The 40,855-nt window shown below is 72.0% G+C and carries 32 protein-coding genes and 1 pseudogene; 15 read left to right on the top strand and 18 right to left on the bottom strand.

Annotation, left to right across the window (positions count from 1 at the left end; translation table 11 throughout):
• Positions 1–166: 166 nt before the first annotated feature.
• Positions 167–2,074, bottom strand: coding sequence for an FHA domain-containing protein (locus AB0M11_RS30795; protein ID WP_365711247.1), 1,908 nt, complete (start codon positions 2,072–2,074; stop codon positions 167–169).
• Positions 2,075–2,454: 380 nt separating this feature from the next.
• On the bottom strand, positions 2,455–4,083 hold the full coding sequence (locus tag AB0M11_RS30790; RefSeq protein WP_365711245.1) for a metallophosphoesterase family protein: 1,629 nt from the start codon (positions 4,081–4,083) through the stop codon (positions 2,455–2,457).
• Between the two features lie 254 nt (positions 4,084–4,337).
• Here AB0M11_RS30790 and AB0M11_RS30785 point away from each other — a divergent pair, with 254 nt between their 5' ends.
• Complete coding sequence (locus tag AB0M11_RS30785) at positions 4,338–5,234, top strand: RNA polymerase sigma-70 factor (RefSeq protein ID WP_365711243.1); 897 nt, start codon at positions 4,338–4,340, stop codon at positions 5,232–5,234.
• A gap of 102 nt (positions 5,235–5,336) precedes the next feature.
• Positions 5,337–6,083, top strand: coding sequence for an SDR family oxidoreductase (locus AB0M11_RS30780; protein WP_365711241.1), 747 nt, complete (start codon positions 5,337–5,339; stop codon positions 6,081–6,083).
• Positions 6,084–6,126: 43 nt separating this feature from the next.
• On the opposite strand, the gene AB0M11_RS30775 is transcribed toward AB0M11_RS30780, so the two are convergent.
• A complete protein-coding gene (locus AB0M11_RS30775; RefSeq protein ID WP_365711239.1) occupies positions 6,127–6,468 on the bottom strand; it encodes a hypothetical protein in 342 nt (113 codons plus the stop codon).
• A 408-nt stretch (positions 6,469–6,876) separates the two neighbouring features.
• Here AB0M11_RS30775 and AB0M11_RS30770 point away from each other — a divergent pair, with 408 nt between their 5' ends.
• Entirely contained in the window at positions 6,877–7,701 is an 825-nt protein-coding gene (locus AB0M11_RS30770; RefSeq protein ID WP_365711237.1) for a DUF1684 domain-containing protein, read from the top strand.
• 94 nt (positions 7,702–7,795) lie between these two features.
• Here the strand turns inward: AB0M11_RS30770 and paaE are convergent, their stop codons facing one another.
• The 5 genes from paaE to paaA are packed head-to-tail and all read right to left on the bottom strand — an operon-like array spanning position 7,796 to position 11,515.
• Positions 7,796–8,908: a 1,2-phenylacetyl-CoA epoxidase subunit PaaE gene (gene paaE, locus AB0M11_RS30765; protein WP_365711235.1), complete on the bottom strand. Its 1,113-nt coding sequence runs from the start codon at positions 8,906–8,908 to the stop codon at positions 7,796–7,798.
• Entirely contained in the window at positions 8,908–9,423 is a 516-nt protein-coding gene (gene paaD / locus AB0M11_RS30760) for a 1,2-phenylacetyl-CoA epoxidase subunit PaaD (RefSeq protein ID WP_365711233.1), read from the bottom strand. The genes paaE and paaD overlap by 1 nt, the downstream gene beginning before the upstream one ends.
• Positions 9,417–10,247: a 1,2-phenylacetyl-CoA epoxidase subunit PaaC gene (gene paaC, locus AB0M11_RS30755; protein ID WP_365711231.1), complete on the bottom strand. Its 831-nt coding sequence runs from the start codon at positions 10,245–10,247 to the stop codon at positions 9,417–9,419. The genes paaD and paaC overlap by 7 nt, the downstream gene beginning before the upstream one ends.
• A gap of 9 nt (positions 10,248–10,256) precedes the next feature.
• On the bottom strand, positions 10,257–10,547 hold the full coding sequence (paaB, locus tag AB0M11_RS30750; RefSeq protein ID WP_365711229.1) for a 1,2-phenylacetyl-CoA epoxidase subunit PaaB: 291 nt from the start codon (positions 10,545–10,547) through the stop codon (positions 10,257–10,259).
• Positions 10,544–11,515 (bottom strand): 1,2-phenylacetyl-CoA epoxidase subunit PaaA, encoded by a 972-nt coding sequence (paaA, locus tag AB0M11_RS30745; protein WP_365711227.1) that lies wholly within the window; start codon positions 11,513–11,515, stop codon positions 10,544–10,546. The genes paaB and paaA overlap by 4 nt, the downstream gene beginning before the upstream one ends.
• A gap of 218 nt (positions 11,516–11,733) precedes the next feature.
• Here paaA and paaI point away from each other — a divergent pair, with 218 nt between their 5' ends.
• The 3 genes from paaI to AB0M11_RS30730 are packed head-to-tail and all read left to right on the top strand — an operon-like array spanning position 11,734 to position 14,057.
• A complete protein-coding gene (gene paaI, locus AB0M11_RS30740; protein ID WP_365711225.1) occupies positions 11,734–12,165 on the top strand; it encodes a hydroxyphenylacetyl-CoA thioesterase PaaI in 432 nt (143 codons plus the stop codon).
• Positions 12,162–13,508, top strand: a complete 1,347-nt coding sequence (gene paaK / locus AB0M11_RS30735) for a phenylacetate--CoA ligase PaaK (RefSeq protein WP_365711223.1) — start codon at positions 12,162–12,164, stop codon at positions 13,506–13,508. The genes paaI and paaK overlap by 4 nt, the downstream gene beginning before the upstream one ends.
• Before the next feature lie 42 nt (positions 13,509–13,550).
• Positions 13,551–14,057 (top strand): GNAT family N-acetyltransferase, encoded by a 507-nt coding sequence (locus tag AB0M11_RS30730; protein WP_365711221.1) that lies wholly within the window; start codon positions 13,551–13,553, stop codon positions 14,055–14,057.
• 87 nt (positions 14,058–14,144) lie between these two features.
• Here the strand turns inward: AB0M11_RS30730 and AB0M11_RS30725 are convergent, their stop codons facing one another.
• Positions 14,145–15,215, bottom strand: coding sequence for a cellulase family glycosylhydrolase (locus tag AB0M11_RS30725; RefSeq protein ID WP_365711219.1), 1,071 nt, complete (start codon positions 15,213–15,215; stop codon positions 14,145–14,147).
• A 359-nt stretch (positions 15,216–15,574) separates the two neighbouring features.
• Here AB0M11_RS30725 and AB0M11_RS30720 point away from each other — a divergent pair, with 359 nt between their 5' ends.
• The 5 genes from AB0M11_RS30720 (at position 15,575) to AB0M11_RS30700 (ending at position 20,085) form a co-directional block, all read left to right on the top strand.
• Positions 15,575–16,567 carry a LacI family DNA-binding transcriptional regulator gene (locus AB0M11_RS30720; RefSeq protein WP_365711249.1) on the top strand — a complete coding sequence of 331 codons (993 nt, stop codon included), beginning with the start codon at positions 15,575–15,577 and terminating at the stop codon, positions 16,565–16,567.
• Between the two features lie 95 nt (positions 16,568–16,662).
• Complete coding sequence (locus tag AB0M11_RS30715) at positions 16,663–17,028, top strand: low affinity iron permease family protein (RefSeq protein ID WP_365711218.1); 366 nt, start codon at positions 16,663–16,665, stop codon at positions 17,026–17,028.
• A 63-nt stretch (positions 17,029–17,091) separates the two neighbouring features.
• Positions 17,092–18,048, top strand: coding sequence for a helix-turn-helix domain-containing protein (locus tag AB0M11_RS30710; protein ID WP_365711217.1), 957 nt, complete (start codon positions 17,092–17,094; stop codon positions 18,046–18,048).
• A gap of 225 nt (positions 18,049–18,273) precedes the next feature.
• Positions 18,274–19,269, top strand: a complete 996-nt coding sequence (gene gap, locus AB0M11_RS30705; RefSeq protein ID WP_365711215.1) for a type I glyceraldehyde-3-phosphate dehydrogenase — start codon at positions 18,274–18,276, stop codon at positions 19,267–19,269.
• 285 nt (positions 19,270–19,554) lie between these two features.
• Positions 19,555–20,085, top strand: a complete 531-nt coding sequence (locus AB0M11_RS30700) for a hypothetical protein (protein ID WP_365711212.1) — start codon at positions 19,555–19,557, stop codon at positions 20,083–20,085.
• Positions 20,086–20,095: 10 nt separating this feature from the next.
• Here the strand turns inward: AB0M11_RS30700 and AB0M11_RS30695 are convergent, their stop codons facing one another.
• The 4 genes from AB0M11_RS30695 to AB0M11_RS30680 form a co-directional block, all read right to left on the bottom strand.
• On the bottom strand, positions 20,096–21,115 hold the full coding sequence (locus AB0M11_RS30695; RefSeq protein WP_365711210.1) for a cytochrome P450: 1,020 nt from the start codon (positions 21,113–21,115) through the stop codon (positions 20,096–20,098).
• A 553-nt stretch (positions 21,116–21,668) separates the two neighbouring features.
• A complete protein-coding gene (locus AB0M11_RS30690; protein WP_365711208.1) occupies positions 21,669–23,348 on the bottom strand; it encodes a serine/threonine-protein kinase in 1,680 nt (559 codons plus the stop codon).
• Positions 23,349–23,391: 43 nt separating this feature from the next.
• Positions 23,392–24,909, bottom strand: a complete 1,518-nt coding sequence (locus AB0M11_RS30685; protein ID WP_365711206.1) for a hypothetical protein — start codon at positions 24,907–24,909, stop codon at positions 23,392–23,394.
• A gap of 382 nt (positions 24,910–25,291) precedes the next feature.
• Complete coding sequence (locus AB0M11_RS30680; protein ID WP_365711204.1) at positions 25,292–27,760, bottom strand: SpoIIE family protein phosphatase; 2,469 nt, start codon at positions 27,758–27,760, stop codon at positions 25,292–25,294.
• Between the two features lie 166 nt (positions 27,761–27,926).
• On the opposite strand from AB0M11_RS30680, the gene AB0M11_RS30675 reads away from it, so the two are divergent.
• Complete coding sequence (locus AB0M11_RS30675; RefSeq protein ID WP_365711202.1) at positions 27,927–30,005, top strand: SpoIIE family protein phosphatase; 2,079 nt, start codon at positions 27,927–27,929, stop codon at positions 30,003–30,005.
• An 85-nt stretch (positions 30,006–30,090) separates the two neighbouring features.
• Here the strand turns inward: AB0M11_RS30675 and AB0M11_RS30670 are convergent, their stop codons facing one another.
• From AB0M11_RS30670 to AB0M11_RS30660, 3 genes and pseudogenes are all read right to left on the bottom strand, one after another.
• Positions 30,091–31,752 carry a hypothetical protein gene (locus AB0M11_RS30670; protein ID WP_365711200.1) on the bottom strand — a complete coding sequence of 554 codons (1,662 nt, stop codon included), beginning with the start codon at positions 31,750–31,752 and terminating at the stop codon, positions 30,091–30,093.
• 110 nt (positions 31,753–31,862) lie between these two features.
• Positions 31,863–32,549 (bottom strand): annotated as a pseudogene (locus AB0M11_RS30665) (polysaccharide deacetylase family protein); the annotation flags it as partial.
• On the bottom strand, positions 32,549–33,217 hold the full coding sequence (locus tag AB0M11_RS30660) for a glycoside hydrolase family 11 protein (protein ID WP_365711198.1): 669 nt from the start codon (positions 33,215–33,217) through the stop codon (positions 32,549–32,551). The pseudogene AB0M11_RS30665 and the gene AB0M11_RS30660, both read right to left, overlap by 1 nt.
• 347 nt (positions 33,218–33,564) lie before the next feature.
• Here AB0M11_RS30660 and AB0M11_RS30655 point away from each other — a divergent pair, with 347 nt between their 5' ends.
• Positions 33,565–34,725 carry a PP2C family protein-serine/threonine phosphatase gene (locus AB0M11_RS30655; protein WP_365711196.1) on the top strand — a complete coding sequence of 387 codons (1,161 nt, stop codon included), beginning with the start codon at positions 33,565–33,567 and terminating at the stop codon, positions 34,723–34,725.
• Positions 34,726–34,744: 19 nt separating this feature from the next.
• Here the strand turns inward: AB0M11_RS30655 and AB0M11_RS30650 are convergent, their stop codons facing one another.
• Positions 34,745–36,274, bottom strand: a complete 1,530-nt coding sequence (locus AB0M11_RS30650; RefSeq protein WP_365711194.1) for an aldehyde dehydrogenase family protein — start codon at positions 36,272–36,274, stop codon at positions 34,745–34,747.
• A gap of 25 nt (positions 36,275–36,299) precedes the next feature.
• Positions 36,300–37,697, bottom strand: coding sequence for a VOC family protein (locus tag AB0M11_RS30645; protein ID WP_365711192.1), 1,398 nt, complete (start codon positions 37,695–37,697; stop codon positions 36,300–36,302).
• Positions 37,698–37,990: 293 nt separating this feature from the next.
• Between AB0M11_RS30645 and AB0M11_RS30640 the strand changes: the two genes are divergently transcribed.
• Positions 37,991–40,162, top strand: coding sequence for an MMPL family transporter (locus tag AB0M11_RS30640; RefSeq protein ID WP_365711190.1), 2,172 nt, complete (start codon positions 37,991–37,993; stop codon positions 40,160–40,162).
• 249 nt (positions 40,163–40,411) lie between these two features.
• The coding region (locus tag AB0M11_RS30635; RefSeq protein ID WP_365711188.1) for an ANTAR domain-containing protein at positions 40,412–40,855 on the top strand (444 nt) is incomplete at its 3' end.

Below are 40,855 nucleotides of genomic sequence, written 5' to 3'. Positions count from 1 at the left end.
GCCCTGGCAGCGGCGGGCGAGGGCGACCGCGCGGGTGCGGGACATCCGACAGGGCGGGGCCCCGCCGCGGACAGCGCGGACATCGGCGCCGCAGCCCCGACAACCGCCCCGCCCGCCTCGGCACGCTCCCGCTGACGGTGCGGGCGGGGGGGGGACACGCCAGGCCCTAAACCTGAGCGGCCGGTTCCAGGGCCTCCACCGCCGCGGCGGCGGCGGACGAGTCCTGGCCGTAGAAGATGTCGATGTCGACCTCCTCGCCCCCCATCGTCAGCGTGTCCCAGGCGCCGCTGAGGACGAGCATGCGCAGGGTGGCGGGCTGCAGGGTGCGCAGGCGGTCCAGGATCGCCTCGTCGTCCGGCATGCCCGGCAGGCGGGGCTCCAGGCGGTCGCGGATGGCCCGCATACGCTCCAGCAGTGTCCTGGTGTCCGCCTCGCGGTCGGGCTCTTCGGGGATCCCGTCGATGCCGTGGCCGATGATGTCCTTGATCGCCCAGGTGACCCCCTGGTCGTCGGTGGTGACCATCGCCTTCCAGGCCCGGCTCTTGTGCCGGTACTGCAGCATCGACATCGCCGCCTCGTGCCGGAGGAAGTCCGCGTCCCGGAACGGCCGCCCGTTCCACGCCCCGTTCAGGGATCGGGCCAGCGAGATGGCGGAGGCGAGGCCGCTGTTGAGACCACGGCCCGGCCAGAAGTGGATCGCGTTGGCGGCGTCACCGAGCAGGAAGCCGTACGTGCCCGGCGAGCTGGTGGTGGGCGGCAGCAACTCGGCGGAGAAGCGGGGGCGTTGCACCATGTCCAGGCGGAAGCTCGTGACCGCCGTCAGGTCGTCGGACTCCACGCCGAACAGCAGCAGCCCCTCGCGTACGCGCCGCCACAGAGCCGACCCCTTGACCAGCGCGGGCAGGAAGAGCGTGCCGTGCGTCGAGCACTGGAAGTCGCCGTACTCGTCGCGGTCCATCAGGCACGGCCGGGAGGCGATGCACTCCTCGAAGACGCGGCGCACCGGGTCCAGGCCGATCACCTCGGCCGCCTCGGCGTCGGTCAGCCGCATGTTGAGGAAGCCCTCGCCGCGCAGCGAGTTGAGCAGGAAACGGTTCTGGGCGACCGTCAGCAGGACCGCCATGGGGTCGGGCAGGCCGGACTTCACGCGCAGGCCCAGGACGACGTCCTGGAGGTGGCGGCCGTCGAGGGAGTAGATCGACTCGTCGGCCTTGCCGAACCGGGCGGCGAAGTGGTCCCGGGTGCGGGACCGGCCCCCGTCGCAGATGGCCAGGACGTGCTGGGTGGCGAGCGCCTCCTGCTGCTCCGCGGCGTCGAACCGGGCGGGTATCAGGCGTATCCGGTCCCGCTTCTCGTTCGCCAGCTCCAGCAGGCGGTCCTCGATGTAGGCGATGCGCATGTTGCGCGGACTGTGGTCGCCGACCGAGTCCGGGCCGGAGGGCCACATCTCCGTGTAGTGCTCCGGGTCGAAGAGGCGCGCCTGTACCTCCGCGGGCCACGCGAGGTACTGGCGGCTCTGCACGGTGACCACCTGCTGGCGCCGGACGTTGCCCTCGTCCTGGCCCTTCCAGACGACGGTGCGGCCCTGCTTGCGCCACCTGCCGTCGTAGACGGTGATCTGCACCTGGGGGCCGAGGAAGTGTTCGAGGAGCAGGGCGAGGGAGAGTCCGACGGGGCCGCCGCCGGCGACGGTGACCCGCAGGACGGGCCCGCTCTCGCCCTCCCGCGCACCGTGTGTGACGGACCGGGGCAGGGAGAGCGCCATCAGCGTCTCCATGGCGTCGGCCACCTCGAACCGGAACTCCTGGTCGCCCAGGGTGATCTCGTCGCCGGGCTGCAGCAGCCGGGACTCCACCTCTTCCCCGTTGACCAGCGTGCCGTTGCTGCTCTCCAGGTCGCGCAGCACGTACCCCTTGTCCTCGTCGAAGACGATCTCCGCGTGGAAGCGGGAGACGCTCAGACTGGAGATGACGACGGTGTTCTCCGAGTTGCGCCCGAAGGTGACGCGGGTGTCCAGGACCGGGATGCGCTCCCCCGCCAGCAGACCTTCGAGTCCGACCAGCACCGGTGCCACGGCACTTCCTTCCAGGAGTGGTTGACCTCAACACACCGCGGCACCACAGGATCTGCCACGCACGTCCACGCCGGGCGGCAGTCAACCGGCGGAACCACGACACGCTTGACATGTTGCCGAACCGTGAGGTCGGTCAGGTGCGACGGCGCCACGGTTCTCCTGGCGGCGCCCGGCTTTCCTCACCAATCGCCCCCATCCGGGAGCTTATACGCGCGCAGCCAAGGGTTTCCAGTGGGCACCACGCCCCGATTCCGGCTGGCGCAGGGGGAGTTGAGGGTTCTCTGCCGGGCCGGCGGCGAAGGCTGTTGTCCGGCCGGGAGCGGGACGCGGCGCGGGCCGGGCGGTCACCGCCCGGCCCGCGTTCTGCGCTGGTCGCGCGCTCAGCGGGTGCGGCCGTCGGAGCGCTTGCGGTGCAGGGTGAAGTTCTCGAAGACCGACAGGTCGCCGCCCGGCTTGTTCACGTTGTAGTACGTGACGTGCATCCGGGTGGTGTCACCGGGGTGCCGTCCGGGGTCGACGGTGAAGGCTGCGAAGCCGTAGGGGTGTTCCACGTCCCGGACGCCCACCCAGACCGCCTGCTCCTTCACGTAGGTGGAGGTGCGCTTGCCGTTCGGCCCGGCGGTCGAGGACACGGCGGTGATCACCTTGCCCGTGCCGTCGTTGAAGAACTTCTGGTTCGTGGTGCCCGAGACACCGCCGCCGCCGAGGATCATGTGCACGGTGCCCAGGTCGGCGTCGATGTCGTCGGTGGCCTGGGAGACCGGGCTGGGCGTCAGCGTCTCGCTGCCGCTCACCACACCGCGCACGGCCAGCGAGCGCTCGTAGTTGTGCTCGTGACCGCAGAGGACCAGGTCGACGCCGTACCGGTCGAACAGCGGGCCGTACTTCTCGCGCAGGCCCAGGTCCGCGCCGTTGGCGTCGGAGGAGCTGACCATGACCTGGTGCATGGCCACGACCACCCAGTCGATGTCCTGCGAGGAGCGCGCCGCCTTCAGTTCCTTCTCCAGGAAGGCGAGCTGGCGGCCGCCCGAGTAGCCGCTGATGTAGACGTCGCCGCCGTCCTGGAGGCAGTTGTCGTCGTTCTGCAGCACGATGACCCGCACCGAACCGGCCGTGAAGGCGTACCACAGGCCGGCGAGTTCGGTGTCGGTCTCGGTGGAGGGCAGCGAGAAGTACGTCTGGTAGGCGCCGAGGCCGAGCGGGCCGTTGGCCTTTTCGATCTCGTGGTTGCCGGCCGCCGGCATCCAGGGACGGAAGCGCGCCGAACGGGTGTTGTTGGTGAAGAAGTTGTTCCAGGTGCGCACCCGGTCGACGTCCAGGTTGGCGTAGCAGAGGTCGCCGTTGAGCAGGTGGAACAGCGGGGCGACCTGCTCGATGCCGGTGACGATGTCCTTCGTCGCGGGTGTGGAGTTCGCGTCCAGGCCGACGCTGCCGTCGGCCGCCCAGGTGACCTGGGGGGCGGACTGGTCGCCGAAGCTGGTGAAGGTGACCGGCCGGCGTCCCTGCGGAGCGGTGCGGAAGGTGCCGCTGTCGGGGGTCGCCCCCTTGTGGGTGGCGAGGTAGAGGTAGTCCGTGTCGGGGGTGAGCCCCTTGAGCAGGGCATGGTGGACGTAGACGGTGCGGTTCGAGGTGCCGTCGACGTAGGTGACGGTCTGCGCCTTCTTGCTGGAGCCGAAGCCCTGCTCCAGGGTGCCGTAGCGCACGACGGGCTTGGTCACCGGACGGTCCGTGATCCACGACACCGTCATCTGGGTGCGCGGGTCGGCCCCGAAGGTCAGGTGCAGACCCTGGACGGGGGGCGCGCCGGAGGAGTCGGCGGTGAGGTGGAAGGCCGGCGCGGCGAGCGGGGCGGCCTCGGCCGTACCCGCCCCCAGCAGGCCGGTGGCCGCGGCGCCCGCTCCCGCGGTGCCCAGCAGTCCCAGCGCGTGGCGGCGGCTGAGCCCCTCCGTGCCCCCCGCCGATCCGTCCTGCGCCGATCTGTCCTCTGCCGACTCTGTGTGTATGGTCATGACGCCCTCCCGACGTGCAGCTGAGCAGACAACGACGGCACCCTTGCCCAGTCCAACTGCCGCCACATGAACACCACATGACCACCAGGCCAGCACGTGTCAGGCATCAGGCCGACCATGCCGACACCTGTCCGTGCCTTTGCCTGCCGCCGCCCCGCCCTTGACCTCCGCGGGGCTGCCGACACCCGGGCGGGCGTGCGCCGGCCGACGCCGGGCCGGCTTGTAGCATGCTGGCCCGACCCAGGAGGCCATGGATGCGCGCCGGTGACCACGCCGACTCCCTCGACCGGGCGACGAAGGAGTTCCTCGCGGCGCGCCCGCAGCTCTTCGGTATCGCCTACCGCGTGATCGGCAGCGCCGTGGAGGCCGAGGACGTCGTCCAGGAGGCGTGGCTGCGGTGGCAGAGCACCGACCGTGCCGGTGTCCGGGAGCCGGCCGCCTTCCTGGCCACGGTGACCACCCGGCTGGCGATCAACTTCACCCGGTCGGCCCGGGTGCGCCGCGAGTCCTACGTGGGCCCCTGGCTTCCCGAGCCCGTGAGCACGAGCGCCGACCCCCAGCTGGGCGCCGAGCGCGCGGAGGCGCTCGACCTGGCGGTGCTCTTCCTGCTGGAGAAGCTGAACCCGGTGGAGCGGGCCGCGTACGTGCTGCGGGAGGCGTTCGACTACAGCTACCGGCGGATCGCGGAGATCGTGGAGACCAGCGAGGCCAATGCCCGCCAGCTGGTCAGCCGCGCCCGCAAGCGGCTGGCGGCGGAGCGCAGGGAGCCGGTCGCTCCGGCCGAGCACCGGCGGTTTCTGGAGGTGTTCCTCGCCGCGGCGCAGCGCGGCGATCTGCCGGTGCTGGAGGAGGTCCTCACCGCGGACGTGGTCAGCTACACCGACGGCGGCGGAATCCGCGGGGCGTCGAGGATCCCGGTGTCCGGGCTGCCGCACGTCTCCCGGTACCTCGCCGCCTTCGCCCCGCGCTTCTGGCCCCGGTCCCAGGTGCGCTGGGTCGAGGCCAACGGCAGGCCGGCCGTGCTGGTGGCGGCCTCGGGGAGGCCGGTGGCCCTGCTCTGCGCCGACGTGTCGGCACGCGGCATCGAACGCCTCCTGTGGGTGATGAACCCCGCCAAGCTGGCGCGGTACGTGGCCTCGTTGGACGAGTGACGCGCCCCTTCTCCCGGTCGCCGGGATGGCGTGTCACACGCGAGGCGGCTGTCCGGTCTCTTCTCCTGGAAACACCAAAGAGATCGCGAGAGGAATTCCGTCATGAAGGTCGTAGTGATCGGTGGCACCGGGCTCATCGGCTCGAAGGTGGTCCACGGGCTGGGCGCACACGGACACGAGGTGGTCGCGGCCGCGCCGAGCACCGGTGTCGACACCCTCACCGGGGAAGGTCTGGCCGAGGCCCTTCGGGGCGCGTCGGTCGTGGTGGACGTGTCCAACTCCCCCTCGTTCGAGGACCAGGCGGTCATGGACTTCTTCTGTGCCTCCACGGCCAACCTGCTGAGGGCGGAGGCCGAGGCCGGGGTGGGCCACCACGTGGCGCTGTCCGTGGTGGGCACCGACCGGCTCCAGGGCAGCGGGTACTTCCGGGCCAAGCAGGCCCAGGAGGAGCAGATCAGGGCGTCCGGCATCCCCTACTCCATCGTCCACGCGACCCAGTTCTTCGAGTTCGCGAAGGGGCTCGCCGACGGGGTCACCGAGGGCGACACGGTGCGCCTGCCCGCGGGCCGGATCCAGCCCATGGTCTCCGACGACGTGGCCGCGGCCGTGGGCCGCACGGCGGTCGGCGCCCCGGTGCACGGCGTGGTGGAGGTCGGCGGCCCGGAGGTGTTCGAGCTGGCGGAGTTCATCCGCATGGGCCTCACCGCCCTGGACGACCCCCGTAAGATCGTCACGGACCCGCAGGCCACGTACTGGGGTGCCGAACTGCAGCCGGACACGCTGCTGCCCGGCCCGGACGCGCAGCTGGGCGAGGTCAGGTTCGCCGACTGGCTCGCCCGCCAGAAGTGACGCCTGAGAGGGCCCGCCGGCGGGAGCCGCGGCTGCCGGCGGCCTACGACGCGCCGACCAGCACCACGGTGACGCACAGCGCCATCGCCGCGGTGATCAGCAGCATCGCGGTCAGCGTTCCGCGCAGCCAGTGTCCGAACCGGGCACGGTGGCGCTGTTCCACCGCGCTGACGCTGGCGGCGATGTGCTCGGTCACCAGGTGGGCCACGTAGGTCTGCTCCTGGAGATACCAGCGCTCGATGTCCGACTTCTGCTCCGGGGTCAGTCCCGGCTCCCGCGCGACGAACTCCGACACGCGCCGGCGTGCCGCCCGCAGGTGGGCCTGCTGGTAGAGGAAGTCCTGGATGTCGGTCAGGCCGCGGGCGGCCTCCTCGCTCGTGTCCATGGTGTGCTCCACAGGTGAGGCGGCGGCTGTCCGGCCAGTCGCTGGGGTGCTCGGGCGCGGTGTACGCGCATCAGCGCCGGAAGGGAGAGCAGCGCGCACGAACGTATCGAGCCGGGACTGGTCGGGGCCGGCGGTCTCGCGAACGCCGTGGTGAGAGCGGGAGCAAGCGGTGCGAAAGACCAGCGTGGCAACTTCCGGACGCGGCCGCAAGGGGGTGGGGGCCGCGTCGTCGGGGAAGCCGCTGGGCGGCACCCGCGCGGGCGGAAACCGGCCCCGGCCCCGGTCCCCCGGGCTCCCGTACACATGACTGACAAGAAGCTGTCACTCGCGGACCGGAATGCGGGTTCGGCCGGCACCGTTCTGACGGGCACGGCTGTTCGCCGATCCTCGCCCGACGAAAGAGGACGCATGACGACTGAGGCCACCACGACGGATCTCGAGGTCTTCACCGAGAGCTGGCAGGACTGGCACCGCGCCCAGGAGGCCGGGATCTCCGCCCCGCACGGATTCCTGGCCGTCACCGGTCTGCACTGGCTGGACGACCGGCCCCAGCGCTTCCCCGACGCTCCCGGCGCCTGGCGCACCGGCCCCGACGGGGTGGTCGTCACCCTGGACGACGGAGAGGAGCTGGTCGTCGACGGGACGCCGGTGCGCGGGGAACACCGCTTCGGCGTGCTTCCCGAGCGCGGCGGCGTCGAAGCGGTCTGGGGCGACGCCGTCATCGAGGTCGCCAGGCGCGGCGGGAACGACATCGTGCGCCCCCGGCACCCGGACGCTCCGCTGCGCACCGCCTTCACCGGCACCCCCGCCTACGCACCCGACCCGCGCTGGGCCGTGACGGGTCGGTACGTCCCCTTTGACGCGCCGCGGCCGACCACCGTGGGCGCCGCGGTGGAGGGCCTGGAGCACGTCTACGACGCGCCGGGGCGGATCGAGTTCGAGCTGGCCGGGCGGCAGCTGTCCCTGACCGCGTTCCCCGGCCGCGGCCCCGGCGGGCTGATGGTGCTGTTCACCGACGCGACGTCCGGGGTCACCACCTACGCCGCCAACCGGGCGCTGACCGTGGCGGCGCCCGCGGCCGACGGCACGGTGGTGCTGGACTTCAACCGTGCCGCGAACCTGCCGTGCGCCTACACGGACCTGGCCACCTGCCCGCTGCCGCCGGCCGAGAACCGGCTGCCGGTGGCGGTGGAGGCCGGGCAGAAGATCCCGCGCGAGCGCGGCGGGGCCTGACCCGGACGGCGGCGGCCCGGCAGGTACGACCCGCAGGGCTCCCGGCAGCCTGCCTTCGGTCTGCCGGGTCGGCGGGGCGGTACGCGGTGGCCGGTCAGCTGTCGTAGTCGACCGTCAGCGACTCGGAGACCGGGTAGGACTGGCAGGTCAGGACGTAGCCGGCGGACACCTCTGCGGGTTCCAGCGCGTAGTTGCGGCGCATGTCGGCCTCGCCTGCGGTGATGCGGGCACGGCAGGTGCCGCAGACGCCTCCCTTGCAGGCGAAGGGGAGATCCGGGCGGATGCGGGCCGCGGAGTCGAGGAGGGTGCGCTCGCGCGGGAGGCGCGCGGTGGTGGAGCGGCCGTCCAGGGTGACGGTGACCTCGCTGGCCGGGCCGGTCGCAGCCGCCTCCTCGTGCCGGAGAGGTTCGACCGGTTCGTCGGCGAAGAACAGCTCCTGGTGAATGCGCGGGGCAGGGACGCCGAGTCCGGCGAGCACCTTCCGCGCGTCGAGGACCATGCCGTACGGGCCGCACAGCCACCAGTGGTCGGCGCCCGCGATGTCGACCAGGCCCGTGACGAGCGCGCCGAGGCGGTCGCCGTCGAGGCGCCCGGAGAGGAGTTCGGCTTCCCGGGGCTCGCGGGAGAGGACGTGGGCGAGGTGGAAGCGGGTGCGGTACTCGTCCTTCAGGTCGGCCAGTTCGTCGGCGAACATCACGGTGTCGGTGCGGCGGTTGCCGTAGAACAGCGTGACCTTCGAGCGGTCGTCGGCGGCCAGGAGGGACGCGGCGATGGACATCATGGGGGTGATGCCCGAGCCCGCCGCGACGAGCACATGGTGGCCGGGGACGGTGAGGTCGGGGGTGAAGGCTCCGGTGGGGGCCATCACCTCGACGGTGTCGCCCGGCCGTACCTCGTGCACCAGCCAGGAGGAGAAGAGTCCGGCGGGCACCTCGCGGACGCCGATGCGGGGCGAGGCGCCGGCCGGCGAGCAGATCGAGTAGGAGCGCCGCTCGTCGCGGCCGTCGATCTCCCGGCGGAGGGTGAGCGACTGCCCGGGGCGGAAGGCGAACTCCTCGGCCAGGTGTGCGGGGATGTCGAAGGTGACCGCGGCGGCGTCCTCGCACAGGGGCTGGACCGCGGCGACACGCAGGGGATGGAAGGCTGGGCGGCGCCGGTGGGCTGTCGTCGCGGGGGCACCGGCGGCCGGTGCCGTCAGCTCTGCCATCAGATCTCCTTGACGTACTCGAACGGCTCCCGGCAGCTGAGGCAGCGCCACAGTGCCTTGCAGGAGGTGGCCGCGAACCGGGAGGTCTCCTCGGTGGCCGCCGATCCGCAGCGGGGACAGGCGACCGTGCGCCGGGTGGGCGACAGGTCCAGCGGGACGGGGCCGGCGGCGCGGCGCGGCGCGGGGTGGGGCGGGGCGATGCCGTGGGCGGCGAGTTTGCGGCGCCCCTCGGGGGTGATCCAGTCGCTGGTCCACGGCGGATCGAGGACGGTGCGGATCTCCACGCGGCCGAAGCCGGCGGCCCGCAGCCGGGCGGCGACCCCGGCCCGCATCTCGGCCATGGCGGGGCAGCCCGAGTAGGTCGGGGTGAGGTCGGCGAGCACGGTTCCGTCCGGTTCGACGGTGACGTCCCGCAGCACGCCGAGGTCGGCGAGGGTGAGCATGGGAAGCTCCGGGTCGGGCACCTGTTCGGCGATGTGCCGGGCCCGCCGGGCGTCGGCGAGGACGGTCACCATGTCGCCTCCGGGTGGGCGCGGGCCACGCTCTGCAGCTCGGTCAGCAGCGGGGCGAGGTGCTCGGTGTGCTCGCCGTCGCGGCCCCGCCCCGGCAGCGGCGGGACGGTCGGCATGGGGAGCGCGGCCGCGGCGAGGACCTGGTGAAGGTCCGCCAGCACCGCCTCACGGGCGTCGTGGGCGGCGAACAGCTCCGACCAGTAGGGGGCCTGCGCCGCCAGGGCCGCCCGCATCCGCGCGTGCGACTCCGGCGTGCCGTCGCCGAGGCGGACCACCCACTCGGCGGCGTACTGCCGGTGGTAGGTGAGCTCCTTCACGCCCTTGGCGGCGATCGCGGCGAGCACCGGGTCGGAGGCTGAGGCCAGTTCGGTGAAGTGGGCGAGCCGCCAGGAGGCGAACACCAGGAGCCGCAGGACGGAGAAGGCGAAGTCGCCGTTGGGGAGTTCGACGAGGCGTACGTTGCGGAAGGCGCCGGCGTCGCGGAAGTAGGCGTAGGCGTCCTCCGTGCGGCCGGTGCCGTCGCTCTGGCCGCAGCGGGAGTAGAGCAGGCGGGCCTGGCCGAGCAGGTCGAGCCCGATGTTGGCCAGTGCCACCTCCTCCTCCAGCTCGGGGGCGCGGGTCACCCATTCGGCCAGCCGCTGCGCCAGCACCAGCGCGTCGTCGCCGAGCGCGAGGCAGCGGGCGGCCAGCTCGGCGGCGTCGACGTGCTCGGGTACCGCCGTGTCCACGCCGTGCAGCGGGTCCTCGAAGCCGGTGCCGAACGCCCAGCGGGCGTCGCCGTCGTCATGCCCCTCCGCCAGGCTCAGATAGACGTGGTCGTCGCTCAACTCCGGCTCCTAGATGTGCGGGACATCGTCGGGGATGTCGTAGAAGGTCGGGTGGCGGTAGACCTTGTCGGCGCTGGGGGCGAAGAAGGGGTCCTTCTCGTCGCGCGTGGAGGCGGCGATGTGCTCGGAGCGCACGGCCCAGATGCTGACGCCTTCGTTGCGCCGGGTGTACAGGTCACGGGCGTGGGTGAGGGCCATCTGGTCGTCGGCCGCGTGCAGCGAGCCGACGTGGACGTGGTTCAGGCCGCGCTTGCCCCGGACGAAGATCTCGTACAGGGGCCAGTTCTCGGCGTCGCTCATGCCACTGCCTCCTCGCGCGCTCGGGCGGCCTGCTTGGCGGCGTGGGCACTCGCGGCCGCACGCACCCAGGCGCCTTCCTCGTGGGCGGCCCGCCGGCGCTCGATCCGCTGTGCGTTGCACGGGCCGTTGCCGCTGATGACGTCCTTCAGCTCGCCGAAGTCGGGGGTGCCGAAGTCGTGGTGGCCGCGCTCCTCGTTCCAGCGCAGCTCGGGGTCGGGCAGGGTCACGCCGAGCCGGGCCGCCTGCGGCACGGTCATGTCGACGAAGCGCCGGCGCAGTTCGTCGTTGCTGTGGCGCTTGATCTTCCAGGCCATCGACTGGGCGGAGTTGGGCGAGTCGTCGTCGGGCGGGCCGAACATCATCAGGGAGGGCCACCACCAGCGGTTCACCGCGTCCTGGACCATCTCCCGCTGGGCGTCGGTGCCGCGCATCATGGTCATCAGCAGTTCGTAGCCCTGCCGCTGGTGGAAGGACTCCTCCTTGCAGATCCGCACCATGGCGCGCGCGTAGGGGCCGTACGAGCTGCGGCACAGGGGGACCTGGTTGCAGATGGCCGCGCCGTCGACGAACCAGCCGATGACGCCGACGTCCGCGTAGCTGAGCGTCGGGTAGTTGAAGATCGACGAGTACTTCTGGCGGCCTTCGAGGAGGCGCTCGGTGAGGTCCGCGCGGTCGGCACCCAGGGTCTCGGCGGCCGAGTACAGGTAGAGGCCGTGGCCTGCCTCGTCCTGCACCTTGGCGAACAGGATCGCCTTGCGGCGCAGGGACGGCGCCCTGGTGATCCACTCGCCCTCCGGCTGCATGCCGATGATCTCCGAGTGCGCGTGCTGGGCGATCTGCCGGATCAGCGTCCTGCGGTAGCCCTCCGGCATCCAGTCGCGGGGCTCGATCCGCTGGTCGTGCGAGATCGTCGCCTCGAAATGGGACTCCAGATCGGGTCCGGAATCCGTGCCGGCCGCTTCAGTCATCTCCACCAACTCCCAACCGACCATTCGTTCGGTCCATCATACGGTGCGCCCTCCCCGGTCTGGCAAGGCCCACGCCGATCAGCACGGCGACCGGTCCGGCGACCGACACGGGCGTCGGCCCGACCCTTGCCGGCCTCTTGACATGCGGATGCATGGCTGGATTACTAGACCTCGCCGCTCACTAACCGAATGTTCGGTCGGTCCACAAGGTGGTGGGAATGACGACCCAGGTACCCGGCACCACGTCCGGCCCCGCGGAGTCGATGTTCGCCGCGGAAGAGGCGTCCCGGCGGCTGGGCATCGAACTGCTGGAGCACGGGGAGGGGACGGCCGTGCTGCGGATGACCGTGACCGCCGCACAGGTCACCGGGCACCGGATCGCCCACGGCGGGTACGTGTTCCTGCTCGCCGACACGCCGTTCGCCTGCGCCTGCAACAGCCACGGGCCGGTGACGGTCGCCGCCGGCGACGACATCGACTTCGTCGCGCCCGCCCACGAGGGCGATGTGCTGGTCGCCACCGCGCGGGAGCGGGTCCGGTTCGGCCGCAGCGGTGTCCACGACGTGAGCGTCCTGCGCGGCGACGAGGTGATCGCGGAGTTCCGCGGCCGCGGTCGCGCCCTCCGCACGCAGCACGAGGAGCCGCAATGAGCAGCGAAGTGATCGCGCCCGACCCCGGGCGCACCCGCCGGGGAGAGCCGCTTCCCGAGGCCCTGCTGGACGAGGCCGAGCGGATGTCCCGGGACGAGCTCCGGGCGCTCCAGCTCACCAGGCTGCGCAGGACGCTGCGCCACGCGTACGACCACGTGGAGCTGTACCGCAGGAAGTTCGACGCGGCCGGTGTACGCCCGGACGACTGCCGCACCCTCGCGGACCTCGCCCGCTTCCCCTTCACCACCAAGGCGGACCTGCGGGACACCTACCCCTTCGGCATGTTCGCCGTGCCGATGTCCGAGGTGCGGCGCGTGCACGCCTCCAGCGGCACCACCGGCCGCCCCACGGTGGTCGGCTACACCGAGAACGACCTGTCGATGTGGGCGGACGTCGTCGCCCGTTCCATCCGGGCCGCCGGCGGCCGCCCGGGGCACAAGGTCCATGTCTCCTACGGCTACGGCCTGTTCACCGGGGGCCTGGGCGCCCACTACGGCGCGGAACGCGCCGGCTGCACCGTGATCCCCGCCTCCGGCGGCATGACCGCCCGCCAGGTGCAGATCATCCGCGACTTCCGGCCCGAGATCATCATGGTCACGCCCTCCTACATGCTCACCCTGCTCGACGAGTTCGAGCGCCAGGGCGTCGACCCGCGCTCGACCTCCCTGCGGGTCGGCATCTTCGGCGCGGAGCCGTGGACGGAGGAGATGCGCCGCGAGATCGAGGAGCGCCTGGACATCCACGCGGTCGACATCTATGGGCTGTCCGAGGTCATCGGCCCCGGGGTGGCGCAGGAGTGCGTGGAGACCAAGGACGGGCTGCACGTCTGGGAGGACCACTTCTACCCGGAGGTCGTGGATCCGCTGACCGACGAGGTACCGGCCGAGGGCGAGAGCGGCGAGCTGGTCCTCACCTCGCTCACCAAGGAGGCGCTGCCGGTCATCCGCTACCGCACCCGCGACCTGACCCGGCTGCTGCCCGGCACGGCGCGTCCCGGGTTCCGCCGGATCGAGAAGATCACCGGCCGGTGCGACGACATGATCGTTCTGCGCGGGGTCAATGTCTTCCCCAGCCAGGTGGAGGAGATCGTGCTGCGGACGCCGGGAGTGGCCCCGCACTTCCAGATCCAGCTCAGCCGGCGCGGACGGATGGACCACATGACGGTCCGGGTGGAGGCACGTCCGGACGCCACCCCGGCCGACCGTGAGGCCGCCACCAGGGTCATCGCCCAGGGCGTCAAGGACGGCGTCGGGGTCACCGTGGAGGTCGCCGTCGTCGACCCGGAGACCCTGGAGCGCTCGGTCGGCAAACTCCGCCGGGTCAAGGACCTGCGGCGGGCGTAACTCCGTGGCGTACGCCGGGCCGGGATCCCTACTGTCGCCAGCATGCCAGAACCTGTCGGCCCCAAGGCCGAACTCCAGACGCTCCGTCCCGACCACGCCCCGGCGCTGCTCGTCTTCGAGCGGGAGAACCGCGCCTACTTCGCGGCGACCATCCCCGATCGCGGCGACGACTACTTCGCCCGGTTCGACGAACGGCTCCGGGCGCTGCTGGCCGAGCAGGAGGCCGGGATCTGCCACTTCCACGTACTGGTCGACACCGCGGGCGCGGTGCTGGGCCGGGTCAATCTGGTGGACGTCGCGGACGGCGCCGCCGACCTGGGATACCGGATCGCGGAGCGGGCCGCCGGGCGGGGCCTCGCCACCTGGGGCGTACGGGAGGTGTGCCGGCGCGCCGTCGGCGCCTACTCACTGACCAGCCTGCGGGCCGCCACCACCCTCGACAACCTGGCCTCGCGTGCCGTCCTGGCCCGCACCGGCTTCATCGTGACGGGCGAGACCCGGCTCTCGGGCCGACCGGGGCTGACGTACGTCCGCCGGCTCCGGCCGTAGCCCGGGCGGAGCGCCGCCGAGCCGACTGCCGCACGGTGGCCGCGGTGTCCGAGGGCACCGCGGCCGCCGTGGCCACCGTGGCGTCGGTCAGCCGGCCACCGGCCTGCCGCGGCCCCAGGCCCAGGCGAGGCGGTCGGCGCCGGACTGGTTGGTGGTGGTCAGCCAGGGGCGGGACGCGTCACCGGTCAGCTTCTGGATGGAGTAGATGTCGTCGGTGCGCAGGCCCGGCCAGTACACCGAGCCCATGCCGAGCTTGCGGAACGTGTCGGTGTCGGCCTGGATGAAGTTGACCGGGTTGCTCGACGGCGTCGGCACGTTGTAGTCCAGGCCCGTGGTCATCTCGGCGCCGAACTCGTCGGCGACCGTGCGGTCGGCGCAGTCGCCGAGCCGCTCCTTCAGGTCGGCCACCCACTGGTCGTAGGTGGCGTAGCTCTTCCAGAAGCCGTAGTGGTGCAGGGAGAGGTAGGTGCCCTTCAGCCGCGGGTCCGCGCAGACGCTGGTGACGTGGTCGTTGTAGCCGGCGCCGCTGACGAAGACGCGGTCGCGCGGGACGGACGGGTAGGTGGCGAGCCACTTCGCGGCGATGTCGGCCCACTGGGCGTCGGTGTAGCCGTGCGGCTCGTTCATCGGCTCGAAGTACACGCGCGGGTCGTGCCGGTAGGCCTTCACCACGGTGTCCCACATGGGCCAGAAGGTGGCCTCGTCGTCGATGAGGCCGTCCCGCTTGTCGCCCGTGCCCTCCCAGTAGGACACGATCACCTTGAATCCGCGGTCGGAAGCCGCGTCGATGACCGCGCGGTACGACTTCCAGTAGGCGCCGTTGACCGTGTAGGGGTTGATGGGCAACCGCACGGTGTTGGCGCCGAGGTTGGCGCGGAAGGCCGAGATGATCCGGCTCGACCTGGCGTACGTCTGCGCGTAGTCGTCCGAGGTCGACAGGCCGGAGAGCTGCAGGTAGTCGTCGGCGAAGTTGTCGCGCGGGTCGGCCCAGTTGACGCCTCTGAACTGGCTGGTGCCGTGGCCCGGCGCGGCGGCGGAGGCGGAGGCGGCGGCGGGGCTGCCGGTGAGGGTGGTGGCGCCGATCGCGGCGATCGCGACCGCCGCGAGGGCGGCGCGGGTGCGGGGGGTGACACGGGTTCTGGCGGGGGTCTTGCGCATCAACGTTCCCTTTCGGAAGACGGCGGCTCGGCGCGAGGGGGGATCGGGACCCGGCAACGTGTTCACGTAAACATCAGGCGGACGTGTTTACGTGAACATCCACTGCGCGGCCTTCCGACGGGATCTCCGTCGGGGCTGGTCACACGGCGATGTTTACGTAAACTCGAAAGCGTCGGAATCGTGGCACCCGCTTCTGCGGCCGTCAAGATTCCCGGTCCCGACTTCCCGCGCATGAAGGAGATTTGAGGGGTGGGGCGATGGTCCTGAACGAGCCCGAGCGGCCGGCCCCACCGGCCGCGGGCGGTGCGGGTCGAGGTGGTTCCGGGGTGCCCGGCGGGCGCCGCAAGCAGCGGGTCTCCATGGCGGACGTCGCCGAACTCGCCGGTGTCTCCTCGCAGACGGTCTCGCGGGTCTCCAACGGGCATCCCGGGGTGGTCCGATCCACCCGGGAACAGGTGCTGGCCGCGATGCGCGAACTCGGCTACCGGCCCAACAGCGCCGCCCGCGCGCTGCGTTACGGCAGGTTCAACACGATCGGGGTGATCCTGTTCAGTCTGTCCTCCACGGGCAGCAGCCGCACCGTGGAGGCGATCGCCACACACGCCGCCGCCGAGGGCTACGCGATCACGCTCATCCCCATCGACGTGGCCACCCAGGACAACGTACTGGGCGCCTTCACGCGGATGGGCGAACTGGCGGTGGACGCCGTCATCGTCATCATGGAGATCCATCTGCTGGACACCGCCACCGTGCAACTGCCGCCCGGCGTCCATGTGGTGGTCGTGGACTCCGACGCCGGGGACCGCTACGGCGTGGTCGACACCGACCAGGCCGACGGCGCCCGCGGGGCCGTACGGCACCTGCTGGAACTGGGCCACCGGACGGTGTGGCACGTGGCCGGTCCCGAGTCCTCGTACGCGGCCCAGCGCCGCGCCCAGGCCTGGCGGACGGTCCTGGCGGAGGCGGGGCGCCCGGTTCCCGCTCCCTTCCGCGGCGACTGGTCGGCCGAGTCCGGTTACGCGGCCGGGCTCGCGCTCGCCGAGGAGCCGGACTGCACCGCCGTGTTCGCGGCCAACGACCAGATGGCCCTGGGGCTGCTGCGCGCCTTCCACGAACGGGGCCGGTCCGTCCCGGCCGACGTCAGCGTGGTCGGCTTCGACGACACCCCGGACGCGGCCTTCTTCATCCCGCCCCTCACCACGGTCCACCAGGACTTCGCCGAGGTCGGCCGCCGCTGCGTGGAGGACGTGCTGCGCCAGCTGCGCACCGGCGACGACGCCCGCCCCGGCACCGACCTCGTCCCGGCCCGCCTGGTGATCAGGGACAGCACCGCCCCGCCGCGCACGCCATGACGGCGCTCCCCCGGCGGATGAGGGGGCCGGTGCGGGGTACCCGGGGCGGGACGCGGTGAAGGGCACCGCGCGGACGTGGGAGTCGCCCTGTGTCCATGACGCACCCTGCCGAGCGCTCCCGTGACGGGCGGGGCTGGTTCGAGCGGCTGGCCGAGGCGGCCTCGAACGTCACCAGCTCCCTGCTGTTCATGTGCTTCTGCGTGGCCCTGGTCGCCGCGTTCGTCGCCGTGCACCTCTCGGGCCTCGGCCTGACCTGGCAGCTGCTCGTCGGCGATCTCATGACCTCGGTGAACCTGCTGCTCATCGCCCTGCTGAAGAACTCCGAGCGGCGGGCGGAGCACGCCATCCAGCGCAAGCTCGACAGCATCGCCGCGGCGCTGCTCGACCAGCGGGAGGGCGAGCGCCCACGGGAGTCGGCCGGGGAGCTGCGCAAGGCGATCCGCATGGAGGAGGAGCTCTGATCCCCGCGCGGCCGGGCGGGCGGACCCGCCGGGCGCGGGCCGGTTCCTCGTACCCTGTTCGGTGTGCCTGCCGCCCGTCTGCATCGCGTCGCCGTCCTCGTGCTGGAGGGGGCGAAACCCCTCGACGTCGGCATCCCGGCGCAGGTCTTCACGACCCGGGCGAGCATGCCGTACGAGGTGCGGGTGTGCGGCGCGGCGCCCGGTCTGGTCACCGGCGGCGACGGGCTGTCGTACCACGTCGCCGACGGCCTGGACGCGCTGGAGTGGGCGGAGATCGTGTTCGTCCCGGGGTACCGGTTCCCGGACCGGGACGACCCCCCGCGGGCGGTCGTCGACGCGCTGCTCGGCGCGCACCGGCGGGGAGCGCGGCTCGCCGCCATCTCCACCGGGGCCTTCGCCCTGGCCGCGACCGGTCTGCTCGACGGCAGGCGCGCCACCACGCACTGGCACTACACGCGGGCCCTCGCCGAGAGGCATCCCCTCGTCAAGGTCGACGAGAACGTGCTCTTCGTCGACGAGGGCAGCGTGCTGACGTCGGCCGGCGCGGCCTCGGGGATCGACCTGTGCCTGCACATCCTGCGCGGTGACCTCGGGGTGGCCGCGTCCAACCACGCGGCCCGGCGGCTGGTGGCGGCCCCCTACCGCAGCGGCGGCCAGGCGCAGTACGTGCCGCGCAGCGTGCCCGAGCCGCTCGGCGAGCGGTTCGCCGCGACCCGCGAGTGGGCGCTGCACCGGCTCGGCGAACCGCTCACCCTGGACTCGCTGGCCCGGCATGCGGGGGTGTCGGCGCGCACGTTCTCGCGACGGTTCGCGGAGGACACCGGGTACACCCCGATGCAATGGGTGATGCGGGCCCGCATCGACGTGGCCAGGGAGCTGCTCGAACGCTCCGAGCGCAGCGTCGAGCAGATCGCCGACGACGTCGGCCTCGGCACCGGGGCGAACCTGCGGCTGCACTTCCAGCGCATTCTCGGCACGACACCGAGCGACTATCGGCGGACCTTCACCAAGGGGGAATAGGGCTGCGGGGGGCGACGGGGGCGGCCACCCGGAGGGCAGGACGGCGGGACGGGGACGGGGACGGGCGGGGCGGGGGCGGGGGCGGGGGCGGGCCGGATCGCGGCGAGGACTGGCGCTGTGGCCGCACGGCGGGATGGCGGGATCCTTTTGAACCATGGCGATCTCGCCTCTGTCCCGGCCGGGCGCGGACCGGGAACCTGGTGGCGTAGCGAAGGGACACCACTTATGACTCGTATCGCCGTCAACGGATTCGGCCGCATCGGGCGGAACGTGCTCCGCGCCCTGCTGGAGCGGGACAGCAGCCTGGAGATCGTCGCCGTGAACGACCTCACGGAGCCGACCGCCCTCGCGCGGCTGCTCGCCTTCGACTCCACGGCCGGCCGCCTCGGCCGCCCGGTGAGCGTCGACGGGGACGTCCTCGTCGTCGACGGCCGCCGTATCAAGGTCCTCGCGGAGCGCGAGCCGGCGCGACTGCCGTGGGCCGACCTCGGCGTGGACATCGTGCTGGAATCCACGGGCCGCTTCACCTCGGCGAAGGCCGCCCGCGCCCACCTCGACGCGGGCGCGCGGAAGGTGCTGGTCAGCGCGCCGTCGGACGGTGCCGACGTGACGCTGGCGTACGGCGTGAACACCGACGCCTACGACGCGGAGCTGCACACGATCGTCTCCAACGCCTCGTGCACGACCAACGCGCTCGCCCCATTGGCCGCGGTGCTGGACGAACTCGCGGGTATCGAGCACGGGTTCATGACGACCGTGCACGCGTACACCCAGGAGCAGAACCTCCAGGACGGTCCGCACCGCGACCCCCGGCGCGCCCGAGCCGCCGGTGTCAACATCGTGCCGACCACGACCGGCGCCGCCAAGGCGATCGGTCTGGTGCTGCCGAACCTCGACGGCAAGCTGTCGGGCGACTCGATCCGGGTTCCGGTGCCGGTGGGCTCGATCGTCGAGCTGAACACCACCGTGTCGCGTGACGTGACGCGTGACGAGGTGCTGGCCGCGTACCGCGCGGCGGCCGAGGGGCCGCTCGCAGGCGTCCTCGAATACTCGGACGACCCGCTGGTGTCGTCGGACATCACGGGCAACCCGGCTTCGTCGATCTTCGACTCGGCCCTCACCCGCGTCGACGGCCGCCACATCAAGGTGGTCGCCTGGTACGACAACGAGTGGGGCTTCTCGAACCGCGTGATCGACACGCTGGAACTGCTGGCGCGCTGACGGGCGTTGCCAGGGGTTGCGGGCTGAGCGGTCGGCCGCCGTACGGTGGCCGACCGCTTCGTGCCGTGGCTCAGCCGACGGCCCTGGCCTGCGGGACTCGGCCCGGTGGCCGGGCAAGGTGGCCGGGTACGGTGGGTGCGGACGACGCCGAGGAACGGACCGCGTCGGCATCCCACCGAGATGCTCGTGCGACGTCCAGCAACGCTTGCGCAGCAGTTCCGACAAGAGCCCGTGGGCGTCCGACGACCAACCGTGGCCGTACGCGCGCCGGGCAGGGGGCTGATCATGTGGTGGAGCACTTCACGACCGCCGCTCCGGCGCCTCGCCGGTGCCGTCGTGGTCGGCGCGGCCCTCGCCGCGGCCTCGGGGTGCACGGTCCCCGTCAGTGCCGTGGCCGGTATATCCGTGACCGCCGACGGCCATGTGCTCGGTGTCATGTTGGTGTGTGCGCATCAGATCGAGGGCGCGACGCTCTCCGTGGACGACGCCGACGTCGACAAGACGGTGACGGTCGGTTCCTGGACCGCCGACCGTCCCCTCACGACGGGACTCGCCACCTGGACCCTCGACTCTCCCGCTGCCGACTGGACCACGACCAGGTCTCCCGCACCGCTCACCGCCAGGACCACCTACGTGTTCTACGGCTGGACCAAGGACAACTCGTGGTCATCGAGCAGCGTCTCCTTCACCCAGGCCGACCGGAACCGGCTCGCCCCCGGACAGGTCCGCTACGACAGCGTCTCGGACAACGGCGACGAGTCCGCACTCACCGTCTCCATGGCGGAGTTCAAGGCCAGGGCCTGCCGGAACGTGTGATGCCACGGCGTCAGCGGGTGACGAGCCGCACCGGCAACGACTCGAACTTGCTCATCGTCTGGCTGGCCGCGCGCACTGCAGGCGCGGTCCGCTCGATGCGCCGGACCCTGCGGGCCAGAGCAGTCAGAAGCTCGATCGCTTCCATCCTGGCCAGGGGAGCACCGACACACAGATGGATCGACGTGCCGAGGGCCAGATGGGCTCTGGCGTCGACGCGCCTGATGTCCAGGCGGTCCGGATCCGTGAACCTGCGCGGGTCCCGGTTGGCGGGGGGTATGAGCACGCACACGTCCGCGTCGGCGGGGACGACCACCCCATCGATGTCCACGTCGGCGGTCGTACGGCGGTAGACCGAGCGCAACGGCGAGTCCCAGCGCAGCACTTCTTCCACTGCGTTCGGGATCAGGCCGGGGTCGGCGACCACAGCGTCCCACTCCTCGGGAAACTCGGCGAAGGCATTCACGGCGTTGCCGATGAGGCCGCTCGACGAATCGACGCCGGCCAACCAGAGCGAGAAGAGCGTCGTCAGCCGCTCGGATTCCGCCAGGGCTCCGTTCGTCCCGCCGTCCTCCATGACACGTCGCCCCATGCAGTGCTTCGGCAGTGCCGGGACGCCCTCGTCCAACAGCCAGTCGAACGCCTGAGAAACCAGGTTCCTCTCAAGGGGGTCGAGGTCGGGGCCGTGGAGTTGGCCCACCGCGTTGGCCCAGACTCGCATGCGGAGGGAATCGGGCGGCTCGATACCGGTGAGCAGTCGGGTGGACAGATCGGGCAGCGGCGAGGCGAAGAAGGAGACGGCGTCGAACTGCCCGGCCGCAACAGCGGCCTCCACCAGTCCGACGGCGGTCGCACGGACCACGGGACGAAGCCGTTCCATCGCTTCACGCCCGAACTCCGACTGCACAGAACGCCGCACGCGGGTGTGACGGGGCGGATCACTGTCGACCAGAGGGTAGTTGTTCCCGTGCTCCGGCACCCGGGTGTAGCCCGCACCGAGCCCGGAGCGGAACTGCCGGTGATCGCGCAGCACACGGCATGCCGAGTCATAGCGGCCTACGAGCCAGACCTCTCGTTCACGAGAGTAGACCACGGGCCCTGCCTCTCGTATGTGCCCGTAGGTGCTCGCAGGCTCCCGCAGCACTTGGATCCCGTAAGGATCGATCCCCTCAAGGAGAGGGACGGTAGAAATCATGAACGTTCCACCCTTTCACAAGCTACCCGGCCTTTGGCCACGCCCGGAGCCGACAGATCGGCGCCCCATGAGGCCGTCACACTAAGCCGGTCCCACAGCGGGGTGGGTACCGCCTGGATTCCCCGGAGCGGCCTGTGGCGCTCCCGTGGGGGAACCGGAGGCACATCCGAACGGAACGAGGCGAGGCCGAGGCCAGCTGTCCGGCTCCGCGAGCAGGGACACCACGAAGTCGCCCGCCGACACCTGCTGGAACTGACCGATCAATGTCCATCCGCGTCCTTCGCCAGGCCGTGGCGGAGTTCCCAGGACCTCAACGCGACCGGCTGAAGTCTGCCGGCGTACCGGGGTGTGGTTCGGCGTCCGGCGCAAGCAGGGAGCTGGCGACCGGGTCTCAGCCGTCGAACGGCATCACCTTGACGATCTTGCCCTTCTTGTCCGTCTGGAGGTATCCGCTCTGGCTGTACTTGTTGCTGAGGTAGACGGACATGCCGGTGGGGTCGCCGAAGGGGTTGCCCGGGAGGTCCAGGACCAGGTAGCGGCTGGTCGGGTCTGTGACCTTGAGCTGCTTCTGGGCCTGGGTCAGCAGCGAGGGGACCTTGTCCCAGTCGAAGCCGTCGAGGCGGACGGGGGTCCCGAAATCAGGCAGGGTGCCCGAGATGATGTCCTTTCGCACTCCCTGCCCGGCGCGGTAGGTGTACGTGTCGTAGGCGGTGTCGCTGCCCGGCACCATCAGCCAGGCGAGGACGTAGTCCGGGTACACCGCCAGCTTGCCGAAGCGGTCCCGGCCGGTCTGCTTCTCGAAGGCCGCGACGGCGGTGCGGATGCCCTGAGGGGTCAGCAGGTCCTTGGTGGCGGTCTGCCGGGCGGCGGTGGGTGAGGAGGTGCTCCCGGGCGAGCGCGATGCCGCGGTGTGCGTGGTGCCGGAGTGCGTGGAGCCGGAGCCGGAGGTGTGGTCGTCCGTGCCGGGCAGCAGGTTCCACGCGAGCACGCCGGCGACGGCCACCGCGGCCGCGGGCAGGAGGAGCAGCGTACGGCGGCGGCGCGGAACGGACCCGAGGGACGTGGGCGCCGTGTCCGGCGGTGCCGTGTCCCGGACGTCGGCGGGCGCGGCGTCCCGTGCGTCGGCGGGCGCGGCGTCCCGTGCGTCGGTGGGCGCGGGGTCCGGTGCGTCGCGTGGTGGCGTGGGCGGGGGTTGCAGCGGGTAGGACGTGGGGGTTTCGGTCTGCCGGGCGGCGAGGGCCAGCATCCGGTCCAGTGCGGCGGCGTCCGGGCGGGCCGCCGGGTCGCGGACGAGGACGCGGGTGAGGACCTCCGTCAGCGGCCCGGCCTGGACCGGCGGGGGAACGTCCTCGGCGAGGACCGCGGCGAGCGTGGCGAGGGTGGTGCCGCGGCGCAGCGGATGGTGGCCCTCGACCGCGACGTACAGCATCATCGCGAGCGACCACAGGTCCGCGGCAGGGCCGCCGTCCTTGCCGGAGACGCGCTCCGGCGCCATGTAGTCGGGGGTGCCGATGACCGAGCCGGTGGCGGTGAGGGCGGTGGCCTCGCGGACGGCGGCGATGCCGAAGTCGGTGAGCACAGGGCGGCCGTCGGGACGCAGCAGGACGTTGGCCGGTTTCACGTCGCGGTGCTCGATGCCCGCGTCGTGGGCGGCACGCAGTGCGGCCAGCACCTCGCGGCCGGTCCGCGCGGCCTCGACCGGGTTCATCGGTCCCGCCGCGAGGCGGTCGGCGAGCGAGCCGCCGGTCACGAGTTCCATGACGATCCACGGGTACGTTCCGGGCCCGCCGTCGACGATGTGATGGATCGTCACCACATTCGGGTGGTCGACCCGGGCCAGGGCGCGGGCCTCGCGCAGCACCCGTTCGCGCAGCAGCCGGGCGGCTTCCGGGTCGTACTCGGCGAGCCCGGGGTCGGCCGGCCGCACCTCCTTCACGGCCACGCTGCGCCGCAGCACCAGGTCGGTGGCCCGCCACACCATGCCCATGCCGCCGCCACCGAGCCGGGCCACCAGTTCGAACCGCCCGTCGACCACCCGTCTGGCGGGGTCGTTGCTGCCCTCGTCGTTCATGGGCGGGAGCTTAGTTGGCCCCGCCGACAGCCTCCCGCCCCGCTCAGTAACCGGACCCCAGCGCCTGTGTCGTGTACGCGCATTCCGTGTAGACGTAGCCGTAGCGCAGCTTGGCGGTGTCGGAGCCCGGGGTGGCGGTGGTGTCGTTCTTCGGCTTGTGCACGAAGTACGTGGTGCCGGGCGGCAGGCTGATGGTGCGCTGCGGGTAGTTCTTGCCGCTGTCGCTGCACGGCTGCCAGCCGCTGAGCAGGGAGCTGGCGAACGAGTACGCCTTGCAACTGCCGCACGCCTTCAGGGTGAAGCTGCCGGTGACCGGGCCGGTGTAGAGGACGGTGATGTCGTCGGGGCTGTCGTTCTTGACGGTCACGGAGATGCCGCCGCCGGAGCCGGTGGTGGGCAGCTTCTTGCCCGCGGCCGGGAGGGTCTGGGCGACTTCGGCGCCGATGGCTATCTTCCGGGCCCGGTCGGCGTTCCTGTGGTGCGGGTTGTCGGTGACGAACTGCTGCATGGTCTGCTGCGCCTGCGTGAAGTCGCCGTCCTTGTACTGCTTGACGCCGCACTCGTACTCGCCCGAGTCACCGCTGCGGCCGGCCCGGTTCGCGACCGCGGTCAGGGCGCCGGACTGGCCGCCCGCACCGTTCGACAGCTGGGTGATCTGGGTGTCCAGCGTCTGCAGGCGCTGGACGGCGGCGCAGGGGTCGTTGCCGGAGACGGCCTTGGCGGCCTTCTTCTCGGCCGCGTCCACGGCGGGTGCCACCTTGGCGGCCTGGTCCGAGTCGGGGAAGGTGCTCAGCAGGTCGCCGAACCGGGTGACCCAGCCGGTGTCGTCGGTGGCGAGGCCGTCCGCCCCGCACTCGTACAGCGAGGTGGCCAGCCGGTCGTCGGGCCAGTGGGCGAGCGAGCCGAGCTGGTCCTTCGGCATGGAGTCGGGCACGGTCCGCAGGTATGCGAGGGGTTCCACGGCGGCGCAGTAGTCGCGGTGGCTGTAGGGCGCAGCGACCGTCGTGTAGTAGGTCTGCAGGCGGTCGGGTACCTGGGCGGCGGCGCGTGAGCCGGAGTGGTGGACGGCGAGGTCGCGGTAGACCGCCAGGGCGTCCTGGTAGCGGGACTTGGCGGTGGCGAAGTCCTCCCGGCCGGCCGCGCTGACCTCGCGGTCGGCGCGGTCGAGCCGGGCGAGGAGAGCGCGTTGGACGGCTTCCTGCTGCGCGCTGTCGTACCAGAGGGCGCCACCGACCGGGACGGCGAGCAGGACGATGCCCAGCACGAGCGCGACGGGGCGCCGGCCCGGCCACGCCAGGCGGCCGCGCAGGCCGGCGAACCAGCCGTGGACGGCGGCCAGCAGGAGGAACAGGGCGTACAGGACGAGCGCGGCTCCGGGGACGCCGTCGGCGTCCGCGGGCAGGGCGACGAGCAGCAGGACGGCGGTGGCCGCCAGACACGCGGCCGTCGGGAGCCATCTTCGCAGGAGGAGGTAGCCGAGGCCGAGGCCGCTCAGGTTGAGCAGGGCTACGGCGGTGGCACGCAGCGGGTCCGGCGGGGCGGGCGGCGGACTCGACGGCATGGGCGGCACGAAGGGACCCGGCCCCGGGAAACCGGGGCCCTGGAAGCCTTGGTTCGGGAAACCGGGGGCAGAGAAGCCCTGGTTCGGCAGACCGGAGCCCGGGATACCCTGGTTCGGCAGACCTGGGCCCGGGAAGCCTTGGTTCGGCAGACCTCGGCCTTGAGCGCCCTCACGCGGCACGCTGTCAGAGGGGACGCCACCAGACGGGACGCCACCCGACGGGACGCCGTGGCCGGGCGGTTCCTGGTTCGGCGGCTCCTGGTACGGCCCGTACGCGTCCCCGGACATGGCGGCTCCCCCAATTGCTGCCGAATGCCTATGAATTGACAGCGTACGGCCATACGTGCGAATTCGACAGGGGGCGGGGGCCCGGACGGGCCGGTCACCCTCCGGTGATCTCCTGCTCGGCCCAGATGATCTTGCCCTCGCCGGTGTAGCGGGCGCCCCAGCGTTGGGCGAGCTGGGCCACCAGGAACAGACCACGGCCGCCCTCGTCGGTGCTGCGGGCATGCCGCAGCCGGGGCGCGGTGCTGCTGCCGTCGGCGACCTCGACGGTCAGCCGGGAGTCGCGCAACAACCGGAGCCGGATGGGCGGTTCGGCATAGCGGATGGCGTTGGTGACCAGTTCGCTGACGATGAGTTCGGTGGTCGTCACCAGCTCGTGGTAGCCCCACGCGGCCACCTGGCGGACCGCCTCGGCCCGGACGTCGGCGACGGCGGCCGGGGCGACCGGCACGTCCCAGGAGACGACGTGATCGGCACCCAGGGCGTGGGTGCGGGCCAGCAGCAGGGCGATGTCGTCGGGCTGCGGAACGGGGACGAGTTGCTGCACGGCCGTCGTGCACAGCGTGTCGAGGTCGGCACGGGGGCCGGCCAGGGCGGCGCGCAGACGGGCCATGCCCCACTCGACGTCCTGGTCGCGGCCTTCGATGAGACCGTCGGTGTACAGACCGAACAGACTGCCCTCGGCGAGCTCGATCTCGATGGCCTCGAAAGCCATGCCGCCGAGTCCGAGCGGTGGTCCGGCGGGGATCTCGGGAAAGTGGACGTGCCCGTCGGGCGGCACGACGACCGGTGGTGGATGTCCGGCCCGCGCCATGGCGCACCGCCGCGTCACCGGGTCGTAGACGGCGTACAGGCAGGTCGCCCCGACGAAGGTGTCCGAGCCGCCCTCCCCCGCCGCGCCCGCGCTCTTCTCCTCCCCCAGCCGCAGCACGAGATCGTCGAGATGGGCCAGGAGTTCGTCGGGGGGCATGTCCATGTCGGCGAGGGTCTGGACTGCGGTGCGCAGCCTGCCCATGCTCGCCGCGGCGGCCAGGCCATGGCCGACCACGTCGCCGACGACCAGGGCGACCCGGGCTCCGGAGAGCGGGATCACGTCGAACCAGTCGCCGCCGACGCCGTCCGTCGCGTCCGCCGGCAGGTAGGTCGAGGCCACGTCGAGGGCCGTGCCCCCGGTCAGCGCCTGGGGCAGCAGGCTGCGTTGGAGAGTGACGGCCGCCGTGTGCTCCCTGGTGTAACGGCGGGCGTTGTCGACGCAGACGGCGGCGCGGGCCACCAGTTCCTGGGCGAGCAGGACGTCGTCGGGCCCGAAGGAGAGCGGGTTGATCGAGCGGGCGAACGTGGTCAGGCCCAGGACCGTGTTGCGGGCCCGCATCGGGACCGAGATCAGCGTGTGCAGGCCGAACTCGCGGATCCGGGCGGTCCGCGCGGGCTGGTGGGTGATCCACAGGCGGTCCTGCGGGTCGAGTTCGGGGATGAGGATCGGCTCACCGTGCACGAGCAGGTCGACGCCGTGCGGCGGGGGCAGGAAGTCGACCTGGTCGCCGATCCGCGCCACGGCCTCGGGGCTCCCCTCGCGGACGGACTTCAGCGCGGCGCGCCGCATCACCGGCCGGGCGGGCGCCGGGCCGGCGTCGGTCAGCCAGGCGCCGTGTCCGTCGGTGCTGAGGACGGGCTCCAGCAGGTCGACGAAGACGAAGTCGGCGAAGCGGGGGACGGCGAAATCGGCGAGCTCCTGGGCGGTGCGGAGCACGTCGAGCGTGGTCCCGATGCGGGTGCCGGCCTCGTTGACCATCGACAGCAGCTGCCGGGCGTTCCAGCGTTCGGTCACGTCGGAGACCATGTAGCAGACGCCGGTCACGGCGTTGTCGGGCCCGACGAGGGGGAAGAACGACGTCGAGTAGGCGCGCTGGCGGTGGGGATCGGACCAGCTCCAGCCGAGGTACTCGTATTCGGTGACCGGCTCCCGGGTCGCCAGCACCTTGCGCATCAGGCTCTCCATGGTGCCCCCCTGCAGACCGGGCAGCAGCTCGCTCAGCCGGCGGCCCAGGCGCTGCTCGCGGGGGACCCCGCCCAACTGTTCCAGGGTGTCGTTCACCCAGACGTACCGCAGCTCCAGGTCCATCACGGCCATGCCGATCGGCGACCGGGTGAGGAACCCGTCGAGCACGGACTGTCCCACCGTCCACTCCGGTCGCTGCTCCCGCGCCGAGACCAGGAAGGACTCCGCGCCACCGACCCGGAAGGACGCGGAGACCCGCAGGTCCACGACGACGCTGCGGCCGTCCTGGTGCAGTACCGACACCCGGCCGCTCCATCCCATGCCGGAGCGGCAGCGCTCGGCGACCCCGGCGGCACGGGCCGGGTCGACGCGCGTGGCGAGGAGCCGGGCCGCGGGGCGCCCCAGCACGGTGGCGGCCGGACGGCCCAGCAGGGCCTCGGCGCCACGTGTCCAGCCGATCACGTCGCCCTCGGCCGACAGCACCGCCGCGGCGTCGCTGGAGGCGTCCAGGGAATCGCGCGGCCCCACGCTGGTCGGCACGTCGAAGTCTTCTCGCGGAGAATCCATTGGCCACATCCTGTACGTACCCCTATGTTCCTGCTTGTCCGCCAGATGCGCACGGCCCGGCACCGGGTGCTCCGGAGTTGGGGCGAGCCACCGACCGGGGGCAGCATGGAAGGGCTGTGGCAGCGGCCCCGGCATCGGCCCGGCGGCCGGTGGAGGTGGTTGAGGGATGGCTGTAGGTTCCCTGCGGTCCGGTGACGCCGACGGCACCGGCGGTGACGGGTACGGCACCCCGCGTCCGACGGGTCTGCTGGACGTGCTGAGCGTGGCCGCGATAGCGCTGGACTCGCAGGGCCGGATCGTGTTCTGGACCCCGCAGGCCGAGGACCTCTTCGGCTACACGTCCGAGGAGGCCCTCCGCAAGAACGCGGCACGGCTGCTCATCCAGCCGGAGCACCTCAAGGCCGCGGTGAAGGTCTTCATGGAGGTGCTGGAGACCGGGCACAGCTGGGCCGGTGCCTTCCCGGTCCGGCACAAGGACGGCAGCAGCAGGCTGATGGAGTTCCGCACCATGCGGCTGCTGGACGACCTCGGCGACATCTACGCCCTGGGCATCGTGGCCGACCGCACCCTGCTCCAGCGGCTGGAGACCGATCTGGCGCTGTGCGAGCGCCTGATCAGCCAGTCCCCGATCGGCCTCGCCCTGCTCGACCCCGATCTGCGCTATCTCCTGGTGAACCGGGCGCTGGAGCGGATCGACGGCGTGCCCGCCGAGGAGCACATCGGCCGCCATCTGCGGGAGACCCTGCCGCTGCCCGACATCGACACCGTGGAATCGGCACTGCGGCAGGTGCTCACCACCGGCACACCCCTGCTCGACCAGTACCATGTCGGCCGCCCGCCGACCGATCCGGAGCACGAGCACGCCTGGTCGCTGTCGTTCTACCGGCTGGAGGATCCCGGTGGCCGGGTCCTGGGCGCCGCCACCTCGGTCGTCGACGTGACGGAACGGCATCGCGCGGCCGCCGAGGCCGACCGGGCCAGGCGCCGCCTCGCCCTGATCGCCGACGCCTCGGCCCGGGTGGGCACCTCGCTGGAGGTGGAGCGCACGGCGCACGAGCTGGCCGACATCGCCACCCCGGTGCTCGCCGACGTGGTGGCGGTGGACGTGCTGGACGCCGCGCTGGCCCTGCGCCGCTCGCGCCGCCCGGACAGCGGGCCGGAGCTGTTCCGCGCCCTCGCGCTCAAGGCGGACCAGCCGACGGTCGCCCTGCAAGCCGCCGACACGCCCGGCGACCTCGCCTCCTACGACGGCGACCGGTTGGTCACGCTCTGTGTGCACACCGCCCGCCCGGTGCTGGTCGCGCGGGTCGGCAGGCACGACCTGCCGCGCATCGCCCGCGACCCGGAGGCCGGTGCCCTGCTGGAGGAGGCGGGCGTGCACTCGTATCTCGTGGTGCCGCTGATCGCGCACGGCGAGGTGCTCGGCGCCCTCGACCTCAAGCGGACCCGCAATCCGCTCCCCTTCGACGAGGACGACGTCGTCCTCGCCACCGAGCTGGCCGGCCGCGCGGCCGTGGCGATCGACAACGCCCGCTGGTTCCAGAGCGTCCGTAACACCGCCCTCACGCTGCAGCGCAGCCTCCTGCCAGACCACCCGCCCGAGCACACCGGCCTCGAACTGGCCTCGCGCTACGAACCGGCCCAGGCGACGAGCGAGGTGGGCGGCGACTGGTACGACGTGATCCCGCTGTCGCAGGACCGGACCGCGCTGGTCGTCGGGGACGTGATGGGCAACGGCATCGACGCCGCCGCCACCATGGGCCGGCTGCGCACCGCCACCTGCGCCTACGCGGACCTCGAACTGGCCCCGGACGCCGTGCTGCGTCACCTGGACCGGATCACCTGCGAGCTGGAGCACTACATCGTCACCTGCCTGTACGCGGTGTACGACCCGCACACCAGGCGCTGCGACATCGCCAACGCGGGCCACATGCCGCCCGCGCTGGTGCAGGCCGGCCGGCCGCCGGCCCTGCTGGAGCTGCCGACGGCCGCCCCGCTCGGCGTCGGCGGTGTCCCCTTCGAGACCACGACCGTCGGCCTCGACACGGGTGACCTGCTGGTCCTGTACACCGACGGTCTGGTGGAGACCCGCCGCCACCCCATCGACGACCGCCTCGCCGTCCTCCTCGGCTTCCTCGACGAGCCCCACCGGCCGCTGGAGGAAACCTGCGATCTGCTCCTGCACGGCCTGCGCCACCCCGACGACCACGACGACGTCGCCCTCCTGATCGCACGAGCACGCTGAGACGGACAGCGCCCCGAAGGGAGGGCGGGTTACTGCGCGACCAGCCCCGACGGCGCCGCAGCCGCACGGCGCCCCAGACGGCCCCTCAACGCGCGTCGCAGCACTCCGCCCGGCAGAAGCACGACGCCGTGATCGGCACGTCCGCGACCGCGACCGCCAGCTTCAGCTGCTGGCCCACGATCCGCGCCTCGCCCTCCCGGCCGAGCCGCCGCAGGCACTCGTGGAGGCCGTGCAGCGCCCAGACGTTCCCCGGGTGCTGCAACGGCCGGGGCAGGGTGTCGTCGAGGCCGAGGTCGGCGCGGTAGACCGCCTCGGCCTCGGCGATCCGCCCGCGTTCGAGGAGCAGGGCGCCCAAGGCGTGCCGGGTGGGCTGCATCCAGCCCCAGGGTTCGTCGTACGGGAGGTTGTCGTCCAGGTCGACGGAGCGCCGCAGCTCGGCGAAGGCCGTGTCGAAGTCACCTGTGCGGTAGGCGAGTTCGCCGTCGAGCATGGCGGAGGCGATGGCCAGGATGTCGACGCAGGTGTTGTTGAAGAGCATGCGGGTGGCCGGGACGGCGGCGGCCGCGTCCCGGAACCGGGCCCGGTCGGCCTCGGCCTGGCGGATCCGGCCCGTGGCCGCGTGGGCGACTCCGCGCGCGTAGTGCAGCATCGCGGTGGTCACGCAGTACAGCCGCGGGTCGGCGGGCAGCGGCAGGCGCAGGATGTCCTCCCAGCGGCCGAAGCGGACCAGCACGTGCACCCGCATGGCCAGGAACCCCTCCAGCCAGTCGGCCATCGGCGGGCTCTGCACCCGCAGCAGTTCCTCCGGTACGGCGGCTTCGAGCCGTTCGGCGGTGGCGAGGGCGTCCTGGAGGCGGCCCAGGAACATCGCGCCGTAGATCCCGAAGTGCAGGTTGTGGCAGCGGTAGAGGGTGTAGAAGTTCATCGCGCCGGCGCGGGCGAGGTACTTCTCGTCGGCGGCGACGGCGGCGGCGTTGTCGGAGACGACCCGCCGGTAGTCGCCGCACAGGACCTCCAGGTGCGAGGGCATGTGCTGGAGGTGGCCGGCGTCGGGCACGAGGCCGCGCAGCAGGTCGGCGACCGGCAGGGCGGTCTCGGGCGTGGGCGACATCTCCATCAGGTGGATGTAGAGGTGCAGCAGCCCGGGGTGCCGTCTGCCGGCGTCGGCCCCCAGGCCTCGCTCCAGCACGGCCCTCGCCTCCTCGGTACGGGCGCCCTCGGCCGGCCGGCCGCTGCGGATGTCCCAGAGCTGCCACGGGGTGAGGTTCATGAGGGCGTCCGCGTAGAGGGTCGCGACGTCGAGGTCGTCGGGCGCCAGGTCGTAGGCGGTGCGCAGACTGTCGGAGTAGGCGGTGTTCCAGACCGAGCAGGCCGCCGCGTCCGGGGCCGCGGCCTGCGGGTAGCGGGCGCGCAGCGCCTCGATCAGGGCGCGTTCCACGGGGGTGGCGTGCGCGGCCTTGGTGCGGGCGCGTTCCACGGCGGCGTGGGTCCGCGCCACCGTGTGCGTGAGGTCCGCGCTGTCGAAGGACTCCCAGGGTTTGTTGTAGTTGGGGCCGAGGGCGTAGGCGACGCCCCAGTCCGCCATGGCGCACTCCGGGTCGGCCGCGCCGGCCGCCTCGAAGCAGCGGACGGCCTCCTCGTGGTGGAAGGCGTAGGTCCAGTTCAGTCCGCGGTCGAACCAGGTCTGCGCCTCGGGAGACGACGTCGTCACGCGCCGCCGGTGAGCGCCCAGGTCGTAGTAGTCCACGGTGGCGAACCTATCGACGCGGGACGTCCGCACGGTCGAGGTTCATCCGAAGTCATGAGAGGGGCGCGGCGGTTGACGGGCCGCCGCGCCCCGGTGCGGCTGCTTGCTCAGGGTGCGACCGCGCGTCCGGTCTGCGGGGAGATCCGCCCGGCGCACAGCCCCTTGGCCGCGAGGGTCTGGGCGATGCGCGGGACGGCGGCCAGGGTGTTGGCCGGCCACTCGTGCATGAGGATGATCTGCCCGTTGCCGAGCCGGGAGACGGCCTGCACGATGGCGTCGGAGCTCGCGCCGTTCCAGTCCTGCGAGTCCACGTCCCAGATGATCTCGGTGAGCCCGTACTTGGCCTCGACCGCCCGCACGGTTGCGTTGGTCTCGCCGTACGGCGGCCGGAACAGGACCGGTGTCCCGCCACCGGCGGCGGCGATGGCCGCCTGGGTGCGGGAGATCTCCGAGTCGATCTGCGCCTGGCTCTCCTGGGTCAGGTGCGGGTGGGTGTAGCTGTGGTCGCCGACCCACATGCCCGCGCTGACCTGGGCCTTGACCTGGGCCGGGTAGGCGGCCGCGTACTGGCCCTCGTTGAACATGGTGGCCCGCAGCCCGTTGGCCCTGAGGGCGCTGAGCAGCCCCGGGGTGTGGGCGGTGGACGGCCCGTCGTCGAAGGTGAGGCCGACGTAGCCGGCGCAGCCGGCGGCGTGGGCCGGGGCGGCGCCCACGGCCAGGGTGCCCGCGGTGGCCAGCGCGACGGCGGCGGCGGCCGCGACCAGGGGGCGTGCCGAGCGTTCCGCTGCGGCACCCATCACGCCACCGTGATGTTCGAGCTGCCGCTGCTCTGGTAGCCCTCGGTCGCGAGGATCTGGTAGTAGCTGAAGCTGCCGAGGGACATCCCGGCCCGCGCCCAGGCGTCGAAGTGGTTGCCGGTGGTGATGGTGCCGCCGGTCCGCTTGGCCTGGCGGACGCTCCAGTACTGGTTGAAGGTCTTGGTGCCCTCGACGGACGGGGCGTTGTACCGCGTCGTCAGGTAGATGTCGTAGGTGCCGCCGTCGCTGGTGACGCTGCCCTTGTACGTTCCGGTGGGCCGGTAGTTGCCCCAGTTGTCGACGATGTAGTACTCGACGAGCGGGTTCGAGGTCCAGCCGTAGAGGGACAGGTAGCCGTTGCCGGAGGGGCTGAAGCTGCCCGAGTAGGTGACGTTCCGGCGGGCGCCGGTGCTCCAGCCCTTGCCGGCGACGAAGTTGCCGGTGTTCCGCCAGCTGGTGCTGTAGTTGCCGCCGGAGCCGAGGGTCATGGAGACCGTGCCCTGTGAGTCGGTCCAGAACGAGTAGTAGTAGCCGTTGTTGGTGCCGGTCTGGTTCGTGGTGACGACCGTGGCGGCTCGGGCGGTGCCGGGCAGGGCCAGCCCGGCGGCTGCGCCCACAAGCAGGGCGCCGGCACTCCTGCGGCTCAGGGCGTGGTCGAGCGGGTTCATGGGATGCCTCCTCGTGTGACCTGTGCGGGTGTGGCCTGGTGGGGAGTGTTGGTCTGCCCATGTCACCTGTCAACAGTTTCGGTACTTATTTCGAAACCTTCGATCCGAGGCACCCACCTTTGTTCCAGCTCAGAGAAGTCTCCGCGACATCAGAGATCGGCAACAGCTGCTATCGCCAGAGCAAGATCCATTCATCGGGGCGCCAAAATCCCGAATGTTTCGACGCTTGGCTCGAATGCTGCTGCCATGGCCCGGAACATGCCGCTGGGTGGAGCAATCCCCGGCGTGCCGGGAGGTGGCCGGAAAGGCTGGGCGTCTTGTCCAGATGCGTAGGCCAGGAGTCCCGGGTGAGGCACGTCGGTCCCAACCCTTCACTGCCCGCGCCCCCCGCGTGGATGCGCTGGCTGCCCGTCCTGTACGTGGCCGGTGTACTGCTGCTCGAACCGGTCACCCCGGTGCAGTGGCCGGTGAGCTTCGCGCTGATCGCCCTGCCCCTGGTGACCGCCTTCGCGCACCCGCCCGCCGTCGTCGCCGCCGCCACCGTCTTCGCCATCGGTCTCGAACTCCTGCTGGCCGGAACCCACTGCTGCGCGGGACGCTTCGTCGGCCTCCTGTGGGAACGGCACTATGTGGCCGCCTACGCGTGTACGGCACTGGTGGGGGCCCTCGGGGCGATCCTGGCCGCGCACCGGGTACGCCGCGAACGCACCCTGGCCGACGTCCGGTTCGTGGCCGAGATCGCGCAACGCGTCCTGCTCAGACCGGTTCCGCACCGGATCGGGAACCTGCTGCTGGAGAGCTTCTACCTGTCCGCCGCGGCGGAGGCGCGCATCGGCGGCGACCTCTTCGAGGCCGTGCCCACCGCGTACGGGGTACGGCTGCTCATCGGGGACGTGCGCGGCAAGGGGCTGCTCGCGGTGGAGACCGCGGCGGCGATGCTGGGCGCGTTCCGCGAGGCGGCGCACGACGAACCCGACCTGCGCGCCCTGGTGGAGCGGGTGGACATCAGCATGGCCCGACGGGCCGACTGGCTGGGCGGCACCGAGCTCAGCGAGCGGTTCGTCACGGCCGTGTTCGCCGAGATCCCCGAGGACGAGAGGATCGTCCGCATCCTCAACTGCGGCCATCCGCCGCCGCTGCTCATCCGCCCCGGCGAGGTGCGCGAACTGGACGAGGGGCACCCGGGGCCGCCGCTGAACCTCGGCATGCTGGTCGGGGACCCCTACCGGGTGGACACCTATCCGTTCGGCCCCGGCGACCAGCTGCTGCTGTACACGGACGGGGTCACGGAGACACGGGATCCGGCCGGCGTCTTCTACCCGCTGCTGGAGCGGTTGCGGTCGTGGGGGCCCATGCCGCCCCCGGAACTGCTGGAAAGGCTCCACCAGGACCTGCTGGACTACAGCCACGACCAGCTCCAGGACGACACGGCCGCCCTGACCGCCTTCCTGCTGCCCGCGGGAGCGGCCGAGGCGGCCGGAGGCGGCCAGGACTCCCCCGCGCAGTGAACCCGGGGTGCGGGTCCGGTCAGAGGAAGCTGACGCCCTGGGCCAGGGTGAGTTCGCCGGAGTAGTTGACCGTGTTGGTGGCGGCGCGCATGTACGACTTCCAGGCGTCGGAGCCGGACTCGCGGCCGCCGCCGGTGTCCTTCTCACCGCCGAAGGCGCCCCCGATCTCCGCTCCGGAGGTGCCGATGTTGACGTTGGCGATGCCGCAGTCGGAGCCGGCGGCGGACAGGAAGACCTCGGCCTCGCGCTGGTCGCGGGTGAAGATGCTGGACGACAGGCCCTGCGGGACGTCGTTGTGCAGCGCGATCGCCTCGTCGAGGGTGTCGTAGCCGAGGACGTACAGGATCGGTGCGAAGGTCTCCTCCCGTACCACGTCGGTCTGGGCGTCGACGCGGACCAGGGCGGGCTCGGTGTAGGCGGCCGCGGGTGCCGCCTCGGCCAGGCGCCGGTTTCCGCCGGCCAGCAGCTTGCCGCCCTTTGCCTGGACGCGGGTCAGGGCCCGGTGCATGCGGTCCAGGGCGGCGGTGGTGATGAGCGGTCCGACCAGGGTCGCGCCGTCGAACGGATCGCCGACGGGCAGCCTGCCGTAGACGGTGGTCAGGCGCTCGGTCAGGGTGTCGGCGACGTCGCGGTGGACGATGAGCCGGCGCAGGGTGGTGCAGCGCTGGCCGGCCGTGCCGGCCGCGGCGAAGACGATGCTCCGGACGGCGAGGTCGAGGTCGGCGGAGGGGGCGACGATCGCGGCGTTGTTGCCGCCGAGCTCCAGCAGGCTCCGGCCGAATCGGGCGGCGACGCGCGGGCCGACCTCGCGGCCCATGCGGGTGGAGCCGGTGGCGCTGACCAGGGCCACCCGGGGGTCGTCGACGAGCCGTTCGCCGACCGCGCGGTCACCGAGCAGCAGGCGGTGCACGTCGCGCGGGGCGCCGGTCTCCTCGGCGGCCCGGGTGAGCAGGTGGTGGCAGGCCAGGGAGGTCAGCGGGGTGAGTTCCGAGGGCTTCCAGACCACGGTGTCGCCGCAGACCAGGGCGACGGCGGTGTTCCAGGACCAGACGGCGGCGGGGAAGTTGAAGGCGGAGACGACGCCGACCACGCCGAGCGGGTGCCAGGTCTCGGCCAGGCGGTGTCCGGGGCGTTCGGAGGCGATCGTACGGCCGTAGAGCTGGCGGGACAGGCCGACCGCGAAGTCGCAGATGTCGATCATCTCCTGGACCTCGCCGAGCGCCTCGGAGCGGATCTTGCCCGCCTCGACGGTGACGAGGTCGGCCAGGTCGCTCCGGTGCTCGCGCAGCAGCTCCCCGAGGCGGCGCACCAGGTCGCCGCGGCGCGGGGCCGGGGTGGTGCGCCAGGTCAGGAAGGCGGCACGGGCGGCCGTGAGCGCTTCGTCGACGTCGGTGGCGGTGGCCGTCCGCAGGCCGAAGAGGTGCTCGCCGGTGACGGGGGTGCGGGCCGGGAGGTCGTCGCCCTCGGTGACCTGTGCGCCGATGTTCCGCAGGCTGGTCCGGGCGCGGGCGCGCAGCTGGTCCGTGGTGGGCAGCGCGGTGCTGGTCATGCCGGTCCTCCGGGAGGGTGAGGGGTCAGCGGGCCGGGTCGGTGCGGCCCAGGGCTCGGGCGACCCGGGCGAGCGAGCGGTTCTGCTGCTGTTCGTAGAGGGCGAAGGGGTCGAGGACCTCGCGGCCGATGGCGCCGGAGAGCCAGTCGGCGTCGTAGGCGGTGCCCGGCCGGCCGTTGTCGCGGGTGCCCGCGCCGCTGAGGTTGGACTGGAAGATGCCGGCGGCGGACCGGGGCAGGAAGTCCTCGTAGACCACGGGTTCGGCGCGCGCCCAGCCCCGCCGTACCAGTTCGCCGATGCCGGTGGGCGGTTCGGTGCCGTCGCGCGGCCGGTCGTCGGCGATCCGGTAGGTGAAGTAGGCCAGCTCCCGGGCGGCCAGTTCCGCCTCATCGACGGGCATGTGCCGCTCCCACACGCCCCGCGCGATGTCGTCGCGCGCCGCCGCGCGCCGTCCGGCCGCCTGTTCGTCGACGCGGGCGAGAAGGTCGTCGTACAGCGCGCGTCCCGCCTGGGTGAGGGCGATGCCACGGGCCTCCACCTCGCCGAAGCGTACGCGCAGGGCGCCGCTGACGACGGTGCCGTCCTGGGTGCGCATCGCGCGGGGTTCGGCCAGGGCACGGAAGGAGGTCTGGCGCAGCAGGACATCGGGGCCCCGCCAGGCCGGCGGACCCTGGATGGTGTCGATCATCTCGATGCCCCGGGCGGTCATCCGGCGGTACAGCTCGTCGATGTCCAGGACGCGCGGGGTGAGGTGGTTGACGTGGGTGCTGCGCACCCCGCCGATGTCGGCGGCGACGGCGGAGACCTTCTCCAGGGTCCGGTACCAGGCCAGGTCCACCGGCTCGGTCGACAGTTCGAAGGCCTGTACGGCCAGTTGGAGGAACCGCTCGGCGTCCTCGGCGGGCAGTGCGCGGTCGGCCGCGGCGCGGTCGGCCAGTGCGAGCAGCTCCGGGGGAAAGAGCTCGCGGGCGGCCAGGAAGGTCTCCAGGCGGGCGCGCAGGTCCGCGTCGAAGAAGCGGGGGTCGGCCGGGGTGAGCAGGGAGGTGAACACCCGGAAGGGGTTGCGGGCGAGTTCGTCGGCGTCTACCGGCCGGAAGGCGGTGGAGACGACGGGGACGGCGCTGGCCGCGGCCTCCCGCAGGTCGTAGAAGCCGACCGGGTGCATGCCGAGGGCGCCGAAGACCCGGGCGACCTGCCGCAGTTCACGCGGTGTGCCGACGCGGATGGCGCCGTGCCGCTCGGCCGTGACCCTGCCGATCGAGCCGAGTCGTTCGGCGTCGGCGCCACGGGCGCGCAGGACGTCCTCGTTCACCGCGCGGGAGACGTCCACCAGGGTCGTGTAGGCCGGGACCTCCCGCCCGTACATCTCCGACAGCCGCACGGCGAACGCGGCGCGCAGCTGCCACTGACCGATCGCTGGCATGGTTCGGCCCTCCGGTCGGCGGCGGTGCGGCGATCACGGCTTCGATGGTCGCCGACGCGGCCGCCGTCGTACAGACGGCGGTGCCGAGCGTGGGCGGCGGGAGAGGCGCGGCCGGAAAGCGCCGCTGCCGGCGGCGCGAAAAACCCGGTGGACCGCTCTTCACGGCCGCTCCCTAACATATGACGTCAAGACAACCATGCGCCCGGCGCGTTGGTCGCGTGCCGGCGAGGTCGCCGATGCCAGGGTCCGCTCCCCGGGCTGCGGTGATCTTCCTACCCAGGAGGACCTTCCGCATGTTCCGACGAATTGGCAGTGCCGTCGTCCGACATCCCGTCTGGACGATCGTGGCATGGCTGATCGCGGCGGTGGCGATCGTCGCCACCGCCCCGAGCCTGCCCTCCAACAGCGACGAGAGCAGCTTCCTGCCCAAGAGTTACGAGTCCATCAAAGCGGCGGGCCTCCAGGAGAAGGCGTTCCCCAGCGCGTTCACCCCGTCCGCGATCGCGCTGTACCAACGCACCGACGGCGGCACGCTCACCGCCTCGGACAAGAAGGACGTCGCCCGGATCACCACCGAACTCGGCGGCAAGCACATCGACCAGGTCCAGAAGGTCGTCCCCGGCCAGCCGTCGAAGGACGGCAGGTACGACCTGACCCTGGTGCAGATGGACAGCAAGAACGCCGGCCAGCCCGTCCAGGCGGACGCGGCCAAGGTGCTGCGCGACGACGTCAAGCAGCTGGTCAGGGGCACGAACCTGGAGGTCAGGCTGGGCGGTTCGGCAGCCCAGGCCCTCGACCAGCAGGACTCCTCCAAGCGCGGTGAGGCGCTGATCGGCATCGGCACGTTCGTGATCATCCTGGTCACCCTGCTGATCATCTTCCGGGCGCCGATCCTCGCGTTCCTGCCGCTGATCGTGATCGGCGTGGTGTCCGCGATCGCCAACGGGCTCATCGCGTACGCCACCAAGCTGTTCGGCCTGCAGGCCAACAGTTCCGTGTCGTCGATCCTGATCGTCGTGCTGTTCGGCGTGGGCACCGACTACTTCCTGTTCCTGATGTTCCGGTACCGCGAACGGCTGCGCGCGGGCGACGAACCCAAGGAGGCCATGGTCAACGCCGTCGCCCGGGTCGGCGAGGCCATCGCCTCCGCGGCCGGCGCGGTCATCATCGCCTTCCTCGCGCTGGTGCTGTCCACGCTGGGCTTCCTGAAGCAGATGGGCCCGGCGCTGGCCATCGCGGTCTCGGTCACCCTGGTCGCGGGGCTGACGCTGATCCCGGCCGTCGTCTCGCTGATCGGCCCGAAGGTGTTCTGGCCCTCGAAGTCCTGGCAGCAGGAGCCCACCAACGCCCGTTTCGCGGCCCTGGGCCGTGGGGTGCAGCGCCGCCCGGGGCTGACCGCGGCGGTCTCCGGGCTCGTGCTGGTCGTGCTGTCGCTGGGGACGCTGGGCTTCCACGCCACGTTCGACCTGGCGTCGGGCTCGATGCCCAAGACCAAGGAGTCCATGGTCGTCCAGGACCGGATGCAGACGGCGTACTCCGCCGGTGCCGCCGCGCCCACCGACGTCTACCTCTCCAGCACCGACGGTAAGCCGCTGGACACGTCCGCCTTCGACGCGTACGCCGCGAAACTCGGGGCCGTGGACGGTGTCGCCGCCGCCCGGATGACCCAGGTGAACAAGGCGGGTACGACCGCGGACTTCACCGTCACCCTCAAGTACGAGGCGTCCACGGACAAGGCGATCGACGCCGTGGGCCGGGTGCGGGACGTCGCGCACGCCGACGCCCCCTCGGGGACCGAGGCGCTCGTCGGCGGCATGTCCTCGATCTACAAGGACATCGACTCGGCGGTCAACCACGACTACCGGACGGTGTTCCCCGTCGCCGCCCTGCTGATCATGGTGATCCTGGGCCTGCTGCTGCGCAGCGTGGTCGCTCCCTGGTACCTGATCGCCTCGGTGGGTCTCGGCTTCGGCGCCACCCTGGGCGCCACGGTCTGGATCTTCCAGGAGGCGCAGAACAAACCGGGTCTGATGTTCATGCTGCCGGTGATCATGTATCTCTTCGTGGTCGCCATCGGCACGGACTACAACATCCTCATGATCGCCCGGCTCCGTGAGGAGGCCCGCGAGGGCCGGGAGCCGCGCGAGGCAGCCGGCATGGCGCTGCGGCACGCCGGGCCGACGGTGGCCGCGGCGGGCTTCATCCTGGCGGCGACCTTCGCCACGATGATGCTGGCGGGCAACTCGCTGCTCACGGAGATGGGTTTCGCGGTCTCCTTCGGCATCGCGGTGGCCGCCTTCGTCATGGCGATGTTCTTCACCCCGAGCCTCACGGCGCTGATCGGCCACGTGGCCTGGTGGCCGGGCCATGCCGACCGGACGGAACCGGCGGCGGACCACGGGGACGGAGGTGTCACACCCGTGTCCGGGGAGGACCGGAACGCTCCCGCGGGGCGGCGCGGCTGACGCATGTCCGGCGGGTCACGCGGGAGGAACGCAGCGGCGCCTCGTCGACGCACATGAGCGAGGGCCGGGCACGCACGCCGCAACGGGGCGTGCCCGGCCCGGCTTCTCCGGCGTGATCCGCCGCCGCCAAGAGCCCCTGGGGCGCGATCCCGGCCGCGTGCCGGCGGAGCGCTTTCCGGTCGCGTACGAAGGGGGTCCGGGGGAAGCTGTGGAGCTGACCCCGGTTCCCGTCCCCTGACGAGGCGTTTCATGGCGTTCTTCGCGATCTCCCGCACCGAGCCGTTGCGGTTGCTGTCGGCCACCGAACTGGCGGCGGAGCACGAACGGCTCCAGGTCGAGACCGCCCAACTGCGCCAGGCCGTCACGTCGCACGCCGTCATCGACCAGGCCATCGGCGCCGTCGTCGCCTATGGGCGGATACCTCCGGAGGAGGCCTGGCAGGTGCTGCGGGACCTCTCCCAGCACACCAACACCAAGCTGCGCACCGTCGCCGCGCAGATGCTCAGGTACGCGCAGGGCGAGGCTGTCCCGGACTTCGACCCGGCCCTGCTGCGGCGGGCGATCACCCGGCACGGGGCCCGCCGGGACGCCGTGCGGGCCGTGAGGTTGTCGATCACCTCGGCGGCCTCGTCGAGCGTGTATCCCAAAGCGGCGTACTCCTCCTCCTGCTCAGCGGTCAGCGGCGCAGGAGGC

The organism is Streptomyces sp. NPDC051987 (genome assembly GCF_040680735.1).
Lineage (GTDB): Bacteria > Actinomycetota > Actinomycetes > Streptomycetales > Streptomycetaceae > Streptomyces.
The sequence above is the reverse complement of the archived record's forward strand: the minus strand, read 5'-3'. Positions and strand labels throughout refer to the sequence as shown.

Excerpts from the sequence above, each read along its gene's own strand:
- AB0M11_RS30790 (WP_365711245.1), bottom strand. The coding sequence starts at position 4,083 with ATGACCATACACACAGAGTCGGCAGAGGACAGATCGGCGCAGGACGGA.
- AB0M11_RS30785 (WP_365711243.1), top strand. The coding sequence starts at position 4,338 with ATGCGCGCCGGTGACCACGCCGACTCCCTCGACCGGGCGACGAAGGAG.
- AB0M11_RS30780 (WP_365711241.1), top strand. The coding sequence starts at position 5,337 with ATGAAGGTCGTAGTGATCGGTGGCACCGGGCTCATCGGCTCGAAGGTG.
- AB0M11_RS30775 (WP_365711239.1), bottom strand. The coding sequence starts at position 6,468 with ATGGACACGAGCGAGGAGGCCGCCCGCGGCCTGACCGACATCCAGGAC.
- AB0M11_RS30770 (WP_365711237.1), top strand. The coding sequence starts at position 6,877 with ATGACGACTGAGGCCACCACGACGGATCTCGAGGTCTTCACCGAGAGC.
- paaE (WP_365711235.1), bottom strand. The coding sequence starts at position 8,908 with ATGGCAGAGCTGACGGCACCGGCCGCCGGTGCCCCCGCGACGACAGCC.
- paaD (WP_365711233.1), bottom strand. The coding sequence starts at position 9,423 with ATGGTGACCGTCCTCGCCGACGCCCGGCGGGCCCGGCACATCGCCGAA.
- paaB (WP_365711229.1), bottom strand. The coding sequence starts at position 10,547 with ATGAGCGACGCCGAGAACTGGCCCCTGTACGAGATCTTCGTCCGGGGC.
- paaA (WP_365711227.1), bottom strand. The coding sequence starts at position 11,515 with ATGACTGAAGCGGCCGGCACGGATTCCGGACCCGATCTGGAGTCCCAT.
- paaI (WP_365711225.1), top strand. The coding sequence starts at position 11,734 with ATGACGACCCAGGTACCCGGCACCACGTCCGGCCCCGCGGAGTCGATG.
- paaK (WP_365711223.1), top strand. The coding sequence starts at position 12,162 with ATGAGCAGCGAAGTGATCGCGCCCGACCCCGGGCGCACCCGCCGGGGA.
- AB0M11_RS30730 (WP_365711221.1), top strand. The coding sequence starts at position 13,551 with ATGCCAGAACCTGTCGGCCCCAAGGCCGAACTCCAGACGCTCCGTCCC.
- AB0M11_RS30725 (WP_365711219.1), bottom strand. The coding sequence starts at position 15,215 with ATGCGCAAGACCCCCGCCAGAACCCGTGTCACCCCCCGCACCCGCGCC.
- AB0M11_RS30720 (WP_365711249.1), top strand. The coding sequence starts at position 15,575 with ATGGCGGACGTCGCCGAACTCGCCGGTGTCTCCTCGCAGACGGTCTCG.
- AB0M11_RS30715 (WP_365711218.1), top strand. The coding sequence starts at position 16,663 with ATGACGCACCCTGCCGAGCGCTCCCGTGACGGGCGGGGCTGGTTCGAG.
- gap (WP_365711215.1), top strand. The coding sequence starts at position 18,274 with ATGACTCGTATCGCCGTCAACGGATTCGGCCGCATCGGGCGGAACGTG.
- AB0M11_RS30700 (WP_365711212.1), top strand. The coding sequence starts at position 19,555 with ATGTGGTGGAGCACTTCACGACCGCCGCTCCGGCGCCTCGCCGGTGCC.
- AB0M11_RS30690 (WP_365711208.1), bottom strand. The coding sequence starts at position 23,348 with ATGAACGACGAGGGCAGCAACGACCCCGCCAGACGGGTGGTCGACGGG.
- AB0M11_RS30685 (WP_365711206.1), bottom strand. The coding sequence starts at position 24,909 with ATGCCGTCGAGTCCGCCGCCCGCCCCGCCGGACCCGCTGCGTGCCACC.
- AB0M11_RS30680 (WP_365711204.1), bottom strand. The coding sequence starts at position 27,760 with ATGGATTCTCCGCGAGAAGACTTCGACGTGCCGACCAGCGTGGGGCCG.
- AB0M11_RS30675 (WP_365711202.1), top strand. The coding sequence starts at position 27,927 with ATGGCTGTAGGTTCCCTGCGGTCCGGTGACGCCGACGGCACCGGCGGT.
- AB0M11_RS30660 (WP_365711198.1), bottom strand. The coding sequence starts at position 33,217 with ATGAACCCGCTCGACCACGCCCTGAGCCGCAGGAGTGCCGGCGCCCTG.
- AB0M11_RS30650 (WP_365711194.1), bottom strand. The coding sequence starts at position 36,274 with ATGACCAGCACCGCGCTGCCCACCACGGACCAGCTGCGCGCCCGCGCC.
- AB0M11_RS30645 (WP_365711192.1), bottom strand. The coding sequence starts at position 37,697 with ATGCCAGCGATCGGTCAGTGGCAGCTGCGCGCCGCGTTCGCCGTGCGG.
- AB0M11_RS30640 (WP_365711190.1), top strand. The coding sequence starts at position 37,991 with ATGTTCCGACGAATTGGCAGTGCCGTCGTCCGACATCCCGTCTGGACG.